Origin of the sequence: Rheinheimera sp. A13L, assembly GCF_000217935.1 — a bacterium.
Taxonomy (GTDB): Bacteria; Pseudomonadota; Gammaproteobacteria; order Enterobacterales; family Alteromonadaceae; genus Pararheinheimera.
The window spans coordinates 288357-346027 of sequence record NZ_AFHI01000001.1 but is presented as its reverse complement, the minus strand read 5'-3'; the positions used below and the strand labels follow the sequence as shown (position 1 = coordinate 346027).

The following is a 57671-nucleotide window of genomic DNA, read 5'->3' as shown; positions in this document are numbered from 1 at the left end:
CTACTATCTCTATTGATTCTTTAGCGGCCAATTTAAAAGACCCAAGCCGCTTCTGTGGTATGCACTTCTTTAACCCTGTGCACCAAATGCCTTTGGTAGAAGTCATTCGTGGTAAAGACACCAGCGAAGAAACCGTAGCTGCCGTTGTGGCTTACGCTGCCAGAATGGGCAAGTCCCCTATAGTGGTGAACGACTGCCCTGGTTTTTACGTCAACCGCGTCTTGTTCCCGTACTTTGCAGGTTTCAGCAAACTGGTATTAGACGGTGCTGACTTTGCCAAAGTAGACAAAGTGATGGAAAAAACCTTCGGCTGGCCTATGGGCCCTGCTTACTTGCTGGACGTTGTTGGTTTAGATACCGCTTTCCACTGCACAGACGTGATGGCTGCAGGCTTCCCAACTCGCATGGGCAAAGTAGAAAACGACCCTGTAGCCCTGATGTATCAGGCACAGCGTTATGGTCAGAAAAACGGTGTAGGTTTCTATGCGTACAGCAAAGATGCCAAAGGCAAACCGAAAAAAGATTCTGATGCAGTTTCCTATGACTTACTGGCTAAAGCTGGTGCTTCAGGTGTGGAATTCAGCGCCGACGATATTATTGCCCGTTGTATGGTGCCCATGATTAACGAAGTGATCCGCTGTCTGGAAGAAGGCATTGTTGCCAGCGCTGCAGAAGCTGATATGGGCTTAATTTATGGTTTAGGTTTCCCTCCGTTCCGTGGTGGCCCGTTGCGTTATGCCGACACCATTGGTCTGGCTAACTTTGTTGCTTTAGCTGACAAATACGCCCACTTAGGTGAAATCTATCAGGTAACAGACAAAACCCGCGCCATGGCAGCTTCTGGTGCCGTGTTCTACCCGGTTTAAGGCGGAGAGAAACAAATGAAACAAGCAGTGATCGTTGATTGTATTCGTACCCCAATGGGTCGTTCTAAAGCAGGTATCTTCCGCAACGTGCGTGCTGAAGAGTTATCCGCTTATGTGATGGCCGCTTTGGTTGAACGTAATCCGGCTTTAGATCCAGCCGAGATAGACGACATTATCTGGGGTTGTGTACAACAAACTCTGGAACAAGGTTTTAACGTGGCCCGTAACGCCTCGTTATTGGCAGGCATTCCACATTCAGTGCCAGCCGTCACGGTAAACCGCCTTTGTGGTTCATCGATGCAGGCCTTACACGACGCAGTACGTGCCATTCAAACCGGCATGGGCGACGTATATTTAATTGGTGGTGTGGAACATATGGGCCATGTGCCGATGAACCATGGTGTTGATTTCCACCCGGGTTTAGGCAAAAACATCGCCAAAGCCTCTGGCATGATGGGTTTAACGGCTGAACTCTTAGGTAAACTGCATGGCATCAGCCGTCAGCAACAAGACGAGTTTGGCGCCCGCTCACACCGTTTAGCCTATGAAGCCACGCTGCAAGGTCGTTTTAAAAACGAAATTATTCCGGTGCAAGGCCATGATGCTGACGGCGTATTAAAAGTATTTGATACCGACGAAGTAATACGCCCTGAAACCACAGTAGAAGCTCTGGGCGCTTTACGTCCGGTGTTTGACCCGGCCAACGGTACTGTGACTGCCGGTACTTCTTCTGCATTATCAGATGGTGCTTCTGGCATGCTGGTGATGAGTGAAGAAAAAGCCAAAGCTTTGGGTTTAAAAATCCGCGCTAAAGTCATAGGTATGGGTATAGCTGGTTGTGACCCGTCTATTATGGGTTACGGCCCGGTGCCAGCCAGTCAAAAAGCATTAAAAGCTGCTGGTATCACTATTGCTGATATCGACTACGCCGAATTAAACGAAGCCTTTGCTGCTCAGGCTCTGCCTGTGATGAAAGACTTAGGTTTGCTGGAATATATGAACACCAAAGTAAACTTAAACGGCGGCGCCATAGCCCTCGGTCACCCGCTGGGTTGCTCAGGTTCACGTATCAGCACAACCTTGATTAACGTGATGGAAGACAAAGGCGGCAAATACGGTTTAGCCACTATGTGTATTGGTTTAGGCCAGGGCATAGCGACAGTGTTTGAAAGAGTTGAATAAATAGTAGCTGTTCGCTTTTAAATAAGAGGGTTGGCTTTGGCCAGCCCTTTTTATTTGTACTTTGAAATGCAACAGAGGCTTTAAAACACCACAGCCTGAACTTTTACTTTCTGCTGATCAATCACAGCCCTGAACTCCGGGCTTGTTGTCGACCAATCCACAATATCTACTTTCCACGGTAAATCAGACTCACAGAAGGCTTCGTGTAAACTGGCCATTAAAGCTAAAGACAAAGGCTGCTGCGACATAATCACCAAATCTAAATCAGAAAAAGGCTTAGCTGACCCTTTAACGCGTGAACCAAAAGCCCAGACTTCACAGGAAGGCACCAATTGTCGCAAGATATGCTGCACTATGGCCAAATGCTCAGAACTGATATCTAACTGACTAATACTCATGCCATTCTCTTTTGTAATTGCTCAGATAAATAGCTGGCTTCAGCTAAAAACTTTGGAATACCAGCTACCACTTCTAAAGCTACAGCTTCATCGTAGCTATGACTGGTTTTTCCACGCATTTCACGATACAAACGCCAGTCCGGCCAGCTTCCCACTAATAAACCCTGCTCATTACCAGTGCGGATCAAATCCTGAAATGGCATTTGATCAACTAGTTCAGGGGTAGCCGACGCCATTTCCAGGTAACGTTTCAGCATTTTATGACTGATTTCATAAGTAAATTCAAAACGCTGTACCAAACCATCACGAATTTGAGTGTCACTGATATCTTGCTGATACCTTAACCAGCCTTCATGTAGCCTGTTGGTGGCATTATGCAAAGGGGTGAGATCGAGCACCAAATCATTCATCAGCTGAGTCCTGTATCAAGCCCTGTCACAGCAGCAGGTATAAGCGAAATTATCGATATGCTATCGTAATTTGCGTCTTTTTGCCCAATCTTAGCCTGGAGCTGGTCTTTTCGCTTAATTCCGGCTTTTCAGCACCCATAAGCTAAGTTAGCATAAGCGCCCTTTTAGTCTGAAAGCTTTGGAGCAAGAGCCATGTCGAACCCGGAACAGTTATTTGCAACAGCCGATCAGCTGCTGGATACTTTAGGTTTACGTTGCCCTGAGCCTGTGATGTTGACCCGCTTGGCTATTCGTAAAATGACGGCGGGCCAGACACTATTAATTACTGCTGACGACCCTGCCACTACCCGCGATATTCCGGCTTTCTGTCGTTTTATGGAACATGAGCTGGTAGCCAGCGATACCAGCGTTGAGCCTTACCGCTATTTAGTGAAAAAATCTGGCTAAGGCCGGATCTAAGACTTAGTTTTCAGGCTTAAAGAAGCACAAATGCCCGGCAAGTTTTCAGCTGTCATGCCTTCTTGTAAAAACCCATCTGCAGAGCTTAGTTTTGCTCTGGCTGCATCATCCGCAGCCATCACCTGATCTATCCAACTGGCATGACTGGATACTCTGGTATACAGCTCTTTGACGCCATATTCGCCTACATCCTTAAACCAGGAATCCACTCTGGAGCTCACTCCAAGCAGGTAATAACCATCCTCTTTTTTCAGATAAGCCGGGCCACCGCTGTCGCCATTGCCTGATACACCTTCCAGTTCCAGAGCTTGTTGATCCGATTCAAAAACAAAACGCAGATCGGATTTGGTCACTGCAGTTACTTTATTCTGAGCCTTACGCAGCACGCCGTTGTTTTCTTTATAGCCTACAGTTTCACCGGTTAAACCAGTACCTGTGCCGCCGCTGCCAATAAACCAAAGCACCTGATCACGCTCGTCCTGCTGGCGATACAATTTGGCGGGTTCCACACTCAGTACAGGTTTTGCCAATTTAATCAGCGCTAAGTCATTCTGTTTACCCAACTGATAAGAGGGATAACTGTAACGCGCCTGCACCTCAACTAATTCATCTCCCACCTGAATGGGCTGGCCCTGATCCAAACAAAACACAGTATGAGCAGCGGTAAGCACCCATTCAGGCGCAATCAAAGTTCCGTGCACACCAATGTTGTAGAAGGTCACCAAAGGCGGAAAATCGGCTTTGGTGGCCAGATACAGCTCTGGCGCTTTGTCGTGACGAATAACAATAGCCGAAGCCGGCATGGCCAGAATACTGGTCGCAATTAGCAAACCACCACTTAACAGCCTTAGCTTGATCCTGTTCTGCATCAGTCTTTCCTTATTTAGCTTTTGATAAGGATCAGACTGACAGAAAAACAAAAACAACTTAAGTCATTAAATGTAAGCAGTTATTTAAACAAGGCATGCTGATCCAACTGAATTTATCCTCCCTTTAAATGCGATTTTCCGCTCTTTATCGGTTCGCTCTGTAAGGGCCAACACAGCTCCGCCACACTGCCTGCATCAAGACATTTAATCAATGATAAACAAGGAAAATACGATGCAACAGACTCATAAAATCTTTAACCAAACTAACTTAAACCTGCTGTTAATCACAACGCTGGCGGCTTTAACCATTAAAACCCAACTGCTGCCAAGCGACAGCAGCACAGTGCGTGAACTGAATGTGCAGCGTATTAATGTGATGGAACCCAGCGGTCATCCACGTTTGGTGATAGCCAATACCGGCCATGCACCTAAAGCCATTAAAGATGGCAAAGAATTTTTTGATCCGGGTCCGCGCCCAGGCATGATTTTTTACAATGACGAAGGCACAGAAAACGGTGGTTTTGTGTTCCGGGGTTTTGAAAAAGACGGCAAAGTGGAGCATGGCCTGCATTTATCTTTTGACCGTTACAATCAGGACCAAAGCCTGGCGCTACAACATATTGAGCAGGACGGTATGCTGGTGACAGGCCTGAACGTGATAGACAGGCCGCAGTACCCTATTGATGATTATATGCAACTGATGTTTGCCGCCGAAAAAGGTGATGCGACGGCCTCTGCCCGAATTAAAGAACTGGAACAACTACACCCAGATATTCATGGTCACAGAAGGGCTTTTTATGGCACATTAAACAAAAAAGCGATGCTGCAACTTAATGATCCACAAGGAAATAAACGAATTGAAATGGCTGTGGACACAGATGGACAACCTCAACTGGTGTTTTATGCCGAAGATGGCAGCGAACTGATGCGTTTACCTGAAGCAGTACAGGTGAAATGATGAAACAGCTAAAAACCTTTTTACTGTTATTGGCCTTTTCCTATGGTTTGATGTTGTATCTGGCGCTGCTGCAAACAGCGCCTGGGCAACCGCTACAATTTCATGCCGATGCCCCTGTCTGGCTGAGCTTGCAGGCGGTGTTATCGCTTTGGTTAAGCCGTAAGTTAGATGCTGTGCTTTGGGCTAAAGACGCTACGGCTTCACTGCTGCAGCGTTATAGCCAAAGCTTTGGCTTAAGTTTGCTGATTTTTGTTGGCTTGATGACAGGGCTACAACTTTTAATCGACATAACAATAGGCCAAGCCTTGTTACTACAACAGTATCTGCGGGTCAGCCTGATGTATCTGCTGGTGCATAGCTTAATAGCCGGAGCTGACTTACTCTGGCAGGCATTAAAACGCCAGCAACAACAGCAGCTGGAGCTTATGCAGGCGCAGCAGCATAACCAGCAGTACAAGCTGCAATTGTTGCAACAACAGCTGGACCCGCACTTTTTGTTTAATAACTTAAATGTGTTGTCTGTGCTTATTCATAAAAGCCCGGACCAAGCCGAACAGTTTCTCGACCATTTTGCCGATATTTACCGTTACCAGTTGCAACAAGGCAGCAAAACGATGGTGTCTTTGGCCGACGAGCTGACTTTTGCACAGCATTATATGGCGCTGTTGGCGCAGCGCTTTCCGGCCAGTTTTCAGTTGCAAATCACTATAGAGCCGCAACAACAAACAAACTATCAATTAGTGCCCTGCTGCCTGCAGTTGCTGCTGGAAAACGCGGTAAAACATAACAGCGCTTCAGCCGAACAGCCTTTAGTTATTCAAATAGAGCTGCAGCACAACCAGTTAATAGTGCGTCACCCACTAAGACCCAAAACTTTTGCTCAACCCGGCACAGGCATTGGCTTAACAAATTTGTCCGAACGTTGCCTGGCCTTATTCGGCAAACCCATAGCTGTGCTACAAAATGACGAATTTATAGTGAAAGTGCCGCTACAACACAGTGTTTAGAATCGGCGGCATAAGCAAGGATTAGCCATGAAAGTACTGATTATTGAAGACGAGCTTTTAGCAGCAGAAAAGCTGGCAGGTTATCTGAAACGATATCAGCCCGATGTAGAGATAGTTGCGCAACTAAGTTCTGTGGCGCAGGTACTGGAGTTTTTCGCTGCAGGGCCTAAAGCTGTGCAGCTGGATTTAATCTTCTCCGATGTAGAGCTGACAGATGGCCAGGTATTTACTGCGTTAGAGCAGCTGGATTTACCTTGCCCTGTGCTTTTCGCCACAGCTTACGATCAATACTGGATGCAGGTGTTTCAATACCAGGCGGTGGATTATTTACTGAAGCCCTTCTCCTACTCCAGATTCGCCGAAGCTATGCTGAACTTTGCCCAGCTTAAACATAAACTACAGCAGCCAGTGGTAGCTGCGGCACCAGCTTATAAAAAGCGTTTTTTATTACGCAAAGGCCAAAGCTTATCTATTTTGCCAGTCGCCGATATTCTGCTTATTCGAGCCGCCAACGGTGTATTACTAGCCACAGATAAAAATAACAGCGTACATATACTGACAGAAGCCAATTTAGGCGATATTGAAAGCCAGCTCGACCCCTGCGAATTCTTCCGGCTGAATCGCAGCGATATCCTGCATATCAGCAGTATTTTGCAGGTAGAACCTTACAACAAAGAGTCAGTGGCTGTAGTACTCAGCTGTGATAAAGAACCTGCTATCAGCAGTAAAACCAAAACAGCTTTGTTTAGGAAGTGGTTAAATCAGTAGGCTCCGAAGCCTCTACTTTTATAATGACTATCTTACCCAACAAAAAAGGAGCATGAGCTCCTTTTTTATTTACTATCAATAAGTTACTTATCACTGCAATACAGAAATATCCGCTACACGCAGGAATAATTCACGTAATTGCTGTAACAAGGCCTGACGGTTTAGGCGTACTGCTGCATCGTCGGCATTGACCATTACTTTGTCGAAGAACTGATCTACTACATCGCGCATGGCGGCCAGATGGCTTAAACCTTCAGCGTAGCTGCTTACAGTCGCCTGATAAGCTTGTTCGGCCACTATGGCCTTGTACAGTGCTTGTTCGGCTTCTTCGCTGAGCAGAGCGCTGTTGATGCTGGCAGGAATAGTTTCTGTTACTTTGGCCAGAATGTTCGCTACCCGCTTATTGGCGGCAGCTAAAGCTAAAGCGGTGTCCAGTTTACGGAATTCAGCTACAGCTTTAACACGGCGGTCGAAGTCGGCCGGATTGGTTGGACGGCGGGCTAATACGGCCTGGATCACGTCAACACCAAAACCTTCGCCTTCGTACCAGGCGCGGAAACGGCCAAGCATAAAGTCCAGTACTTCGTCGGATACGCAGGCTTGAGTCAGCTTGTCACCAAAGGTGGTTTTGCTGAACTCAATCAGTTCGATTAAATCCAGTGGTAACTGTTTTTCCACCATAATACGCAGCGCACCAATGGCAGCACGGCGTAAGGCGAAGGGGTCTTTGTCACCTTTTGGCGCCTGACCTATACCAAAGATACCCACCAGCGAATCCATTTTATCGGCGATAGCCACAGCACAAGCTTCAAGCTGGCTTGGCAAGCTGTCACCGGCAAAACGTGGTTTGTATTGCTCGTTCAGCGCTACAGCCACAGCTTCTGGCTCACCGTCAAGGCGGGCATAATGCATACCCATCACGCCCTGCACTTCAGGGAACTCGCCGACCATATTGGTCATTAAGTCGGTTTTCGATAACAAACCAGCGCGTTCAGCATGCTGTACATCAGCACCAATTTTGCCGGCAATAAAAGCCGCTACTTTGGCGATACGCTCTGATTTCTCCAGTAAAGTTCCCAGCTTTTGCTGGAACACCACAGTGCTTAAGGCTGGCAGACGATCAACCAGTTTGGTTTTGGCATCAGTGACAAAAAAGAACTGAGCGTCAGATAAACGTGGGCGCACGACTTTTTCATTACCAGAGATAATCTGGCTTGGGTCTTTGCTGGCAATGTTCGCCACAAAGATGAATTTATTCAGTAACTTGCCATTGTTATCAACCAGCGGGAAATACTTCTGGTTGTCTTTCATGGTGGAAATTAACGGCTCAGCAGGAACCTGCAGGAAACGTTCTTCAAAAGAACCTACCAGCACAACTGGCCATTCAACCAATGACGCGACTTCTTCCAGCAAGGCATCATCCATCAGCGCCACGCCGTTTAAAGCTTTGGCCTGAGCTGCTACGTTTTCAGCAATAATGGCTTTACGTTTGGCAAAATCGGCAATGACGTAAGACTGTTCCAGCGTGCTTAAGTAGGCATCGGCATTTTTGATTTCTACCAAAGCTGGTGCATGGAAACGGTGACCATAGCTAACACGGCCCGACTCTTTGCCCAGAATAGTGGCTGGCACTACGTCGTCACCTAATAACAGGGTAACAGTGTGCACAGGGCGAATAAATTCGGCCGTTGAATTGCCCCAGCGCATTGGCTTGGCAATAGGCAACTTAGCTAAAGCTGTGGTGATCACAGCTGGTAATAAAGCCGTTGTGCTTTCGCCTTTAATCAGCGCTTTATGAATGAGCCAGGCGCCTTTGTCTGTTTCTAAGCGTTCGGCTTGATCCGCAGTAATACCGTTTGATGCAGCCCAGGCTGCAGCAGCTTTAGTTGGCTGACCTTCGGCATCAAAAGCTGCAGCCAAAGCCGGGCCACGTTTTTCTACCACTTTGTCTTGCTGTTGCAATGCAAGTTGATTCACACGAACAGCTAAACGGCGTGGCGCTGCGTACCAGCTGACTTCGCCATGGCTTAAGTTTTGTTTCGCCAGCTCTTCAACAATATTGTCGCTAAAGGCAGTAGCTAAGGTTTTTAAAGCTTTTGGTGGTAACTCTTCGGTACCAATTTCTACGAAAAAATCTTGCACAGACATTATGCCTCCTGCTTTGACTGGTTACGGCACTTGCTATCACTACATAGGGGAAAACCTAACTTTTCCCGCGCAGCGAAATAGGCTTCAGCACAGGCTTTAGCCAGGGTGCGAACCCGCAGAATATAACGCTGACGCTCGGTCACAGAAATGGCGTGACGGGCATCCAGTAAGTTAAAAGCGTGCGAGGCTTTCATTACTTTTTCATAAGCCGGTAAAGCTAAACCTGCTTCAATCAGCTTCTGGCTTTCCGCTTCACACTGGTCGAAGTAAGTGAAGAGCGCTGGTACGTCAGCATATTCAAAATTATAAGTAGATTGCTCTACTTCGTTCTGGTGGAACACATCACCATAAGTGACACGGCCTAAAGGACCGTCAGCCCATACCAGATCATAAATACTGTCTACGCCCTGGATATACATCGCCAGACGCTCTAAACCATAGGTAATTTCGCCTGTGACAGGACGACACTCTAAGCCACCTACTTGCTGGAAATAAGTGAACTGAGTCACTTCCATGCCGTTTAGCCACACTTCCCAACCCAGACCCCAGGCGCCCAGCGTTGGCGATTCCCAGTTGTCTTCGACAAAACGGATATCGTGCACCAGGGTATCAATACCCAGTTCACGTAAGGAACCTAAATACAGCTCCTGAATATTGGCTGGCGACGGCTTTAAGATCACCTGAAACTGATAATAGTGCTGCAGACGGTTAGGGTTTTCACCGTAACGGCCATCGGTAGGACGGCGACAAGGTTGCACATAAGCCACGTTGGTAGGCTCTGGGCCTAAAGAACGTAAAAAAGTCATAGGATGGAAAGTACCGGCCCCTACTTCCATATCCAGCGGCTGAACAATAACGCAGCCCTGGCGTGCCCAATAATCTTGTAATGCCAGGATCAACCCCTGGAAGGTCTTCATATCGTACTTTTGCATTAGCCTGACCTGCTGGAAAAAATGACTGAAAAGTATACCTATTTGCGGCGTCGAACTGTAGCGCTAAGCCGCGTTTTTTATGGGTTTTTTAGTTTTTCTTATAAGAGGAGCCATAGTCGAATAAAGCAAAATATCTAGTTTCGTTAAAATCACCCAATCACAAAGACTTAACTACGACAGCTAGATTTAGATTTTTTGGTCGTTATATTTTAATACTCCGTCGAATTCTTCATTGTCAGCATAATCAGCAACAATAGCAGAACTGTATCTAGACCTTGTTAGGCCCACGTAGAGTTTAGCTCTGGCATCATTCTTTAAATTAAAATTATGATTCCTTAACCAAGACAGCATGTCTTTGGTCGGGTAGATCAATACTCGATTTACTGTTAGCCCCTTTGATTCTCCTAAATTCATAGCTTCATAAGCTTTGTTCACTTTGGTTGAGGAATTCCATCTTAACTGTAAAGGTCGATACTGTTCTAAGTACTCTTCCACTTGCTGAGGCTTTATTAGGAATATTCCATTATGAGGATCATCCTTATTACACTGTGCGCATGAACAAGAAATTGCTTTGGGGAGATTAGGATATAGTTTTGATGAAAACTCACAGATTAATCGGTGGTTCCGGTGAGATGCAGACAAGGTCTCCGTGTCGACAATACAAGTTATCTTTTTGCCAAGTTCATTTTCAACAAAATCTTTGATTTTTCCTTCTGCATACTTACCGAACTTCGGTGTGTTATGTGTTAGGTAGGTAACTTGCCTTGGATCACCTACGAGGACTAGCTTGGCATCTGATTTAAAAAACAACTTTAATAATTCAAGGTCATAACCTGCTAAATCCTGCACTTCATCTATGAATATATTCTTGAATGCGCGCGCCACCCTTGAAACAACAGCACCATTAGATTTCGCTTCGGTTTCACATACGAACTTCGCAATTTTGTCGGAATATATTTTAAGACTTTCGGTAAAGTAGTATTTTAAGAAATCCTTCTCGCCCCAATACAGCGGACGATTTTGGAATAGTAATGGTTTTCCGTTGCCATCGAACCTTTTTCCAGATTTATCGCTAGTTAGAATAAAGCCTATCGTCTTGTTGTGTAATTCCTCACACAAGACACTCTGGAAAGGCTTAACCCCGTTCTGCAATAGAAATGCGAACCAAGTTTTGATGGTAACGTTACTTGGGACATAGCCCACTTTAGCTACGAATCTTGAGCGGATTTCTCGTTCGTTAGCCTCGGTAAAAGTTGTGATCAATACTGTTTCTGGAGCCAAGGCGAGAGCTTGCTCTACTAAATACGTTGTTTTCCCCGCGCCTGCAGCGGCAATGAGAAGCCGATTATTATTCATTGCACCACTTAACCGCACTTTGAATATAGTCAGGGTAATGTAACGACTTTTTCGACTCAAACACCTTTAACGCCCATGAGGTTTTGTTGTTCACCATGTGGTCTACAATTTTCTCTGCAGTATCATAGTGTTTGTCATCCAGCTCTAATACTTCGCGAAGTAACTTTAGATTTTGTGAGTTTACACTTACAAATTGTGGCTCAAGTGTGTTCAATTCATCACGTAAGTCTGCAAATATTTTCACACACGGATATCCCAAATAATCTTTATATTTCTTAGTTATTTTTGAGTCATAATTTCCATCATTATCGGTAATGACTGCTACAGGTTGTTTTATCTTTATGGCTATATCTAAAAATCGCTTAAAAGTAAGCTTTACCGATATGACATCAATCCCATCTTCTATGGGAAGTCGCGCATCATTTGACTCCATGTAGCACTTTTGGAAAATCAGTTCATCAGAATCACCCTCAACAAGAACGGCTTTCTTGCAAAGCAAAATCCTTAATGTTTGATATCCTGGAAGCTTTTTAAAAAAATCGAATGTTGTTGGATCTAGGTCAGCCAATCGTACAACTTTTCGATCGTTTAATAATATGAGGTTTTCCAGACCAAGCTTATTGGCTACATAGCTACTATGCGTTGAAATGATGACCTGTTTACCTATACAGCTATCACTTACTGTTTTGATAAGTTGATTCAGCTTAGTATGAGAGAGGTGATTCTCCGGTTCTTCAATCAAAACTAGATTTGCTTCTTGATTACGCTGGTGTGCAAGGGCCAAGTTCGTTTTAATAATACATTGCTCACCTTTACCAATTTGATGAAAAGGCACGTTATCTAGGTAAGTCATGAGAGCGGTTTCCCATGAGTTCTGCGTAGACAGATCAACAGACACATTCAACGTCTTTTCAGAGATTTTAGCTTTGGCAGTAATTTTGGTATTAATAGCCTTCACCGCATCATCTTCGATGAACTGGTCTTTCATCTTTCGATAGGCTTGCGATAAACGAACTCTTTCTAAATCCTCTAAATCGTTTTTTATTATGCGAGAAATATATACGTCAGAACCATTTTGGTATTTTGCAGAGGTGGAATCAATTAGAACTGATTTAATAGGTATAGTTCTGCTTGTCACTGTTTCGCGAGCGAAGGAACTCCAGCTGACTTTGTAGTACTCGATGGGTAAGGTTGTCAGGTGTTGGCCGCCATTAGCCATAATCATCTGATATTCGGCTTTATATGATTCATCAAACTCAATTTTAAATACTACACCGTGAGCCTTCTCTTTATTTTGATTACCATTGCCTTCAAAGAGGGGGAAATTGGCATCTGAAAAAAATACCTCGATCGTTATACTCGGTAGCTGAGGGTTCGCTCCGTTTTTCAAATCTGATAGATAACTTTCCACAACTTTATAATTAAATAAGTACTGGCTGAGTTCATTCTTTAAATAGCGCCCATTTATCACCCCTGTCAACGCTAAATTTATTGCTTCAAGAATCGTCGACTTGCCAGCTTCATTGTCGCCTACAATTATATTAACGCCAGCGTTGAAAGTTATTGAAAACTTACCCTCGTAACATTTGTAGTTTTCAATGTTTACTTTTTCAATACGCAAAGGTATGTCCCTATAAAATCATCTACGTTCCTAACGTTATAATTTCTGACCAATTATTGCAACTAATCCGATATGCAAGTTCCACAACTCGAAGCACATAAAAAAGCAGGCTTAACTCAGCCTGCTTTTTTGCATTTGTTAGCGTACCAACAAACTTACACGTCCAGGTTTGCAACCCGCAGCGCGTTTTCTTCGATAAAGTTACGGCGTGGTTCTACGTCGTCACCCATTAGGGTGCTGAACAACTGGTCGGCACCAATGGCGTCTTCAATAGTCACGCGCAGCATGCGGCGAGTATTTGGATCCATAGTGGTTTCCCATAACTGCTCAGGGTTCATCTCACCCAGTCCTTTATAACGCTGGATATATAAACCACGTTTGGATTCAGCCATCAGCCATTCAAGCCCTTCTACAAAGCTTTCTATTGGCTTGATTTTTTCACCACGACGGACATAACCACCTTCTTCAATCAGGTCAGCTATAGCGCTGCCTAATTCAACAATACGGCCGTAGTCTACTGAGGTGATAAAGTCGTAATGCAGCAGGTATTCGTTGTCGATACCGTGCTGACGGATAATGACTTTTGGTATAAACAGATGACGTTCGCGGTCCTCTACCACTGCATAGGTGTAGCTGGAACCATCGCCTTCACGCTCTTGTAAACGAGTGACTATGTTCTTCGCCCAGCCTTCAGCTAAAGCAGCGTCTTTGCACAGCTCAGGCGTAAGAGCAGGCACATACACCAGTTCGTTCAGTAAGTTAGAAGGGATCTTACGGCTTAAACGAGTGATAGTGGCTGACACTTTATGGTACAGCTGCACCAAAGTTTCCAGCTGCAGGCCACCTATGCCAGGAGCATCTGCATTCACATGCAAAGTAGCTTCATCCAGCGCCAGCGTAGTTAAGTATTCAGTTAAAGCCGGATCGTCTTTAATATATTGTTCTTGCTTACCTTTTTTCACTTTGTACAAAGGCGGCTGAGCAATATAGATATAACCACGTTCAATCAGCTCTGGGGTTTGACGGTAGAAGAACGTCAGTAACAGAGTACGGATGTGAGAACCATCGACGTCAGCATCCGTCATCAGGATGATGCTGTGGTAACGGGTTTTATCCGGATTGTATTCGTCACGGCCAATGCCACAACCTAAAGCTGTGATCAGCGTGCCGACTTCCTGAGATGAAATCATCTTGTCGAAACGAGCTTTTTCTACGTTCAGGATTTTACCTTTTAACGGCAGAATAGCCTGATTTTTGCGGTTACGGCCCTGCTTGGCAGAACCACCCGCAGAATCACCCTCTACCAGGTAAAGTTCTGATAATGCTGGATCTTTTTCCTGACAGTCGGCCAATTTACCTGGTAAACCAGCGATGTCTAACGCGCCTTTACGGCGAGTCATTTCACGGGCTTTACGGGCGGCTTCACGGGCACGGGCTGCGTCGACAATTTTGCCAACTATGATGCGGGCTTCACCCGGGTTTTCTAACAAGTATTCGTTCAGTTTTTCGTGCATTGCACTTTCAACTGCAGACTTCACTTCACTGGAAACCAGCTTGTCTTTGGTCTGAGAACTGAACTTAGGGTCCGGCACTTTAACGCTGATCACAGCAGTTAAACCTTCACGGGCGTCGTCGCCTGTGGCCGAAACTTTCATTTTTTTAGCGTAGCCTTCGTGCTCAATATAAGTGTTTAACACCCTGGTTAACGCCGAGCGGAAACCTGCTAAGTGAGCACCACCATCCCGCTGTGGAATGTTGTTGGTGAAACAGTAAATACCTTCCTGGAAGGAATCGTTCCACTGCATCGCTACTTCAACAGAAATACCATCTTCTTCACGGTGTGAGGTGAAGTAAAAGGCTTTCTGGTGAACCGGAGTTTTAGTGCGGTTTAAGTACTGCACAAAAGCTTCGATACCACCTTCGTATTTGAAATGATCGGTTTTGTCGTCACGTTCGTCGGTCAGAATAATGCTGACACCAGAGTTCAGGAAGGACAATTCGCGTAAACGTTTGGCCAGAATATCGTAGTGGTAATTGATATCGCTGAAAATAGTTGGGCTTGGCCAAAAACGAATAGAAGTACCAGTGCCTTCAGTTTCACCTACCACAGCTAAAGGCGCGTCTGGCACACCTAAACGGTAGATTTGTGAATGCACTTTTTGCTTACGGCGAATGGTCAGCTCTAACTTGTCAGATAAAGCGTTTACTACAGATACACCTACACCGTGCAAACCACCTGATACTTTGTAGGAGTTATCATCGAATTTACCACCGGCGTGTAATACCGTCATGATGACTTCAGCTGCAGATACGCCCTCTTCGTGCATATCTGTAGGAATACCACGACCGTTGTCGCGTACTGATACTGAGTTGTCGGTATGGATAGTTACCCACACGTCAGTACAGTGGCCTGCTAAGGCTTCATCGATGGAGTTGTCGACGACTTCGAATACCATGTGGTGTAAGCCTGAGCCGTCGTCCGTATCACCGATATACATACCGGGTCTTTTACGTACGGCATCCAGGCCTTTTAATACTTTGATACTCGACGAGTCGTAAATATGTTCTTCGGCCATCTTCATTCTGTCCGTATTGTTATCTGTCCGTGTTCCACGTGAAACAATGCTGGATTCACATCCGGTATTGCTGGCAGAACCTGATCAGTATTAATCGCTGAAATAAAAACCTGCGAGTTAATGGTGTTTAAAAAACTAAATATATGACGCTTGGAATTATCGTCTAATTCCGAGGCCAAATCATCAATTAATAACACTGGCTTTTTATGGCCGTAGTTATAAATCACGTTACTTTGCGCAACTTTCAGCGCAAAGAGTAATACTTTAAGTTGTCCACGCGACAACACTTCTTCTACCGCCTGGCCCGCTACTTTCAGCTTTAAATCCGCCTTTTGTGGGCCAAACTGACAATGTCCTAAGCGCAAATCCTGCAGAAAATTTTGCTGCAATAATTGCTGCAATTGCTCTGGTGTATCTATACGTTCGGGCCAGCCTGAATACAACTGCATGGTTAAACCCGAAGCCCAAGACGCATCAACCAATAAAGGCTGGACGGCCCCGTCTAAAGCCGAAATATAACGCTGGCGTAAAGCCTGTAATTCAAATGCCAAACTGGCCAGGTTTTGGTCCCAGTAAGCATATTCGTCGTTATAACGCTTTTGTGTTTTTAACAACGCATTGCGATGTTTCAGTACACGCTGCAATTTGCTCCACAAGGAATAGAAACTGTGTTCCACGTGAAACAATCCCATATCGAAAAACTGTCGCCTTTCTTTTGGGCCACCCAATAAAAGCTTAAAGCTTTCCGGGGTAATTAATTGAACCGGCAGTAATTGCGCCAGTTCAGAGACGCGGTTCAGGTCTTCCCCGTTTAACCGCATCCGTAGTTCGCCTTCGCGTTCGCGCTGCAAACCCAGGTTTAAAATCTGCTGCGCCATTTCAACTTTGGCATTGAGTAAAAATGCCGGTTGTTCATAGCGGATCAGTTTTTCTGGTCTGCTGCTGCGAAAAGAACGGCCATGCGCCAAATAATAAATGGCCTCGAGCAAACTGGTTTTGCCGCTGCCATTTTCGCCATAAATCAGGTTTATCCCGGAACGAAACTCTAATTGAGCTTCGGCAATGTTGCGAAACTGCTGAATTCTAAGCGTATTTAATGCCATTCACTATAAACGCATTGGCATCACAACGTACATGGCGCCTGACTTACCGGCTACACCTTCAATCAGCGCGCTGGAATTGCCGTCACTTAAATGCAGCACGACCAGGTCGGTTGATAAGGTATTCAGCACGTCAAGCAAGTAGCCCACGTTAAAACCAATTTCCAGCGTATCGCCCTGGTATTCCACTTCAATGCTTTCTTCCGCTTGTTCGTGCTCAGGGTTATTCGCCACAATTTGCAGCTCGCCTGAACTCAGGGTAAAACGTACACCACGGTATTTTTCGTTCGACAAAATAGAAGCGCGAACACAAGAATCCTTTAATACGTCACGGTGTGCCGTTACCAGCTTAGTGCTGTTGCGTGGCAATACACGGCGATAATCAGGGAAACGGCCATCAATCAATTTACAGCTGAAGCTGAACTGAGTGTCGGTTAAACGGATATGGTTTTGACCTAAACTTAAAGTCACCAGCTGATCATCGGCTATTAACAAACGCATCACTTCCAACACGCCTTTGCGCGGAATAATGATTTGTTTTTGATGACCGGCCGTAGCAGCCAGTTCAATAGAACTCATGGCCAGGCGGTGGCCGTCTGTTGCTACAGAACGTAAAGTGCCGTTATCTACTTCAAATAACAAACCGTTCAGGTAATAACGCACATCCTGGTTTGCCATAGAAAATGCTGTATCGTCTAATAAATGACGCAGCTGATTGCGTGGCAACTGTAGGTCGACCTCGCCTTGCCAGCTTTCTAAATTTGGATAATCGTTGGCGCTTAAGGTAGACAAAGTAAATTTACTTTTGCCTGTGCTGACCACACAGTTATCACCTTGCACTGTGACACTTAATAAAGAGGTGTCGGGCAAGCTGCGGCAAATATCCAGGATCTTTTTCGCCGGCACAGTAATACGGCCTGGGCTTATCAGTTGCTGGATAGGTGACATGGCCACCAGTTCGATTTCTAAGTCGGTACCGGTCAGAATGAGCTGGCCGTCTTCGCGCGCTTCAATCAACACATTCGACAAAATAGGTAAAGTATGGCGCCGTTCAATAGCACCTGACACCATTTGTAAGGGTTTGAGCAGAGCGTCGCGTTCAATAGTAAATTGCATCACCATTCCCTATTATGAAGACAATGTTCGAATTAAGTTTTGGAAATCTTCTTTAATTTCATGCGTCTCTTCTTTTAACGATTCGATTTTACGACACGCATGCAAGACTGTGGTGTGGTCACGGCCACCAAAAGCATCACCAATTTCCGGCAAGCTGTGGTTGGTCAGCTCTTTCGCCAACGCCATCGCCATTTGACGGGGACGGGCGACTGAACGACTGCGGCGTTTAGACAATAAATCCGCCACCCGTATTTTGTAATACTCGGCCACAGTTTTCTGAATATTTTCAATAGTCACCAACTTGTCTTGTAACGCCAGCATATCGCGTAATGCTTCACGCACAAAGTCGATGGTAATAGGACGGCCAGTAAAGTTAGCGTTGGCAGAAATACGGTTTAACGCCCCTTCTAACTCACGCACATTAGAGCGAAGGCGCTTAGCGACAAAAAACGCCACTTCTTCCGGCAGACGAATATTGATCTCCTGCGCTTTACGCATCAGGATCGCAACCCGGGTTTCCAGCTCTGGTGGTTCAATGGCGATAGTTAAACCCCAGCCGAAACGACTTTTTAAGCGTTCTTCCACGCCGTCGATTTCTTTTGGATAACGATCGCTGGTTAAAATGATCTGTTGGTTACCTTCAAGCAAGGCGTTAAAGGTATGGAAAAACTCTTCCTGGGAACGATCTTTTTTCGCGAAGAACTGAATATCATCGATAAGCAGCGCGTCCACAGAACGGTAATAGCGCTTAAACTCTTCTATCGCATTGTTTTGTAAGGCTTTTACCATATCCTGTACAAAACGTTCTGAGTGCATATAGATGACTTTGGCATTTGGATTTTTCGCCAGAATGCCGTTACCTACCGCATGCAATAAGTGGGTTTTACCTAAACCTGTGCCGCCGTATAAAAACAGCGGGTTATAAGCTGTGCCCGGATTATCGGCTACTTGCTTGGCAGCAGCGCGCGCTAACTGGTTCGATTTACCTTCAACAAAGTTATCGAAGTTGTGTTTAGCATTAACATTGCTATTCACTATAGTTTTCGGCGCTGGCTCAGGCATAGCGGCCACAGGAGCTGCAGCAGGTGCAATACGTGGCAATTGATTCACAGGGGCGGCCAAAGGCTTTTGGGTTGAACCTACATCAAAGCGTAAACGTGGCGCATGATCGCCACAGTAGCCCTGGATCAGTTCATTGATCCGGTTCAGGTATTTGTCACGCACCCAATCCAACACAAAGCGGTTAGGCGCATACAAAGTCAGTGCGTCATGCGAGCTGTCAGCTTGTAATGGACGGATCCAGGTTCCAAAATCACGAGCTGGTAGCTCGGCCTGGAGCGCTTCGAGGCAATTTTTCCAAACGGACTGATACACCATATCTCCAAAAGCCCCTAATAATTATTATTTAGTTAGGCGGGCGTAAGTGAAAAGAGCAGCATTATCATATGATCTTATCCACAAGTTCAATATTGACTTTTGCAAAAATGCGACGAGCGGCAAAAACAATATGTAACCACTTGTTTTACATAAGAATAAACATCTTATTCTATTTACTGATATGCAAGCAAAATATAAGACCAAAGTGGTCCAAAAACACAAATTTTTTAAAACAACTCACATTTTATCCCAGCTGAACCACCTGCCTTGTGGACAACTTTTAAAGATCGGTAAAAAATAACGATCAGATCAGCAGAAACACAAGGATCTGCATTGACAAGAGCTGCTGACCCGCTTAGAATTCGCGCTCTTTTTTAATCGCTGCGTTTTGGTTTTTACTAAAACACAGACCCTTAGTAAATATCGACCGGACGGACGAAGTTATGAAAAGAACATTTCAACCTAGCGTTTTAAAACGTGCTCGCGTCCACGGCTTCCGTGCTCGCATGGCTACTAAAAATGGCCGCCAAGTGATTGCACGTCGTCGTGCTAAAGGCCGCAAGCGCTTAACAGTCTAGTCAGATTCGTAAGCGCTGCGTGGTCAGCTATACATTCAGCAGGGAGTTACGTCTGTTAACTCCCCGCGAATTCGACAATGTCTTCCAAAATCCCTTCAGGGTTTCTTCTCCTCTCTTTACCATATTGTGTAAGCCTAATCAGTCTTCTCATCCAAGACTTGGTCTGACTATTGCCAAAAAACGTGTTAAATTAGCCACGCATCGAAACCGCATCAAAAGATGTTCACGGGATAGCTTTCGGCTACACCAACATGAACTTCCGCCTGTTGATTTAGTTTTGATGGTAAAAGGTGATATCAGCAACACGCCCAATGAAGAATTGCACAAGCAACTGGATAAGTTATGGGGCAAAATAGCTCGCCAATACAAAATACTGGTGCAAGACTGCTAATTTCCACTGTACGTGGTTATCAGAAGTTGATCAGTCCTTTATTTGGACCCAGTTGCCGGTTTTATCCCACCTGTTCTCATTACGCTATTGAAGCCATAGAACGCTTTGGTGCCGTAAAAGGTGGTTGGTTAACTACAAAACGTTTATTAAAATGTCACCCCTTACATCCCGGTGGTGAAGACCCGGTTCCACAAAAGCAGAAAGAGACTAACTAACAGATGGATTCTCAACGCAGTTTATTAGTGATAGCCCTCGCCTTCGTTAGCTTATTGTTATGGCAGGCATGGCAAACCGATCACGCGCCTAAACCAGTAACTCCTGTTACTGAACAAAGCACAACCAGCTCTGCTGGTTCAGCTGATTTGCAATTAAGCAGTTCAGGCACCTCAGCTCAACCTGCAGCCCCTGTTGCAGCTCAGCAAGTGATTACTGTCAGCACTGATGTATTAAAAGTGCAGATCGACACCAGAGGTGGCGATATTGTTGACTTAACCTTACCTGCTTTTACTTTAACCAAAGACAGCGACCAGCCTTATCAGCTGATGCGTAAGTTAAATGGTTTTGAATATGTGGCTCAGTCTGGTTTATTAGCAGACGGCCCGGATGACAAACGCAACAGCGGTCGTCCTGTATACAGCGTGGCCCAAAGCAGCTATCAGCTGGCTGACGGTGAACAGCAAGTGGTGGTGCCTTTAACTTTTAGCCACAACGGCTTAGAGATTGAAAAACGCTACACCTTTACCGCTGGCAAATATGATGTCCGGGTAGAATATCTGCTGAAAAATACCACAACAGGCACTAAGCTGGTTCAGCCTTATCAACATCTGGTGCAAACCATTGATAATGGCGAAGGCAGCAATATGATGATGCCTATTTACCGTGGCGCTGCTTACTCCACTTCTGATAAACGTTATGAAAAATACGATTTTGAAGATATGCAGGAAACCAACCTGGCTCAATCCACCAAAGGTGGTTGGGTAGCTATGTTGGAGCACTACTTTGTTGCAGCCTGGATCCCGGAAAAAACTGCAGACAACCAGTTGTACAGCTTAGTAAACGGTGGCAATGGTGTAGTTGGGGTCAGAGGCCCGGAATTAACTATTGCTGCAGGTGAAAGCCTGACTATAGCTTCTACTTTTTATGCTGGTCCAAAAAATCAGGACAACTTAGCTGCTATTGCTGATGGCCTGGATCTGACAGTGGACTACGGTTTCTTATGGTTTATCTCTCAATTTTTATTCTGGTTACTGACTAAGATCCAACTTGTTGTCGGAAACTGGGGTGTAGCCATTATTATGATCACCTTAATTGTGAAAGGTTTGATGTACCCTTTGACTAAAGTGCAGTACGAGTCTATGGCCAAGATGCGTAATCTGAAGCCAAAAATTGACGAACTGCAGGCTCGTTTTAAAGACGACCGTCAGAAAATGGGGCCGGCTATGATGGAACTGTACCGCAAAGAAAAAGTAAACCCTATGGGTGGCTGCTTACCTATGCTGGTGCAAATGCCAATCTTCCTGGCGCTGTACTGGGTATTTGTCGAAAGTGTGGAATTACGTCAGGCTCCGTTTATGTTATGGATCCAGGATTTATCCACACAAGATCCGTACTACGTATTACCAGTGCTCTTTGGTATCAGTATGTTTGTGATGCAAAAACTGACGCCTATGACAGTGACGGATCCTATGCAGCAAAAAATTATGCTGTGGATGCCAGTGGTGTTCTCCGTATTCTTCCTGTGGTTCCCAAGTGGTCTGGTGCTGTACTGGTTAGTCAGCAACCTGATTTCTTTAGCCCAGATGCTGTATATCTACCGTGGCATGGAGAAGAAAGGCTTATACACTAAGGCCTGATACTCCTGAGCTACACTTTAAAGGCCTGTTCTCAGGCCTTTTTGTTTTTCTACATTTGAACATTTGGTTTCTTAAGACGAGGTTTTATGTACAGCACAGACACTATTGCAGCTCAGGCCACAGCCACAGGTCGTGCCGGTGTAGGAATAATACGGGTATCAGGCCCTGCCGTATCCGCAGTGGCTTCTGCCATTCTGGGCAAAGTACCTAAACCTCGTACTGCTGAATACCTGCCGTTTTTGGATGCAGAGCAACAAACTCTGGACCAAGGCATAGCGCTGTATTTCCCAGGCCCCAATTCCTTTACCGGTGAAGATGTACTTGAACTGCAAGGCCACGGCGGCCCAGTGCTTTTAGATATGCTGCTGCGCCGTGTGCTGGAGATGAAAGATGTGCGCATAGCCCGCCCAGGCGAGTTTTCCGAACGGGCCTTTTTAAACGACAAATTGGATTTAACTCAAGCCGAAGCCATAGCCGACTTAATTGACGCAAGCTCAGAGCAGGCAGCACGTTCCGCTATGCATTCGTTGCAGGGTGAGTTCTCGCGCAAAATTCACGACCTGGTCGAAAAAGTGATTTATCTGCGGATTTACGTAGAAGCAGCTATCGACTTTCCGGATGAAGAAATCGACTTTTTATCTGACGGTAAAGTAGCGGGTGACTTAGCAGATATTATTTCTGATTTAGCTGGCATCCAAAAACAAGCGACTCAGGGCAGCATATTGCGTGAAGGCATGCGCGTGGTGATTGCAGGCCGGCCCAATGCCGGTAAATCCAGCTTATTAAACGCTTTGGCAGGCCGTGAAGCCGCCATAGTGACAGAAATAGCAGGTACCACCCGTGATGTACTGCGTGAGCATATTCATATCGACGGTATGCCTTTGCATATTATCGACACTGCAGGTTTACGCGAAGCCACAGACAAAGTGGAACAAATAGGCATAGAACGCGCCTGGCAGGAAATAGAACAAGCTGACCGTGTACTCTTTATGGTTGATGGCACCACCACTAACGCCACAAGCCCGGCTGACATCTGGCCAGACTTTATGTCACGTTTACCGAAAGACTTAGGTTTAACTGTCATTCGCAATAAAGCCGACTTAACAGGTGAAACTACAGGCGCCAGCCAGGACGGCGACTATCCGGTTTTTCATATTTCCGCCAAAACCAATTCCGGTATCGAAGAGTTACGTGATCACTTAAAAGCCTGCATGGGTTTTGACGCCAATACCGAAGGCAGCTTTATCGCCCGCCGCCGCCATTTAGACGCGCTGGAACGGGCTGCAGAGCATTTGGCTATAGGTGACGCTCAGTTGCATAACCACTTAGCGGGCGAGCTGTTAGCAGAAGAACTACGCCTGACTCAGCAGCACCTGAATGAAATCACCGGCGAATTTAGTTCGGATGACTTATTGGGCAGGATTTTCTCGAGCTTTTGTATAGGGAAATAAGTTAAGGAGACGGTATGACGACTAAGCTTATCCGTAACAGTACAGCTGAATTTCTTATATTCACTGGACAGTCTGGTAAACAGAGTATTGAAGCACGTTATGAAGATAACAGTATTTGGTTAAGCCAGAAGCTTATGGCTCAGCTATTCGAAGTTCAGCCACAGAATATTACTCAACATCTGAAGAACATTTATGCCGATGGTGAACTTACAGAGAAAGCAACTTGTAAAGAACTCTTACAAGTTCAAACAGAGGGAAGCAGGCAGGTAAGCCGTAAGCAAAAATTCTACAACCTGGACGCTATTATCTCCGTTGGCTATAGGGTTAACTCGCTTCGTGCAACCCAGTTTCGTCAATGGGCAACCCAAGTGCTGCGAGAGTTTTCCATTAAAGGTTATGTCATTGACAAAGAACGCATGGAAAACGGTAGTTACCTTGGGGAAGACTACTTTGAGCGTTTGTTGGAAGAAATTCGTGAAATCCGCCTGTCGGAACGGCGGTTTTACCAGAAGATTACCGACATTTATGCATCCAGTATCGATTACAACAAGGATGCACCAACCACCAAACAATTTTTTGCCACAGTACAAAATAAACTGCATTTTGCTATTCATGGTCATACAGCGGCTGAGTTGATCAAAGAACGAGCCGATAGCAATCAACCTCATATGGGGTTAACCCACTGGGCTAAAGCACCTCAAGGTAAAATCCTGAAAACAGATATTGACGTGGCAAAAAACTATCTTCGTCAGGACGAATTGCAGTCTTTGGGCCGAATAGTCAACGCCTATCTTGATTTGGCTGAAGAAAGAGCCAGACGAAAAATACCTATGACCATGGAAGACTGGTCCAAAAGGTTGGACTCATTTTTAGAATTTGATGACCGTGAAGTACTGAAAGATAGCGGTTCAATTAGTGCAGCTCTTGCAAAACAACATGCGGAATCGGAGTTTGAGAAGTATAGAGTTGTTCAGGATCAGCTGTTTGAAAGCGACTTTGATAAAATGATTAGTAAAGTGCAACACGAGAAGCCACACAAGAAGTAACACTTTGCCAGATAAACCAAATCAGTCTTTTCCACCCCGCATGGCCAGATGATCGCTGGCTGTGCGGCGGATTAGCAGCGTCAGTACTCCCGCCCCAGATAAAGTAATAGCGCTTGCCAGTAGTAAACCAGAATCAAAACTTCCGCTTTGTTTGGCTAAATAGCCACTGATAGCCGGAGCCAGCACTTGCGCTGTGCCATAACAAAGGGTCATCTTGCCCATCAGTTGAGCTGGTTTTTCCGGTAGTAAGCGCCCTGCCATCGTCAGCATTAAGCTGACACAGCCAACAAAACTGATACCAAATAAAAAGGCACTGAAGAATAACACCAGGCTCTGACTCCAGAGCACTGGTAATACAATAGCCAAAGCGTTTAATAGCAAAGCCCAACGTAAACTGACTAAATAACCTGAACCTCGTGCGACACGATCCCAGAGTATCGCTGCTGGTGCCGCTCCAACACCTAAAGCAAAAAATGCCCAGTTACCAAAACCAGTCAGTTCGGCATTTTGACTCGCCATAGCAACAATAAAAGTGATAGTGACGACATAACCATACCCGGCGCAAAAATACATTAAAAATAAAGGCCAGAGGAAACTACGGGGCAAAGCTAAAGGTGTTGTAGCTACATTGTTGGTGGATAACGGCAGCTGTGGAGCTGGCAGCCAGCGCCAGGCCGGAACTATCAGTAGCAATCCGAACACGCCTAAAGCCAGCCATTGTTGATCCCAGCTCAAAGTGACAGCACTAAAGAGTTCCACCAATAAAGCGACCAAGGCGATGCCTAAACCCAGACCTGCAAAATGTAACCCCAGTTCAGCTTTAGCACCACGCGCGGCCAGCTGCTGCAAAATAAGGCCTGAGGCTAATAACATCGAAGCCGCTGAACTTAAACCTGCCAGAAAGCGCCACAAGCCCCAAAACAGCGGATCTGAACTATAAGCTGTGGCTAGTGTGCTTAGCACCGCAAAAACTAAACCAATACGGTAGGCATAAAATTTCCATTGCCAGTCTTTTAGCCGCACTGCCAACAAAGCACCGACAAAATACCCCAGGTAATTTACGGCAGCTAAATAACCAGCTAAAGCTTCAGTAAGACCAGCACCGGACATTAAAGGAATAAGCGGAGTGTAAGCAAAACGCGCTATGCCCAGACACAAGAGTTGACTAAAAAAACCAGCCAACAGGATGCGGCGGGCCACTGGATCAGACATAAATATCCTTATTTTTAACATCCGCACTTTTAAACCAGACTGGCATGCAACACAAAGTAAAGCTATAGGCGAATAGTCTCAACTAAAAAGACAGCAGCATCTTCAGTGCTATCAGCAACAACACGCAGGCAAATATCTTCTTTAACAAAGCAGCAGGCACTTTGGTGGCCAACTGCACACCAAGCGGAGCAGCCACCACAGAACCTATACTCATTCCGAGTACAGCTGGCCAATACACAGCCCCTATCAGATCCGGATGATTGGCCGGAGCTGCTTGCAGCATATAAGAGATGGCGCCAAACACTGTCACAGGAAAACCAACAGCCACTGAACTGGCCACAGCTTTGGGCATCGCCATAAAACGGCCTAAAAATGGCACCATCAATACACCGCCACCAGCACCTATAAAACTACCTGTGGCTCCAACTACTGCGGGAAGCCAGCGTAAAACTCTGTCAGAGGGAGGATTTTGCAGCTGGGTAGTTTTTGTCGACGGCTTTAACATAGAAAAAGCAACATACAACAAAAAAGCAGCAAAGATAGATTGCAGCCATAAAGCGGGCAAGCGGGTGACCAGCAAGGAACCTGCAACAACACCAAACAGACTGGCCGGTAACATCAATCGGATCAACCCCCAGTTAATAGTGCCTTTTTGCTGATGCACTCTAAGTGAGGAGATAGAGCCGATTGCAGCAATCAGCATCGAACTGCCAAGGGCTATAACAGGGGCAACTTCAGCGCTAAAACCTAAAGACGGCAGCATAAAAGTTAAAAATGGCACAGTCACCAGTGCCATTCCTACACCTATCAGGCCCAACAATAATCCGCCTGCCACACCTGCAAAAATAAATAACGTCAGTACCCACAGATCCATAGTATTTTTGCTCGCAGGCTTAGATCAAAACTCTGATTAACGAGCGTAAGTAGCAGTTAAAGTGGTTTTGCCAATAGCTGTAGCATTCAGCATAAAACCTACCACTGCAGCGCTGGCACCATCAGGAACAGCTAACGTCGCTTCCGGTAAAGCCCAGACCGTAAACTGATAACGATGCATACCATGGCCTTCAGGCGGGCAAGCACCACCAAATTCTTTAATGCCATAGTCATTATTAAATGAACGGCTGCCTTTAGGTAATTGACCATTGCCAGCGCCCTGAGCCAATGAAGTGACAGTGGCCGGAATATCCAGAACCAGCCAGTGCCAGAAACCTGAACCTGTAGGTGCATCCGGATCAAACACCGTAATAGCAAAACTCTGAGTGCCAGCTGGCGCATTCTGCCAGTTCAGTGCTGGCGACAAATTTGGGCCATCACAACCAAAACCATTAAATTCAAAGGTCTTTGCCATAAAATGGCCTTCGCTGATGTCAGGGCTTGTCAGCTGAAATACACTAGATGTCATGGTGTTTCCTTAGATTTGACTCAATACAAAGCGGGAAATAGGGCATCAGTCTGAACTTTGCTGCCAGGCAAATCCAGACTTTTGCGACCAACTTAATCCGCAGCACTTTAACTATGCTGTTGTAACCACTGATAAAACATCTGTTTTGGCATAGCACCGGATTGCTGCGCAATCAGCTTGCCCGCTTTAAACAACATCAAAGTGGGAATGGAGCGAATTTGAAACTGTGCTGCCAGCTGTTGTTGCTGCTCCGTATTTACTTTGGCAAAACGAAATTGCGGCTCTAACTCAACTGCGGCCTGATTAAATACAGGTGCAAAGTTCAGGCAAGGCGCACACCAACTGGCCCAAAAATCCACCACCACAGGCAATTCTGACTTTTGGATCTGATTAACAAAGTTCTGCTGGGTTAGCTCTATGGGTTTTCCGGCAAAAAGCGCGTCTTTGCACTGGCCGCATTTGGGATGATCGGCAAACTTTTCCGGCTGAACCCGGTTTAAGGTTGAACACTGAGGACAGGCAATAATCATAACTGGCTCCATAGTTGGCTATTGAAGCTAAATATGGGCACTGGAGAGTTTTTCATAGGGGCAGAAACAAGAAACCCGACTTTCGTCGGGTCCTTAATTTAATAAGTCAGAGATTAATCTCTTGGCTTACGTGGTGCACGTGGAGCTGCGCCTGGACGCGGGCCTGAGCCTGTCTCAGTACGTTCACGACGTGGTGCTGAGCCTGGAGCTGAACCAGAGGTTGAACCACCAGCTGTTGAGCCAGTATCCACACTGATATTCAGTTTCTGCTTACGCACATAGACCTTTTTCAGGTGCTGCATAGTTTCAGCCGGGATATTGGCTGGTAATTCTACAGTACTGAAATGATCAAACAGCTTGATGTTACCAATGAACTGGCTGTCGATGTTGGCTTCGTTGGCGATAGCACCCACTATGTCACCAGCGCGTACGCCATGCTCTTTACCCACTTCAATGCGATAATTGGTGTAATCACCTTTTAACTCACGACGTTGACGTGGTGGACGATCACCGCCACGCTCAGGACGGTCACCTGAACGCTCTGGTCTGTCACCGCGGGAAAATTTGTCACGGCCTGAAGACGGAGCACGATCATCACGGTCACGGCTATGCGGTTCACGGATTTCCGGGAACTGGTTAGCTACGTTTAACGGAGAATCTTTCTGCGCCAGATACAATAAGGCAGCGGCCATATCAGTATCAGTAGTTTCTAACTTTTCACGCCAGTCGTTCACCAGATCCTGGAAGAAACTTAAGTTTTTCGCTTCAATGGTCTGAGCCAACTGAGCACGGAAAGACTCGATACGACGTTGTTCGATCACCTGACCTGTTGGCAGCGACATTTTTTCAATCGGCTGACGGGTTGCATGTTCGATAGTGCGTAATAAACGACGCTCACGTGGTGATACAAACAGGATAGCTTTACCATCACGACCAGCACGGCCAGTACGACCTATACGGTGTACATAAGCTTCGCTATCGTATGGAATGTCATAGTTAATAACCAGACTGATGCGTTCTACGTCCAAACCACGGGCAGCAACGTCTGTTGCTACTATCACGTCCAACTGATCCGATTTTAAACGACGGATAGTCAGTTCGCGGTGAGCCTGGTTCATATCGCCGTTTAAGCAGGCAACTGCATAACCACGGGCACCCAGTTTTTCAGCAATTTCTTCAGTCGCACTTTTGGTACGAACGAAAATGATGCTTGCATCATATTCTTCGCCTTCCAGAATACGGGTTAACGCATCCAGCTTCTGATTATTGTCCAGCATCACATAACGCTGTTGAATACGTTCAACAGTCGAAGTTTTTGATTCGATTTTCACTTCATGAGCATTTTTCAAATGCTTCTGAGCAATAGCGCGGATCTGATTTGGCATAGTTGCAGAGAACATAGCAACCTGACGGCCTGGCGGAGTAGCATCCATGATAGTTTGCACATCATCGATAAAACCCATACGCAACATTTCGTCGGCTTCGTCCAGTACTATGGCACGCAGTTTATCCAGCACTAAAGTGCCACGATCCAGGTGATCCATGATACGGCCTGGCGTACCAACAATAACCTGAGAACCACGTTTCAGTGCTTTTAACTGAGTAGTGTAATTTTGACCGCCGTATAAAGGCAGAACATGGAAAGCTGGCATATAACGGGCATAAGCCTGGAATGCTTCTGCGACCTGTATAGCCAGTTCGCGGGTTGGAGCCAACACTAAAATTTGTGGATCATTTTGGGCCGGATCTAAACGGGCTAATAAAGGCAGTGCAAATGCAGCTGTTTTACCTGTACCTGTTTGGGCTTGGCCTAGCAAGTCTTCACCAGCTAATAACTTAGGAATAGCCGCTTCCTGAATTGGAGACGGATGTTCATAACCAAGTTCTAAAACTGCACGAAGAATAGGTTCCGGCAGCGCTAGCTGGGAAAAAGACATGGACTCGGACATATATTGTATAAACCTCAATAACACGCAGGCGAACGGTTTGTGCTATCGTAGATTTACTGAGCCTGCTTTGCAGTAAAAATACCCAAAAAGGTGCAAGAAGCATTCGCTTTGCACGTTTTAATTCCAGTAGTATAGCCAATCATTTCACTGACAATAGGATGCAGTATGATTGAGATCCTTGTGGGCAGCCAAATGGGCGCTGCGGAATATGCAGCAGAACAAGTAGCTGAAACTTTGGAAAAAGCGGGTTATGAAGTAAAACTTCATCTCACCCCTGATTTAACACTGATAACCAGACATAGTATCTGGTTAGTCGTCACTTCGACGTATGGCGCAGGGGATCTGCCCGATAATATCCAACCTTTTGTGGATCAATTAGCACAAGATCAAACAGATCTTACCACAGTTTCGTACGCAGTGATCACTTTAGGTGATTCGAGTTACGATACTTTTTGTCTGGCTGGTAAAAAAATCTCTGACTTATTTGGCTCTTTAGGCGGCAGATTATTGTTACCAGGATTAGATATCGATGTTTTAACGGCTGAACTGCCTGAAGATCAAGCTTTAGTCTGGTTGCCTGAATTTATCAAAAGCCTGCCTTAAACCGCTCTTAGTTATACAGAACAGGATCTTTTACTGTTATTCACTCAAAGGCCCGTCAGCAAAGGGCCTTTTCTCTTTATAACCTGATCATGATCCACTGCTATATAGAGAGGATCATACTTATGATCCAGTTACACATGGTTATCCACAGTTTTAGCTAAATTTAATATCAAATGTGTATAAGTGTAGTTATAACTTATGTAAAAGCTGAAGTTATCCTCTGTGTAACAAATCAGGTTTTATGCCCTGTGTATAAAAGTGCTAGTTAAACACCGCTTGTTCGACTCAGGATCTTGTGTTGATCACAGGATCCGATCCTTCTTAACTGATTGATCTTCAAAACAGATCAAGGGTTACCCACAGAAAAGGCGCTGTATAGTAGTAAACATAATAAAAAGATCTCTTTAAAGATCCTTATATATTATTAGTGATCCTTCGAGGATCGTGATCGAGTTTTAATCGTTTCCCTATGCCTCAGATCCAGTTACAATACGCGCCCTTTTTACAGAACTGGTTTTGAGTTCGAGGCCTATATGCTTTATCAGGAAACATTTGATGTCATCGTTGTTGGTGGTGGTCACGCCGGCACTGAGGCTGCGCTTGCTGCGGCCCGCATGGGAATGCAAACTTTATTGCTGACTCACAACGTTGAGACTTTGGGTCAGATGTCCTGTAATCCAGCCATTGGCGGCATTGGTAAAGGCCATCTGGTGAAAGAAATTGATGCCCTGGGTGGTGTCATGGCCAAGGCGACGGATCGTGCCGGGATCCAATTCAGAACTTTAAACAGTTCTAAAGGCCCTGCCGTACGTGCAACCCGTGCTCAGGCTGACCGTCAGCTCTATCGTGCAGCTGTACGTTTAGTACTTGAAAACCAGCCAAATCTGAAGATCTTTCAGCAAGCCTGTGATGATTTGATCGTTGAAAACGATCAGGTCTGTGGTGTAGTGACCCAAATGGGTTTGAAATTTAAAGCTAAATCAGTGGTGCTGACAGTAGGAACTTTCCTTGGTGGCCAGATCCATATTGGTTTAGAAAATTACAGCGGTGGCCGTGCTGGTGATCCGCCATCCATAGCTCTGGCACGACGTTTACGTGAATTGCCTTTCCGTGTAGGCCGTTTAAAAACAGGTACTCCACCCCGTATTGATGCCCGAACTGTTGATTTTTCAGTGATGCAGGCACAGCCAGGTGATAACCCTACTCCGGTATTTTCGTTTATGGGATCACACAAGGATCAACCCACTCAGATCCCTTGTTACATCACTTACACCAACGAACAAACGCACGATATTATTCGTAACGGTTTAGACAGATCCCCCATGTACACTGGCGTGATTGAAGGCATTGGTCCACGTTATTGCCCTTCGATTGAAGATAAGATCACTCGTTTTGCTGACAAAGATAAACATCAGATCTTTATTGAACCTGAAGGTTTAACCACACACGAGCTGTATCCAAACGGGATATCTACCAGCTTGCCTTTTGATGTGCAGTTAAACCTGGTTCGTTCAATCAAAGGTTTGGAAAATGCTCATATCACCCGCCCTGGTTATGCCATCGAATATGACTTTTTTGATCCACGGGACTTAAAAACTTCGCTGGAAACTAAATTTATCAAAGGTTTGTTTTTTGCAGGCCAAATCAATGGAACCACAGGCTACGAAGAAGCAGGTGCTCAGGGTTTAATGGCTGGCATGAACGCTGCGCTGTCTGCTCAGGACAAAGACTCCTGGACACCAAGCCGTGATCAGGCCTATGTCGGTGTATTGATTGACGACTTGACCACTATGGGTACCAAAGAGCCGTACCGCATGTTCACCAGCCGCGCTGAATATCGTCTGATGTTACGTGAAGACAACGCCGATATTCGTTTAACTGCCAAAGGCCGTGAATTGGGTTTAGTCGACGACGATCGCTGGGCTGCGTTTAACCTGAAAATTGAACAAATTGAACTGGAACGTCAGCGTTTAAAACAGCAATGGATCCACCCACAACACGCAGCTTTGGCTGAAGTAAACCTGTTGGTGAAAACGCCGCTGAGCAAAGAAGCCAGTCTGGAAGAGTTGATCCGTCGTCCTGAAGTGAATTACCAGGATCTGATGAAAATTGATCTGGTAGGCCCTGGGTTAGCCGATCCTGCAGCTGCAGAACAAGTTGAGATTCAAATCAAATACGAAGGTTATATCAATCGCCAGCAGGATGAGATTTCCAAACAGGAACGTAATGAAAATACCCGTTTGCCTGCAGGCTTTGATTACAAAGTGGTGAAAGGTTTATCCAACGAAGTGATACTGAAACTGAATCAGGTGCAACCTGAAACTATGGGTCAGGCTTCGCGTATTTCAGGCATCACGCCTGCCGCTATTTCGTTATTGCTGGTTTACCTGAAAAAACAGGGTTTACTGCGCAAATCTGCTTAAGCATTGGGATCATCATGCTGGAAAAATTAAAAAAGCTGGTCGCACAGACCAGCTTAGTTTTATCTGAACACCAACTGCAGCAACTGGTGGCTTATGTCCAGCTGCTGGATAAATGGAACAGTGCTTACAACCTGACCTCAGTGCGTGATCCGGAAGAAATGCTGGTGAAACACATTATGGACAGTTTAGCTGTGGCACCTTTTGTCGCCGGAAAACGTATTATTGACGTAGGCACTGGTCCTGGCTTACCTGGTATTCCACTGGCCATAGCTCTGCCAGACAAGCAATTTTACCTGTTGGATAGTCTTGGCAAACGCATTCGCTTTTTAAATCATGTCAAATTGCAGCTGAAACTACAGAACTTTGAAGCTATTCAGAGTCGGGTTGAAGATCATCAACCGGAAACAGGGTATGATGCGGTGCTGAGCCGGGCTTTTGCGTCTATGACCGATATGGTGAACTGGTGTAAGCATTTATCAGGGGCTGATGGCCAGTTTTTAGCCATGAAAGGCGCTTTGGTTCAAGAAGAAATTGCAGCTTTGCCGAATTTTGTTAAAGTTGTCGGCAGTCATCCGTTACAGGTGCCAACACTGAACGCCGAACGTTATCTGGTGGTGTTGGAGAAAGTCTAATTTAATTAAATTCTTATTGGGGTCCTTGTGGGAAAAGTCATAGCTATTGCAAACCAGAAAGGTGGTGTGGGCAAAACAACCACAGCGGTCAATCTGGCTGCCTCTATGGCTGCAACCAAACGCAAGGTGCTGCTGATTGACTTAGACCCTCAGGGCAATGCAACTATGGGCAGCGGCGTCGACAAGTACGCCGTACACGCCAGTGCTTATGAGTTACTGGTAGAAGAAAAACCTTTTGCCGAAGTCGTAGTGAAAGAAACAGCCGGTGGTTATCACCTGATTGCAGCCAATTCAGATGTCACAGCTGCTGAAGTGCGTTTACTGAACGTATTTGCCCGCGAACTGCGCTTACGTAATGCGTTAAAAGATGCCCGCCAGCATTATGATTTTATTTTTATTGATTGCCCGCCAGCGCTGAACATGCTGACGGTGAATGCGATGGCCGCCGCCGATTCTGTGCTGGTGCCTATGCAATGTGAATACTATGCGCTGGAAGGCTTAACCGCACTGATGGACACCATCAATCAGCTAACGTCTGTGGTGAATGCCGATCTGAAAATTGAAGGTATTTTGCGTACTATGTACGACCCGCGAAACCGTCTGGCCAATGATGTGTCTGAACAGCTGAAGCAACATTTTGGCGATAAAGTCTACCGTGCTGTAATCCCACGTAATGTACGACTGGCGGAAGCGCCAAGTTTTGGCACTCCGGTGATGTATTACGACAAAGGTTCAACAGGGGCCAAAGCTTATCTGGCATTAGCTGGCGAAATTTTACGCCGTGCTGATAAAAAAACGGTAAAAACCTCCACTCCCGCCTAATTGACAAGGAATACAACTGAAGATGTCGGTAAAAAAACGTGGCTTAGGCCGGGGCTTAGACGCTTTACTCACTACTAAACCTGTGTCTGATCAACAGAATGACGCCAACTTTTCTTCAGCCCAACGCAGTGAATTGCAAAAACTGCCGATTGAATGGCTCAAGCCAGGCAAATACCAGCCGCGTAAAGATATGTCGCAGGATGCGCTGGAAGATTTAGCCAGTTCCATTCGTTCTCAAGGCATTATTCAGCCGATAGTGGTTCGCCAGGTGGGCGAAGAGTCTTTTGAGATCATCGCTGGTGAGCGGCGCTGGCGTGCAAGCCAACTTGCACAACTGGATGTTATTCCTTGTCTTATCAAAGATGTACCTGACGAAGCAGCCGTTGCTATTGCCTTGATTGAAAACATTCAGCGTGAAGATCTGAATGCAATGGAAGAAGCCATTGCTTTGCAGCGTTTGTTGTCCGAATTTGAACTGACACATCAGCAGGTGGCTGATGCTGTGGGTAAATCCCGCGCCAGTGTCACCAACTTATTACGTTTGAACCAGCTAAATGACGATGTGAAGTTATTGCTCGAGCATGGTGATATTGAAATGGGCCATGCCCGTGCTTTATTAGCTTTAGATGGTCTTGCACAATCGGATGCTGCCCGTATAGTGGCTGCAAAACAAATGACTGTGCGGGACACTGAGAATCTGGTGCGTCGACTACTTGAACCAGCTCCTGAAGTGGCTCCTAAAGTAAAAGATCCGGATGTCAGTTCGCTGGAGCAACGTTTAAGTGAACGTTTTGCTGCCCCTGTTGAGATTAATTACAACAAAAAGGGCAAAGGCAATCTGGTGATTTCATACAGCAGTTTAGATGAGCTGGAAGGCATATTGAGCAAATTGCAGACTCAGGATTCTGAATCCTAAGCTGTAATTTTTCACTATCTCAGACAAAAAATAGAGTAAGCCCGCTTTTTCTTGCAAAAAAAAGGCAGATAAGTATACTTGCGACGGCATTTTAACCGTGGTTTACAGATGGTTCAGACTGAACAAATTACAGTGGCTTCACACGAACAGAACAAGAAGCAAGCCTATAAATTTGTTATTTTTCAGCTGGCTCTGACTTTTTTGATCGCCGCCTGTTTCTTTTATTTTGGCGAGCTCGAAGCAAAATCAGCCTTAAAAGGCGGACTTATTGCTGTTATTGCTAATGTAGTATTTGTTTTTTTATCGTTTAAAGTGGATGCATCACAAAATCAAGAATTGGCCCGGCAGATGATGCAAAAGGCCGTATCCCTGAAAACGATGATCAGTATTTTATTATTTGCAGCTGTTTTAAGCGGTTCGGCTATTGAAGCCGCACCTTTTTTGTTGACCTACTCTATCGTAGTGATGCTGCAGTTTTGTACGGGTTTCTTTTTTAAACATTAACTATTGGGACTAAAAATGGCAGCAGGCGAAGAGATTACTCTCACCGGTCATATTCAGCACCACCTTACTAATGCAAAAATGTGTACTGTCGATGGCAGTGTCGCGTTTAATAAAGCATGTAGTGAGGCTGGCTTCTGGACATGGCACATTGATACCTTGGCATGGTCTATTGGTTTAGGTTTGCTTTTTTTGTTTGTATTCAAAAGAGCAGCCAGTAAAGCCACTGTGGGCGTACCAGGTAAATTCCAGTGTTTTATCGAAATGGTTGTTGAATTTGTAGCCAACAACGTGAAAGACACTTACCACGGCAAAAGCAAACTTATTGCTCCTTTGGCCCTGACGATTTTCGTTTGGGTGTTCTTGATGAACCTGATGGACTTAATCCCTGTTGATTTCCTTCCTGCATTTGCCGGTTATGTCGGTGAAGCTGGTTTTGGCGTCAACTCACATGATGTGTACATGAAAATTGTACCAACCACAGATATCAATCTGACTGCAGCTCTGGCTATTGGCGTATTTTTACTGATGATTGGTTACTCCATCAGAATTAAAGGTGTGACAGGTTTTATTAAAGAATTAACTCTGCACCCTTTCCACGCTTCAAATGTGTTCGTGCAAGCCTTATTGGTACCGTTCAACCTGTTATTAGAACTGATTGCTTTAGTGGCCAAGCCATTCTCGCTGGCACTGCGTCTGTTCGGTAACCTGTATGCCGGCGAGCTGATCTTTATTCTGATCGGTGCTGTTGGTCTGATGCAGTTACCACTGCACTTTATCTGGGCTGTATTCCACATCCTGGTTATCGTGTTACAAGCTTTCGTATTTATGATGCTGACCATTGTTTATCTGAGCATGGCCAGTGCTGACAATCACTAGAAGATTTCGCTTTAACTTTAACAATTGAAACTTTGGAGAAAAAAATGGAACTAGTATTAGGTTTAAAATATATCGCTGTTGCTCTGTTGATCGGTTTCGGTGCTATCGGCACTGCAATTGGTTTCGGTAACATGGGTGGTAAGTTCTTAGAAGCTTGTGCCCGTCAGCCAGAGTTAGCTCCTTCACTGCAAGTTAAAATGTTTATCCTTGCAGGTCTGATCGATGCGGTAGCGATGATCGGTGTTGGTATTGCGATGGTGTTGTTGTTCGTTCTGTAATTCAAAACACACGTTTTTTAATGAACAACAACTTTAATAGGAGGAGGGGTCATGGATCTTAATGCCACTCTACTCGGGGAATTAATAGCCTTCGCAGTGTTCGTGCTGTTCTGCATGAAGTTTGTATGGCCACCATTGATTGGTGCTATAGAAACTCGTCAGCAAAAAATTGCTGACGGTTTAGCAGCCTCTGACCGCGCTGAACAAGACTTACGTCTGGTTCAGGACAAGGTTAAGCAGCAATTAGCTGAAGCCAAAACACAGGCTTCTGCGTTAATTGATCAAGCTAAAAAGCGTGAACAACAAATTATTGATGAAGCTTCTGTGAAAGCTCAGTCTGAGCGCGAGAAAATCCTTGCTCAGGCTAAAGCCGAAATTGACGCTGAACGTATTAAAGCCAGAGAAGAATTGCGCAAGCAGGTTGCAGTGTTAGCTGTAGCTGGTGCTGAACGAATTCTTCAGCGTTCTATTGATGCAGCTGCACACAGCGACATCCTGGAAAAACTGGTCGCAGAACTTTAATGAGGGTGAGCCATGTCTAAACTGACTATCGTTGCTCGTCCTTATGCTAAAGCAGCCTTTGACGTTGCTGTAGAACAAAAAGCATTGGATTCGTGGGCTACTATGTTGTTTTTCGCAGCTGAAGTTGCAAAAACCACTGAAGTAGCTTCACGGTTACACGCTTTAGGTTCTTCAGAAAAGCAAGCTGACTTTTTTATCAAAGTATGCGCAGAACAGCTGAATAGTTCGGGCCAAAACCTGATCCGGATCATGGCTGAAAACCACCGTTTGGTAGCTTTGCCTGAAGTCTTCGACGCCTTTATTCAGTTAAAAGCTGAATATGAAAAAGAAGCCACTGTAGAAGTGGTTTCCGCGACCGAATTAGACGCAGCTCAGCAAGCCAAACTGGTTGAAGCTTTATCGCAACGTTTAGCACGTAAAGTAAAATTGAACTGCAGTGTAGATCCGGCCGTCGTTGGCGGTATGGTTATCAAATCCGGTGATATGGTTATTGATGGCTCGGTTCGTGGCAAATTACATCGTTTAGCTACTGCACTGCAGTCATAATTGGGGATTAGAGCATGCAACTGAATTCCACTGAAATTTCTGAACTGATCAAAAAACGTATTGAGCAGTTTGAGGTTGTCAGTGAAGCTCGCAACGAAGGTACTATAGTCGCTGTTACAGACGGTATTATTCGTATCAATGGCCTTGCTGATTGTATGCAGGGTGAGATGATTGAGCTTCCAGGCAACCGTTACGCTATCGCATTAAACCTTGAGCGCGACTCAGTAGGTGCTGTAGTTATGGGTCCATATGCGGACCTGCGTGAAGGTACAAAAGTTAAATCTACTGGCCGTATCCTTGAAGTACCAGTTGGCCCAGGCTTATTAGGCCGTGTGGTAAACACTTTAGGTGAACCAATCGACGGTAAAGGCCCAATCGATGCTGCTGGTTTTGCACCAGTAGAAAAAATCGCTCCGGGCGTTATCGATCGTCGTTCAGTAGACCAACCTCTGCAAACTGGTTACAAGTCAGTTGACTCCATGATCCCAATCGGTCGTGGTCAGCGTGAATTGTTAATCGGTGACCGTCAGACAGGTAAAACGGCTTTAGCCATCGATGCCATCATCAACCAGAAATCTTCTGGCGTGAAATGTATCTATGTAGCTATAGGCCAAAAAGCTTCTACTATCGCTAACGTAGTACGTAAACTGGAAGAGCATAACGCTCTGGCCCACACTATCGTTGTGGTAGCTTCAGCTTCTGAAGCCGCTGCACTGCAGTTCCTGGCGCCATACTCTGGTTGTACTATGGGTGAATACTTCCGTGACCGCGGTGAAGATGCACTGATCGTATACGATGACTTGTCTAAACAAGCCGTTGCTTACCGTCAAATCTCTCTGTTGTTACGTCGTCCACCAGGCCGTGAAGCTTACCCAGGTGACGTATTCTATCTCCACAGCCGTCTGTTAGAGCGCGCATCTCGTGTAAACGAGCATTATGTTGAGCGTTTAACCAACGGTGAAGTGAAAGGCAAAACTGGTTCTTTAACTGCACTGCCAATTATCGAAACTCAGGCTGGCGACGTTTCTGCGTTCGTTCCAACCAACGTAATTTCGATCACTGACGGTCAGATCTTCTTAGAATCTGGTTTATTCAACGCCGGTATCCGTCCAGCTGTAAACGCTGGTATCTCGGTATCCCGTGTTGGTGGTGCTGCTCAAACAAAAATCATCAAAAAGCTGGGTGGCGGTATCCGTTTAGCCTTAGCTCAGTACTCAGAACTGGCGGCATTCGCTCAGTTCGCATCTGACCTGGATGACGCGACTCGTGCGCAGTTAGACCACGGCCAGAAAGTTACTGAACTGATGAAACAGTTACAATACGCGCCAATGGGCGTTGCTGACATGGGTGTGTCTATTTTCGCTATCGAAAAAGGCTACATGAAAGACATCGAAGTTGCCAAAATCCTTGATTTTGAAGCCGCTTTAATTGCTTACATGCACTCAGAGCACGCAGACTTTATGGCTGATCTGAACAAAACCGGTAACTACAACGACCAAATCGAAGCGACATTAAAAGGCGCTATTGAGAAGTTTAAAGCAACTCAGACTTGGTAAACATATCGGGTGTGGGCAACCGCACCCGGTCGTTGAAACTTTCGGAGATTAGTCATGGCCGGCGCAAAAGAGATAAAAAGTAAGATCGGGAGTATTAATAATACTCGTAAGATCACCAGCGCAATGGAAAAGGTAGCAGTCAGCAAAATGCGCAGAGCGCAAGAGCGGGTTGCACATAGCCGTCCATACGCTGAAGGTATGCGCAAAGTGATCGGCAATATCGCAAACGGCAGCATCGAATACCGTCATCCGTATTTAACGGAACGTCCGGTAAAAAATGTTGGCTACATCGTGATATCGACAGACCGTGGCCTTTGCGGCGGCTTAAATACCAATGAGTTCAAACGTATTGCTCTGGACATGAAAAGCTGGAAAGAGCAGGGAGCCCAGGCTCAGATTGCGGTGATCGGCAACAAAGCTACAGCGTTTTTTAAACGTTTTGGCGGTAAAGTGCTGGCACAACAAGCTGGAGCTGGTGACACCCCACGTTTGGCTGATGTGATTGGTTCGGTCCGCGTAATGCTGAACGCATACGAGGAAGGCCGTATCGACCGCTTGTTCCTGGTGTACAACAAGTTTGTAAATACCATGAAACAAGAGCCAGTGATCGAACAACTCTTACCTTTGCCAAAAGCAGACGTAGCAGCGAAAAGCCATAGCTGGGATTACATTTACGAACCGGATCCAAAGGTGATTTTAGATAAATTACTGGACCGTTACGTAGAGTCTCAGGTGTACCAGGGTGTAGTTGAAAACGGCGCCAGCGAACAAGCTGCCCGTATGGTTGCGATGAAAGCCGCAACAGACAACGCTGGTAGCTTAATGGATGACCTGAAGTTGGTTTACAACAAAGCACGTCAAGCAGCTATTACCCAGGAACTGAGCGAAATCGTCGGTGGGGCCGCTGCTGTTTAAGGCTAAGGTTACAGAAATTAGAGGATTAAACATGAGTCAAGGTAAGGTAGTCCAAATCATTGGCGCCGTTGTGGATATCGACTTTCCACAAGAATCGGTACCTGGTATCTATGACGCGTTAAACGTAACAAGCGGCGACCTGGCTGGTTTAGTACTTGAAGTACAACAGCAATTGGGCGGCGGTACTGTTCGTACTATCGCGTTAGGTTCAACTGACGGTTTACGTCGTGGCGCTGAAGTGGCTAACACTGGCAAAGCCATCCACGTACCAGTAGGTAAAGCGACTTTAGGTCGTATCATGAACGTGTTAGGCGAGCCAATCGACGAAGCAGGCCCAATCGGTGAAGATGAGCGTATGCCTATCCACCGTGCAGCGCCAAGCTACGAAGATCAAGCCGCTTCAAACGCTCTGTTAGAAACAGGCATCAAGGTTATCGACCTGGTATGTCCGTTTGCTAAAGGCGGTAAAGTTGGTCTGTTCGGTGGTGCCGGTGTTGGTAAAACTGTAAACATGATGGAACTGATCCGTAACATCGCAATCGAGCACAGTGGTTACTCTGTATTCGCCGGTGTTGGTGAGCGTACTCGTGAAGGTAACGACTTCTATCACGAAATGAACGATTCAAACGTACTGGACAAAGTATCACTGGTGTATGGCCAGATGAACGAGCCGCCAGGCAACCGTTTACGTGTAGCTTTAACAGGTCTGACTATGGCCGAGAAGTTCCGTGACGAAGGCCGTGACGTTCTGTTCTTCGTGGACAACATCTACCGTTACACTCTGGCCGGTACTGAAGTATCAGCTCTGTTAGGCCGTATGCCATCTGCAGTAGGTTACCAGCCAACGCTGGCCGAAGAGATGGGTGTACTGCAAGAGCGTATCACTTCAACTAAAACTGGTTCTATCACATCTGTACAAGCGGTTTACGTACCAGCGGACGACTTAACTGACCCGTCACCAGCTACTACGTTCTCTCACTTAGATGCGACAGTTGTATTGTCTCGTAACATCGCTTCACTGGGTATCTACCCGGCAATCGATCCACTGGACTCTACTTCACGTCAGCTGGATCCGTTAGTGATAGGTAAAGAACACTACGATACAGCCCGTGGCGTGCAGTCAGTGCTGCAACGTTACAAAGAATTAAAAGACATCATCGCCATCTTAGGTATGGACGAGTTGTCTGATGAAGACAGAACTGTGGTTTACCGTGCACGTAAAATCCAGCGTTTCCTGTCTCAGCCATTCTTCGTTGCTGAAGTATTCACTGGTTCACCAGGTAAATACGTTCCGTTGAAAGAAACTATCCGTGGTTTCAAAGGCATTCTGGACGGTGAGTTCGATCACATGCCAGAACAAGCCTTCTACATGGTTGGTTCTATCGACGAAGCCATCGAAAAAGCGAAGAAGCTGTAATCAACTGCAGCTTTAGGAGAGCGAAATGGCAATGACAGTACAACTGGATGTGGTAAGCGCCGAAGAACGGATTTTTTCTGGTCTGGTGGAATCCATTCAGGTAACAGGCAGTGAAGGTGAGCTGGGTATTTTACCTGGTCACATTCCGCTTCTTACTGGAATCAAGCCTGGTATGGTTCGTATCATCAAACAATTTGGCGAAGAGCATCTGATTTATGTTGCTGGTGGTGTGCTGGAAGTTCAGCCTCACAGCATCACAGTGCTTGCCGACATTGCGGTACGGGCTGAAGATCTGGATGAGCAGGCTGCATTAGCCTCTCAGAAACGTGCAGAAGAAGCGATGCAACATGCAGGCGCAGACTTCAACTACGCAGAAGCGGCAGCTCAATTGGCTGAAGCTATTGCCCAGTTACGTTTAATTCAGAAACTTCGCAAAAAATAAGCGGATTACTGCATGCAAAAAAGCCACCTTAGGGTGGCTTTTTTTATGCGAATTGACCCGTCCTAAATAACGTTGACACTTTTTATGCTTAAATGTGGAGAGTGTCATGAATTCAATAGTTAAGCGTTCACAGAAAGATTATTCCCTTGCCTTCAAATTGGCGGTTGTTGAGCAAGTCGAAAAAGGCGAACTGACTTACAAACAGGCGCAAGACAGCTATGGTATTCAAGGCCGTAGCACTGTGTTGGTTTGGCTTCGTAAGTGGGGTAAATTAGATTGGAGTTTAGCGTCATCGCCATTTCATTCGCTGGGCATCCCATGTCAGATCCTTCACCTTTAACTCCAGAGCAGCGAATTAAAAAGTTAGAACAACAACTTGCAGACACCAAGCAACGAGCTGAGTTCTTTGAAGCTGTAGTAGAAGTATTAAAACGCGATGAACGTGTTGCCGCGGCTGAATATCAAGTGCTTGAATTCGTTCGGGCTGAGCGGATGTTACAGCCTCGGATTGGCGCACGCAAATTGCAGTATTTACTGCAGCAACACCATCACATTCAAATTGGTCGCGACAAACTATTGGACTTACTCAAAGACCATCGTTTGCTCGTGTCAACACAACGCGCCTATCACAAGACGACCCAAAGCCATCATCGCTTTCGCTGCCATCCCAATTTGCTTAAAACGGGGCCGGAAAAAAATCACACCAACGGGACCAGAGCAGTTGTGGGTTGCGGATATCACCTACTTACCAACAGCGTGTGGCGAAGCCTATCTGAGTTTAATTACCGATGCGTGGTCGAGGAAAATTATGGGCTATCACGTCCATGACAACCACCGGACAGACAGTGTGATGCAGGCGTATCGACAAGCACTCAAGCACCGACGTTTGAAACAACAGCCGCTGGTGCATCATTCAGACCGCGGCATCCAGTACTGTCCGTCAGCTTATCAGGCCCTGCACGCACGTTATGACGTAACGTGTTCAATGACGGATGGTTATGATTGCTATCAAAATGCCTTAGCAGAGCGGATGAATGGCATCCTTAAAAACGAGTATCTGCTGGCCAAGCCTGCAATTATTGAACAAGCAACGAAAATGGTCGACGAATCTGTAAATGTCTACAATAGTCGTCGCCTTCATCTTGCTCTAAAATACAAAACGCCCGATGAAGTTCATCGGGTGTTTTACTGAAATAAGGGGCAGCTTATTTCAGGACTAGTCAGAAACTAACTAGTGAGCAAAGCCATCAGTACATCGCTAACTATTGAAATTATCGCATCACAGTGCACTCCTGGGGAGTGTTGATATTCATAGTGTCAGTGGTGAAGGAATGTATAGATCACCAGACAAGCGCATTGCTGTTGATTTTATTAATCCAGAGCGGTAAGAATCCCCTTTGTAAAGGCCAAATTCATCACTCATTTGTATACAGGCGCCCCTGAATTTTTGCTCCTTTATAATGCGCTCAACCGTTTCAAAGATTTGTTGCTCATTATAAGAGTCTTCATTAAAAACAGTTGCCACTCCAATTTTTTCACAATAAAACGAGTTGTCTACTGTTTCTCCTCCGCTAGGAAACAAAAGCATGGGGATGGCATTTTCAAGAGCGGCAAGTACTGAAGTTGTATGCCCAGCTGATATAAATAAGCTTGCATGAGTAACTACAGCTCTGAGTGGTATATGATTAGCAAGAAAAAAGTTGTCTGGTACTTCTCCGACAAAGCCATCCATTCTGTTTACATCAGCTATCACTAAATAGTCAGAAGTGCCAAATATAGACTTGATCAAACCCCAGAACCCCTTCATATAGAATGTTCGTCCTTGATTTACATACAATACTTTTCGATCTCTATTCTTAGTAAGGTTAAGCCAATTTTCTAACATTTCTTCTGTGTCAGTCACTGTTTCCGGTTCCCATATACAAGACCCAAAGGGAAGGGTTTTTTCAGGTATACCCCCTATTTTATGCATTAGGCCGGGAACGCTTCTTTGAAGCATCAAATCACCCGTAAAAGGAATACAAGCTAAATCTTGGTTCACTTTTTGGAAACCAAGACTCGCTCTTGATTTCATATAAGTATTAAACATATCGGTGGTACGCCACTTACAGTGGTCATGAACCTTTTTAGGGAGACCAAATATATTTACATCGTTGATCCATAGATATGAAAAAAAACCAAGAGTAACAACTCGAAGATTATATCTTTCAGCCGCTAAAATGGTGCCGAAAGATAAAGGAGATGTTATCACTAAGTTATAGCTAGAATTTGAAACTGCATATTCAACATACTTGATCTGGTTTGAAATATCCTCAAGATCACCAAAGCGTTTAATTAAAAATGCATCTTTATTTTCTTTATCATGTTCTATCCATTGCATTCCTTGTTCAAGAACAATATTTTTAATATTTCTGCTACCAATAAAATGAACGTCATATCCTAGTCGTTTGAAGCTATTCGCCAGTCCTATCATAGGGTAAAGAAACCCAAAACTATCAAAAGTACAAATAAGAATTTTCATGGCGACTCCGGATTGTTTCTGGTACGTAGACATAAATATCAGTCTAACCAACTATTCCAAAGTCGAAACCTGTAGAAAGTAGCAGGTAACGCAGTTTTCTAACGCTATAACTTAAATCCGTAGCGATCAGCTTTTCACCATCACTTTTTCTAATTGTCGACGCGATAGGATAGAAAATGGGCGAAATCAATGGAACCTGGAGGCACTGAAGATCAACCTGTCATATCTTGCAGGTTGACGATCAACCGGAAACCTATAAATCTTGTGGCTAAAGGAACATTGTATTGGCCATATGGAATTTTGCATGTTGCTATATGGGGTAATTAAAAGGGAATAATATAGCGACGTTCAAGACAAAGTGACTTGTTTAGTAAGCAACAAATTTTATCTGTCTTGTATTAAAAATTGTTCAAGTAGGTGCAGCATGGAAAATGTTATTCAGATTTTTAGATTATCTGACCAAAACGATCAGCCGGTGGATGGTGCGGTTTTAAGGGAGCAGCCTTCATATGGTCCATCATTGAGTGCTCATCGAACAAGCCAATACACGATTTATGTCGACTTACCGGATAACGATGAGGCTATGGTCCTTGTTCATGGTTATCTGGGGCATAGAATATTGGTATCAAAAAAGGTGGCTGCATACCTAAGGAAGCTTGAACTTAAGCGCCCACCTCGACCGCTATACGGAGAGTGGCAAGATGATTTTGATTTCCAGGGTGAGCCAGAGAAGCCGACAGACGAAACATTTCAACAGCTTGTGCACTATGGCTTTTTAACAAAAAGAACAAGTGATGAAGAGTTGGCCTTTTTTAAACGTTATGTGGAAGTGAAACGGCGTAAATCATCTATGAATATGCCTCGTTACCTTTTTATGCCCACCTATGATTGCAATTTACGCTGCCCATATTGCTTTCAGGATCACATGAGAAAAGAGCCGAGTTTTAAAAAATTTCTGAAGTTGATGGATAAAGAAACGGTAGACCGTATCTTTGCCAATATGCCACTCATCGAAGAAAAGCACGGGTTTGAGTTGTCTGAAGAAAGGCAACACAGGCATATCTCGTTTTTTGGTGGGGAGCCTCTTTTAAAAGCGAACCGAGACATCATCAGTTACATTATGGATAAAGCGAAAACGCTGAGCTCGGCTAGCTTCTCAGCAACAAGCAACGGCACTGAACTTGAGTTTTACCATGATCTGTTAGGTAAGGATGGTATCAGCGAAATTCAGATTACTTTAGATGGTAAACCTGAAGAACATGATAAAAGACGGATCTATCCGGATGGTTCGGGAAGTTTCAGAAAAATTGCCAGTAATATTGACTTGGCCTTGTCAAAAGGGGTTTTTATTAATGTTCGTGTCAATGTTGACTACGGAAACATTAATGATTTACCTGAGCTATCTTCTTTCATTCACTCTAAAAAATGGCATGAAAAAGCCAATTTTGGAGCTTACCTTGCGCCTATACATGCTCTTAATGACAGCACTGATAAGAATCAATGTATGACTACATTAAAGCTAAATAAAGAAATGGAGACTATGCGTGTTCAGCATCCGCAGACCAAATTGTTTTCTGTTGATGGTGACAAAATGAGAAATCAGGCCATAGGTATATTTAAAAACCCAGAGAAAGCTGCCTCAGGTATTAAGACTAATTACTGTGCTGCACATGACAGAATGTATCTTTTTGATGCACTTGCAGACATTTATGCCTGCTGGGAAAAAACTGGAGATAAAAACATTCGAATTGGTACTGTAGATAAATATGCCGGATTAATGTTTTTCAATGATCAGGAGAACAATTGGCGCTCAAGAAGTGTCGTGTCAAATCCTGTTTGTTCACAATGTCGTTATGCTCTGCATTGTGGGGGCGGATGTGCTGTGTATGCTTCAGAGAAAACCGGCACACTGCATTCTAACTATTGTGATGGATACGGAAAAAGATTTAGAGCCAGTGTGGCAGAGGCATATATAAAAACCAGAGAAGATATGCTGGTTGTTTCTTAATGTTTTTGCATGACACAAACAATCCTATAACAAAATCTGACTCAGTTAAAAACGCAGATAGTTTTCTGAGTCATTGTTAAACATCTTGTTGTAACGACAAGTCGCAGAGTTTCTGCGGAAAATGGTCCAACTGGTTTAATAGAAAACCATGTATTAATTCATTTATGAGGTTAAATATGACTGAGTTTAAAGATCTGACTAAAAAGAAAGCTTCTGCTACTCCAGATGAGGTTTCGCCGGAGTTGCTGGATGAGATATCAGGTGGCACGAATCCAGAGCAAGCAGACGATTCAGAATGTATCGGTTTCGCCTGTGGTAGCTATAAGGAGAACCAGAAGATTGAGTAAGGCCTTTTGCTGGAAAATCTGAATTCGGAATAGGCTGCGCCACTGAATTCGCATCTTTTTGTACCTCTCTATGTTGCTTTGTCTGGCTATAGCTTGGCTGTGACTAGACAAAGCACCTGCAGGTCCTAAAACATTTGCGTATATGGTTTGCTGTCAAACAGATTCATTGTGCCTCCTGGTTCAGGTGAACGAGGCAGAGTGCGAGTAGCCCTGCCTTGTTCAATGATGAATGTCTGAGTCCTTTGAATCAGTAACGCATAAATAAACCAGGGTCCAAGCTGACTCATAACCAGAACTGGTATCAATTGAACTACTTTAGACGTGGAGATAAAGACCTGCGTTGTTGGAGGCATAAATGTCACTTAGATGGCCTGATGTGCAGATGACTATCCGCTACATTTTGTTTTTATGTTTTGCCCTCAGTATATTGCCTCTAACAGCACAAGAAGAGGCTGACCAGGCATCAGGTCAATTGTCATTTGATTACCAGCGCCTGATGAAAAGTGTAGGACCGGATTTTATGCGGTTATCGCCGGATCGGCAGTGGCTTGTTCTGGCAAATGGTAACAAATACCCATCCCTTCACGAGGACAGTAATTCGGAGCGAATAGAGTTCTTAGGGCGTGAGTTTTATCTGGCTCGACCTTTGGAAGTCAGCAATACTCGAATCGACACAGTAAAACTAATTCATATCAGTACTGGTCATAGTAAAGACCTGTCACTGCCAGAGCGCACAGTCCGTGATGTGCGTTGGGCTCCCGACTCTGAAAGCTTTGCTTTAATTGGCGTAAGTGACAAAGTGCTGGATATCTGGCGCTTTCATATATCTCAGCAAAAGCTTGAACCCTGGTCGGATATTGGGGTGTCAGGACAATTAGATTCTCCTTCCATCGTATGGATGCCTGATAGCCAGAGCATCATTCTGCGGCACAGTCGCATGCTTTCTATCAATGCTGCAAAACCTCCTGCTGCTACGCTACAAAGTTCAGATAATCTGTCAGTTCAGACTCGGATCTATAGAAATACACTTGATACGGAGTTAGCCCGGCGGAATTTTAAAGCTTTGCTGCGTCAACAAGCTGTTCTGCTGCATAAAAATGGTGAAGTACGGCCTTTGACGTCAGAGCTTTTATTAGAGGCCATCAGTGTTTCCCCGGATGGGCGGTATCTGCTGGTCCAGCATCTTGCGGACGAAGTACAGCCTGGGATCCGCATCAATAGGTTGGCTCGGGAGTATCAGGTTGTCGATATTTTAACCGGAGAGGTAAAAGCAGTCTTACCAAAGCTGCAGACGGATCGACAGCGGGCAAGGGATCCAGATGCTGCCGCCGAAGGCGCTCGTCTTGTGCAGTGGCGACCGGATCTGCCTGCTACAGTGATTTGGGTGGAGAGCGTTGAACCGCAGGGCCATAGAGTTGACGCCAGATATCGTGATGCCTTGATGTCTTTTGATGCACCATTTACAAAACGAGCAACAGAACTTTTTAAAACAAGCTGGCGTTTACATCAATTCTATCTGACAAAGGAAGGCCGGCTTGTGTATAGCGATTTTCATGCAGGTCAAAAGCAGCTCAGGTACTGGAGTGTGCAACTGAGCACAGCAGAGCAGAAAGAAAGTCTGTTAACTCAGTACGATTATACCAAAGGGGCTGAATTTCCCGGAGAGCTGCTTACCCAGTTGCTGCCAGATGGGAGAATTGAACTCATCAGTAATCAACGACAGGAGGTGTATTTTCAAGCAGAGGGGCAGCACCGCTGGGGGGATGGGGTTTACTTGGTCAGGCAAGGCAGAAAAGCGTCTGAACAGAGCGTTGCTTTTAAAAACGATAGTGCTGATCAACAAAGAACACCTGTTTATCTCAGGATAGTGGGTGAGAAAGAATGGCTGATGCTTGCCAGCGAGACGTCTCAGAGAGCCCCCTTTTTGCAAATACACCATAACAACAACGACGAAAAACCTTTATATGATTGGCATTCCGATGATCTGCTTTCATTACCACAGCCTGTGTTACTGGAATTTAAACGTGGCGATGGTGTGCAGCTGTACAGCCAGCTGTATCTGCCGAAAAAGCAGAATGATGAGTTATTACCCGCTGTGATTTGGCTGTACCCTCGCGAGTATCATAGTCATCAGCAACAAGTAAAACCATCACAACACCTTGGATTTCAGCTGTTTGATCCGCAAGGACCTGAGATTGCACTATTAGATGGCTATGCCGTTGTGGATGCTAGTCAGATCCCTATAGTTCGCCAAGACGGACAAGAACCAAATGATACTTTTATGCAGCAGCAGCAACTTAATATGTCGTCTTTGATTAATACTCTGGAACAAACGGGCCGTATTGATACTACCCGGCTGGTACTGATGGGACACTCTTATGGTGCTTTTAGTGTTTTAAGCTTACTGACAGAACGTACTGATTTTCGCTGTGCAATAGCACGAAGTGGTGCTTACAATCGATCACTGACCCCTTTGGGTTTTCAGGGCGAAAAACGAACCTTGTGGCAGGTACCTGATTTGTATCAGCAACTATCCCCATTTTTCCATGCGGACAAGATAAAAACCCCTGTATTGCTGATCCACGGTTTGGCTGATGAAAACCCTGGTACAGCTCCATTACAATCTGAAATGATGTTTCAGGCATTACAAGCCCATCAGGTACCTGCCCAATTGTTATTACTGAATAAAGAACGACATGCCTACAGTTACAGAGAGAGCATCCAACAAATGCTTGAGGCTCAGTCGACTTGGCTGCGGCAGTGTGCACAAGTGAACTAACCCGTACTCTGCAAGACAACAGCAACGCCTCTGCCTTGCTCTGTTTAACTGCCGTTTTCTAAGCTATATGGCAAACAGCCTTAAAGGATGTAAAACTCCGCACATAAACTAAATTTTTACAAGTTTACCTACTACGGATAATTACCTTGCCCTGTAAGTTTTTACAGACAATAATGCCATTAGGTTTTTTGTGGCTATTTTGGGTGTATGTCTAAGGTTATTCTTGGTGAATTTATTTTCGATACCAGTAGCAACTTTTTGTTTTCTGGCGAAAAAGAGTTAGAAGCCGAACCTCAGGTATTGGAGCTGCTTGCTTACTTGTATTTACATCGGGATCGTTACATCAGCCTGCAAGAATTGCATGAACATGTCTGGTCTGGCCGTGTAGTCAGTGATACAGCTGTCAGGGGAACAATAAAAAAACTCAGAAACCTGTTCGACGATACTAATGTCGCTGACCCCAAATACATTAAATCACTGTCTAAACGTGGCTATAAGTTGGTTTGCTATATCAGTGAATATACGGATTTTGTCACCCCAGATCATCCGAAGCTGATCGCAGCTACAATGATAGAGGGTATCGCTGAAGTGTCTGGTGGTTATACCGCAAAGCCGGAACAGCTTGAACCTGTTGTTTTTCAACCCGTCAAAATTCTCACTATAGCTTGCTTTGTTGTTTTGGGTGTTTTGACTCTTCTCTTATTATTTTTTTCTCCAGGGGGAAAACCTGCATCTGATATTTCTGAGTCTTGGCATCTACCCAGTCAGGTGATTACGACCATATCCGGCGAGAAAAAGGGGCTGACAATTTCTCCGGATGGGCAATATCTGGCCTTTATTGGTCGTTTAAACCAGAGTGAACCTTGGCAAATTTATCTGAAAAACCGCAAAACCAAAGATATTCACCTTTTGTCTACCAGTGCACAGCAACCATCAATGCTGGAGTTTAATACTGACAACTCACTTTTTGTTGTGGATGAAGTGGTGGGTAACTCTTCGGTCTATCGTTTACGGCTCGATGAGAATAAGCGAGTTGTAAGCGAACAGCCTCTTGTAAACTTTTTCATGATTTTCCGGGTAAGCCAAGGTCAGCAACAAGGAGAGTGGTATATCAATGCAATGGACGAAGAACAAGGAACAGCCATGCTATACCGCTGGCAAAGCCAGTCCAATGCTTTAGAACGGGTGCAAGCTCGCAGCAGCGCTCTGGATCATATTTATCATTCAGTACATTCCCCGGATGGTCAGTGGCTGGCAAGTGCTATTTTGCGTGGTGGTCAGGAATATTGGCTGGAAATACAAGAGGTAACATCGCTGCGTACAGTGTATTCGAAAGCCATACCGGCCCGTGTTGGCCGATTGGAATGGTTGAACGGTAATTCGCTGATGAAACTGGATGAACAGCATCTTAGTGTTGTTAGCTTATCGTCGGGTAGTGAGCAGATTTTGTTGGAACAGGGCGAAAATCAGATTACGGATTTCTCAATTGCTAATTCAGATAACAGACTGTATTTATTGAGTAATTCAGATGCTGTTGATCCTGTTTTTCGTGAACTGATTGTCACCCCTGAATTGTCCGAAGGACGGATTGTTAACGCAGTCAGTGGAACGCTCATGATGAGTTATGCTGAACATGACCATATATATTATGCAGTTGTCAGTGATCAGAATAAACGTATGCTGGTGAAGTATGATCAAAGCAGCGGTAATAAAGAAATCCTTTTTAGCACTCATAAAAAACTCGAATTACTGGATCATCATCCAGAACAGGGGGTCTTGCTATTGCATGTGGGAGAACAACTGCTAGTGGTGAATGTATCCAAAAGCTCTGTGGAGATCGTTTCTTCATCGAAAAGTCTTCTGGACAGCCAGGCAGCGTTTTCATCGGATGCTCAAAGAGTTTATTTTGGCCAACTGATCGCGGGAGATTGGGAATTGCATCAATTTGATCGTGCCAGTCAGCGCAGCCAAAAGCTCGCGTTAGGGTACAGGTCTGCCAGAGAATACGGCAATGGCTTTATTGCGGTGACTGAAAACGGTGCTTTACATCAGTTAGACAGTGAGTTGCGGCAGGTTCGTGCTCTCGGATATAGCATTAACACCGAATTTATTAGTCGCTGGTACGTCAAAAATCAGACCTTGATTTGGAGCGATTTTGATTTTGTATCAACATGGTTAAATCAGTTGGATTTTGTCAGTGGCGAGTTTCGCCAAACCAGTTTCCCTTACGAAAAAATGCGGCCTCGTTTTGCGATTAATCAAAATGGGAGTCTTGTGCTTTACAGCAGCAGAGGGACACGCATGACAAGTCTCAGTGGCATTGATTTATCCGTTTACCTTATAAAGTAGTGATAAATTAACCACAGTAAAATTAGATTCCCGTTATTTCCCCCGCCCTGTTTCTCATTCAAAATTTCCCTGACTTCACTACTATTAAAGGGGAATTTCATGAAAGTCATTGTTATTGCGTTTGTACTCATATTTCCTTCAGCATTGATGGCTGAGAGTCAGTCTGAGAGTGAAACCGTTTCACCATTGTCCTTGTGTAAATTGACCAGTAGCTGCGATATTGATTAAAGGTTCAGGGAGGCACCATGAGTTTCTTTGAGCAAACTTTGGCTGAGCTGGATCAGGTAGAAACACTGATCCAGTTAGAACGTTATTTGATTCAATTCTCAGAACTGCCTCATATAGACTGGTGCTGCTTTATTGTTCATCGAGACAGCACCTCCTATATAGGTTCAGTGCCAGATGGAGTCAAACAAAAGCTTACCTTAGCAGCACTTAAACAGGTATGTCAGCATTGCTATAAACCATCCTGGTCTGGTTCTGAGAAATTGACCAAAGTAACTTTACCACAAGCCAGCCTGCTGATCCCCATTGTCACTTCCCGTCCAGATCATGCATGCCTGATTCTGGGGTTTACCAATCAAAACGTAGAGCCAAAGTTTGCCGAGAAACTAGGTTGGTTTTGGCAAATTGTAGGCACTTACGTTTACGACACTTATCGACGGTTAAATGAAACAGAACCTGGCGTCGAGGTGCGTCTGACTCCTCGTGAGATTGAATGTATTCACTGGGCTGCTCATGGAAAAACCTCTTGGGAAATCAGCCGGATTCTCAGTATTACAGAGCGGACTGTGAATTTTCATCTGACTAATAGTATGCAAAAAACAGGTAGTTCAAACAGACAACAACTCATTCATAACTACATGAATAGTATGTAGTTTTTTATGGTTATTTTTTGGTGATAAAAAAAACACAGCACAGTGATGGTGATATCCAGTGGTTAGCATCCATAGTCTGGCTGGCACAACTTGTATATGAGGTACAACATGAAAAATTATATAGCATTGGAAGAGCCACTAGCAGCAACCATCACAGCAGAAGGCTTTATTGAAGTCACTGCTTTGGATGAACTGGATAAGATTGTTGGTGGTTTGCTGAATCCTGAAGATGTTTACATTGAACTGAATGATGAATCTGCGAAATTTTAGTCACAACATAAATGCTTTGGGCACTCAGATAGTTGTACTGTCTGATTGGGTCACCGAATGGCTGATGACGTCAATGATTGGCCCGAGAGTGGCGGTATTGGATGCATTAGAAGGCTTATGATGTCTTATCTCAAACTATTTCGGAAAGAGGCTTTGCGGCATCAGTACCAAACTCAAGAGTTTGGTAAATCTGTTATCCAGCAGTCACATATGCTGGATAAAGCGATAGTCATTATGTTCATTGCTTTTGGTCTGCTTATTTTTTTCGCTTTGGTTTATCCCTTTGTCAGTCGCGAGCAATTAAACCTGGAAGCTCATGAATCAAACTATTTTCCTATTGTTTCTCCTGTACCCGTGGTTGTGGAACGTCATCTGAATATGGATGGCAGTCGCATAAATCGTGAGCAAGTTATAGTACAAGTACGATCTTTTGATGCTAAAAGTCAGCTTGAGCAAGTTGATTTGTTGAAAAGTAATGAGTCTGGAACCTACTTTGCGATGGTGAACTCAGGCTCTACTGCTCAGGCTTTTCAAACCATTGCCAAAGTGTTGCGTATTAATGAAGATCATTTGTTTTTTTTCTCTTTAACAGGAACTAAGCCTGATCAGATACAACCTGGGCAAGTCGTAAATTTGCGGGCCGGGTCACTGTGGGCCAGGGGAAAGGTTCACTCTGTGATTGGACCTTTTCAGCAAGGCAGAATTAATGTGGGGATACAACTTCAGCTGCCTTATGAGCCTGGTGTGCTTCATCCCTCCGCAGACGTTCGGCTTGAGCTCAATGTGAAGCGTAATAACTTCTTTGCACTGATCAAGGAGGGCTAGTTATGCTTATTTCTGATTATATTCAATTCAGAAGCCAGCAACTGCCAGTTTATTTGCAAAGTGAAGTGGCCGAGTGTGGGATTACCTGTATTGCCATGGTGGCTTGCTACCATGGATTTAAAACCAATATGCTCGCTATGCGGCAGAAATACCCTGCTGGTTTACATGGGGTTACGGTAAAACAAATCGTCAATATTGCCGACGAATTAGGCTTGTCTGCACGAGTACTGAAACTTGACCTAGGGCAACTGGCAAAAGTTAAAAAGCCGGCAATTCTGCACTGGAACTTTAATCACTTTGTCACGCTTGCGAGAGTGAGCAGCAAAGGGATCACTATTCATGACCCGGCTAAAGGACGCTTAAATCTGGATTGGAATCAGGTCTCAGAATCCTTCACTGGTATAGTCATTGAACTGGTCCCATCAAGTGATTTTGCACGCAAAGATGAACGGATCCGCATACCGCTGCGTCACTTTATAGGTAAGGTGGATGGCTTGTGGGCATCGCTCGGAAAAATTCTGGTCATAGCGTTGTTGTTGCAAGGGTTGTTACTGATATCTCCCTATTACATTCGGGTTGTTATAGATAAAGGGATAAACTCAGGCCAAGCCAGTATGCTCTGGTCTGTTTTTATCGGTTTTGCATTGGTGTTGATGTTGTCTGTATTGGCTCAGGTTATTCGTTCGGCCGCCATAATGTATTTGGATAAGAACCTGAGTTTTCAGGTCAAAGCTAATATTCAGCGCCATCTTTTGCATTTGCCCCTCAGCTTTTTTGAAAGTCGCCATGTAGGGGATATCAAGTCCAGATTCGAAGCATTTAATGAAGTTCAGCGCATGATTAGCAGAGGCTTTATTACGGCTATAGTCGATGGACTGTTGAGCATTACAACCCTGACTATCATGTTTTACTACAACAAGACTCTCGCACTGGTTTCGGTTGGCTTTCTGGTTGCACTGTATTTGATCCGATTTTTCCTGACCAACAAAGAAAATGAACACCTGGAGCAGCAGCTTAGTAAACACGCCAAGGAAAACAGCCATTTTATTGAAACAATTCGGGCTATTATGCCGATAAAAAGCTTTGCGAAAGAGAATAACCGTCTGTCAAGTTGGATGAACCTTTATGCCGATACCCTAAACGCCAGTATCCAAAGAGAAAAAGTAACCATTGCCAGTGATGTTACCCAGAACGCGCTTGGCCGAATTGAATATTTGATTATTGTGATGATTAGTGCCTCTTTTATTATTGAAGGAGGGCTTAGCCTGGGTATGTTTCTGGCATATTTGGCCTACCGCCAGCAATTTGCCGATAGTGCCCAGTCTTTAGTTGATAACATCTTCCGTTTTCGGATTGCGGGCACTTATCTGCGTCGTATGTCCGATATCGTTATGCAGAAGCCTGAGCAGGATCAAGTCAGGGTTGCACTTAAACCAGAGCAAGTGATTGGGGCTCTGGAAGTACGAAATCTGCATTTTCGCTATAGTGACAGTACCCCCTGGCTTTATCAGGAACTGAATTTCAGGGTGGAGGCTGGCGAGTCCGTTGCGATAATCGGGCGATCAGGTTTGGGTAAATCCACGCTGTTAAAAATCATGACTGGCTTAATACAGCCACAGCAAGGCGACTTATTGCTCGATGGCATGCCTCTTAAATCATTAGGGTTTCGCCAATTTCGCCAATACTGCGCAACGGTGATGCAAAATGATCAGTTACTCAACGGTTCTTTGCTGGAAAACATCACTTTTTTTGAGCCATCGCCCAATCTTGAATTGGTGAAAGAAGCTCTGCAAGGTGCCGCTATCTGGGATGAAATTCAGGCCATGCCTATGGGCCTGCATACTCAGGTCGGCGATTTGGGGAGTGCACTCTCCGGTGGACAGAAGCAACGTATCCTGTTAGCCCGGGCATTTTATTTCCAACCCAGAATTTTATTCCTGGATGAAGCTACAAGCCACCTTGATAGCGTCAGTGAACATCGCGTTAATGAATACCTCAAACAGAAAAATATGACGAGGATCAGTGTAGCTCATCGCAAAGAGACTATTGCGGCAGCGGATCGGGTTATTGATTTAACCGAGTTGATTGCCTGTAAAGCAAGAGCATAAAGATAGGATGCATTATGAAGAAAAATTTTAGCACTCTGGTTTATGGTGCCATAGGTCTGACATCGATACTGCTTTTAATCAGCGGTTGGAGTATTGGTTTTGCTGGAGGCATGCAATACATGAGTTTGTCATCTGTCAGTATTGCTAAAGTGCAAAGCGGTGATTTTACGCAAAGAGTCACTGGCTATGGCAGTTTGCAATCACAGAATCAGCGCATGATCACCGCAAGCAGTATGGCAACTGTGGATGAAATCAGGTTACGTCCAGGTGCAGTGGTTGAGCCGGACAGCATTATTCTGACTTTAAAAAACCCGACGCTGGAAATAGCTGTGCAGCAGGCGATGACCAATGTGCATAACAAAAAAACCAACGGTCGTAAATTATCACTGGAGCAGCAGCGGGAACTGTTGGAGCAGCGTTCGCGCTTGTCCGAGCTTAAATCTGAGACAGAACTTGCCAGGTTACAAGTCGAAGCTGAAACCCCGTTGGCTACAGCTGGCATTATTTCGGCAATGGACGCTAAACGCAGCAGTGTCAAGGCTGATCAGTTAAAAGAGCGTTATCAGCTAGAGCTACAAAAGTTTGATACGTTACACGAGGTGCATCAGGAACATCTGCAGATCCAACAAGAGGAAATCCAGCAAGCCGAAGCTGAGCTTAGCAATGCAGCCTATCAGCAGCAGCAACTAGTGGTTCGGGCTGGTCTTGCCGGGGTGTTACAGCGTTTACCAGTCAGTTTGGGACAGAGTGTGAATATTGGTGATGAACTGGCGTTGGTCGGCAGCTTATCACCGTTGATCGCGGAGGTGAAGGTGCCACAAATGCAGGTGCGTTTATTGCAACCTGGAGCCAGTGCTGAGGTGGACACCCGGCATGGGATTGTGACTGGCCAGGTATTGCGGATTGATCCTGTGGTTGCTGATGGAGCAGTGCAGGTCGATATTTTATTACCTGAAGATTTAAGTGCAGATATCCGGCCTATGCAGATGGTCGATGCCCGGATCCGAGGCCAAAGCCGTGGTCAGGTAAATTTTGTCGACCGACCAGTCGGGGTTGCTGAGGATGCTCAAATCGAGCTGTTTAAGGTGGATGCGTATCAGGTGGCAACCAAGGTTCCTGTTCAGTTTGGTAAGGCCTCAGGTCAGCAAATTGAAGTGATATCGGGTTTGGTGCCGGGTGATCGAATCATTGTCAGCGATGTACAGCTTGATAGTACAGTTTCACAACTTAAATTGACCCAGTAAGGACTGAAATGATGAAAACTGATGTGCTTAAAGTCAAACATCTTAAAAAAAGCTTTCAATCTGGCCAGCAACAACAAACAGTGTTAAATGGTGTTAGTTTTAGTGTGCATGAAGGCGAATATGTCGCTATTTGTGGTCCGTCAGGTTGCGGCAAATCTACCTTATTGAATATTTTAGGTCTGCTTGATACCGCGGATAGTGGCGAATATTACATCGACGGCTTATTGGTCTCTGATATGAATGCCGGGCAGAGAGCACAGATGCGCAGCCGTCGGATTGGGTTTGTGTTTCAGGCTTTTAACCTGATTGATGAATACACTGTGCTGGATAACGTG

53 protein-coding genes and 1 pseudogene (2 of these 54 cut by a window edge) are annotated in these 57671 nt (G+C 45.1%); 37 read left to right on the top strand and 17 right to left on the bottom strand.

The features are described 5' to 3' along the window. Together fadB and fadA are read left to right on the top strand one after the other, a co-directional pair. Positions 1-866, top strand: partial view of a fatty acid oxidation complex subunit alpha FadB gene (gene fadB / locus RHEIN_RS01410; RefSeq protein ID WP_008897184.1) — the end only. 1288 nt of this gene lie to the left of the window's left edge; the window shows 866 of its 2154 coding nt (coding positions 1289-2154); the start codon falls outside the window, past its left edge; its stop codon occupies positions 864-866. A 15-nt stretch (positions 867-881) separates the two neighbouring features. Further along, positions 882-2048, top strand: a complete 1167-nt coding sequence (gene fadA, locus RHEIN_RS01405; protein ID WP_008897183.1) for an acetyl-CoA C-acyltransferase FadA — start codon at positions 882-884, stop codon at positions 2046-2048. 80 nt (positions 2049-2128) lie between these two features. On the opposite strand, the gene RHEIN_RS01400 is transcribed toward fadA, so the two are convergent. Together RHEIN_RS01400 and RHEIN_RS01395 are read right to left on the bottom strand one after the other, a co-directional pair. After that, entirely contained in the window at positions 2129-2446 is a 318-nt protein-coding gene (locus RHEIN_RS01400; RefSeq protein WP_008897182.1) for a nucleotidyltransferase family protein, read from the bottom strand. Next, positions 2443-2856 carry a nucleotidyltransferase substrate binding protein gene (locus tag RHEIN_RS01395; RefSeq protein ID WP_008897181.1) on the bottom strand — a complete coding sequence of 138 codons (414 nt, stop codon included), beginning with the start codon at positions 2854-2856 and terminating at the stop codon, positions 2443-2445. The genes RHEIN_RS01400 and RHEIN_RS01395 overlap by 4 nt, the downstream gene beginning before the upstream one ends. Before the next feature lie 192 nt (positions 2857-3048). Between RHEIN_RS01395 and tusA the strand changes: the two genes are divergently transcribed. Further along, a complete protein-coding gene (gene tusA, locus RHEIN_RS01390) occupies positions 3049-3303 on the top strand; it encodes a sulfurtransferase TusA (RefSeq protein ID WP_008897180.1) in 255 nt (84 codons plus the stop codon). Positions 3304-3311: 8 nt separating this feature from the next. Here the strand turns inward: tusA and RHEIN_RS01385 are convergent, their stop codons facing one another. Further along, a complete protein-coding gene (locus RHEIN_RS01385; RefSeq protein ID WP_008897179.1) occupies positions 3312-4184 on the bottom strand; it encodes a S1 family peptidase in 873 nt (290 codons plus the stop codon). 232 nt (positions 4185-4416) lie between these two features. Between RHEIN_RS01385 and RHEIN_RS01380 the strand changes: the two genes are divergently transcribed. Genes RHEIN_RS01380 through RHEIN_RS01370 form a run of 3 tightly spaced genes read left to right on the top strand, consistent with a single transcriptional unit; the run spans position 4417 to position 6917 of the window. Further along, a complete protein-coding gene (locus RHEIN_RS01380) occupies positions 4417-5142 on the top strand; it encodes a hypothetical protein (protein ID WP_008897178.1) in 726 nt (241 codons plus the stop codon). Beyond that, entirely contained in the window at positions 5142-6149 is a 1008-nt protein-coding gene (locus tag RHEIN_RS20230) for a sensor histidine kinase (protein WP_008897177.1), read from the top strand. The genes RHEIN_RS01380 and RHEIN_RS20230 overlap by 1 nt, the downstream gene beginning before the upstream one ends. Positions 6150-6176: 27 nt before the next feature. Continuing rightward, positions 6177-6917 (top strand): LytR/AlgR family response regulator transcription factor, encoded by a 741-nt coding sequence (locus tag RHEIN_RS01370; protein WP_008897176.1) that lies wholly within the window; start codon positions 6177-6179, stop codon positions 6915-6917. A 90-nt stretch (positions 6918-7007) separates the two neighbouring features. On the opposite strand, the gene glyS is transcribed toward RHEIN_RS01370, so the two are convergent. The 8 genes from glyS to dnaA all read right to left on the bottom strand — a co-directional run bounded on the left by glyS (position 7008) and on the right by dnaA (position 19140). Then, positions 7008-9065 (bottom strand): glycine--tRNA ligase subunit beta, encoded by a 2058-nt coding sequence (gene glyS, locus RHEIN_RS01365; RefSeq protein WP_008897175.1) that lies wholly within the window; start codon positions 9063-9065, stop codon positions 7008-7010. Further along, the gene (glyQ, locus tag RHEIN_RS01360; protein ID WP_008897174.1) at positions 9065-9997 is read right to left on the bottom strand and encodes a glycine--tRNA ligase subunit alpha; all 933 of its coding nucleotides are present in this window, start codon (positions 9995-9997) and stop codon (positions 9065-9067) included. Before glyQ ends, glyS begins: the two co-directional genes overlap by 1 nt. A 186-nt stretch (positions 9998-10183) precedes the next feature. Next, positions 10184-11353 (bottom strand): UvrD-helicase domain-containing protein, encoded by a 1170-nt coding sequence (locus RHEIN_RS01355; protein ID WP_008897173.1) that lies wholly within the window; start codon positions 11351-11353, stop codon positions 10184-10186. Next, complete coding sequence (locus RHEIN_RS01350; RefSeq protein WP_008897172.1) at positions 11346-12974, bottom strand: ATP-dependent nuclease; 1629 nt, start codon at positions 12972-12974, stop codon at positions 11346-11348. Before RHEIN_RS01350 ends, RHEIN_RS01355 begins: the two co-directional genes overlap by 8 nt. A gap of 155 nt (positions 12975-13129) precedes the next feature. Then, on the bottom strand, positions 13130-15550 hold the full coding sequence (gene gyrB, locus RHEIN_RS01345; protein WP_008897171.1) for a DNA topoisomerase (ATP-hydrolyzing) subunit B: 2421 nt from the start codon (positions 15548-15550) through the stop codon (positions 13130-13132). A 2-nt stretch (positions 15551-15552) separates the two neighbouring features. Continuing rightward, positions 15553-16653: a DNA replication/repair protein RecF gene (gene recF / locus RHEIN_RS01340; RefSeq protein WP_008897170.1), complete on the bottom strand. Its 1101-nt coding sequence runs from the start codon at positions 16651-16653 to the stop codon at positions 15553-15555. A gap of 3 nt (positions 16654-16656) precedes the next feature. Next, positions 16657-17766, bottom strand: coding sequence for a DNA polymerase III subunit beta (dnaN, locus tag RHEIN_RS01335; RefSeq protein ID WP_008897169.1), 1110 nt, complete (start codon positions 17764-17766; stop codon positions 16657-16659). A 12-nt stretch (positions 17767-17778) separates the two neighbouring features. After that, entirely contained in the window at positions 17779-19140 is a 1362-nt protein-coding gene (gene dnaA / locus RHEIN_RS01330) for a chromosomal replication initiator protein DnaA (RefSeq protein ID WP_008897168.1), read from the bottom strand. Positions 19141-19586: 446 nt separating this feature from the next. On the opposite strand from dnaA, the gene rpmH reads away from it, so the two are divergent. The 6 genes from rpmH (at position 19587) to RHEIN_RS01305 (ending at position 24462) form a co-directional block, all read left to right on the top strand. After that, the gene (gene rpmH / locus RHEIN_RS01325) at positions 19587-19721 is read left to right on the top strand and encodes a 50S ribosomal protein L34 (RefSeq protein ID WP_008897167.1); all 135 of its coding nucleotides are present in this window, start codon (positions 19587-19589) and stop codon (positions 19719-19721) included. 19 nt (positions 19722-19740) lie between these two features. After that, on the top strand, positions 19741-20112 hold the full coding sequence (gene rnpA / locus RHEIN_RS20600; protein WP_083826255.1) for a ribonuclease P protein component: 372 nt from the start codon (positions 19741-19743) through the stop codon (positions 20110-20112). Then, positions 20064-20327 carry a membrane protein insertion efficiency factor YidD gene (gene yidD / locus RHEIN_RS01320; RefSeq protein ID WP_008897166.1) on the top strand — a complete coding sequence of 88 codons (264 nt, stop codon included), beginning with the start codon at positions 20064-20066 and terminating at the stop codon, positions 20325-20327. Before rnpA ends, yidD begins: the two co-directional genes overlap by 49 nt. 3 nt (positions 20328-20330) lie before the next feature. Beyond that, positions 20331-21965 carry a membrane protein insertase YidC gene (yidC, locus tag RHEIN_RS01315; RefSeq protein ID WP_008897165.1) on the top strand — a complete coding sequence of 545 codons (1635 nt, stop codon included), beginning with the start codon at positions 20331-20333 and terminating at the stop codon, positions 21963-21965. An 86-nt stretch (positions 21966-22051) separates the two neighbouring features. Next, a complete protein-coding gene (gene mnmE, locus RHEIN_RS01310; protein WP_008897164.1) occupies positions 22052-23416 on the top strand; it encodes a tRNA uridine-5-carboxymethylaminomethyl(34) synthesis GTPase MnmE in 1365 nt (454 codons plus the stop codon). Positions 23417-23430: 14 nt separating this feature from the next. Beyond that, positions 23431-24462: a virulence RhuM family protein gene (locus RHEIN_RS01305; protein WP_008897163.1), complete on the top strand. Its 1032-nt coding sequence runs from the start codon at positions 23431-23433 to the stop codon at positions 24460-24462. A gap of 21 nt (positions 24463-24483) precedes the next feature. On the opposite strand, the gene RHEIN_RS01300 is transcribed toward RHEIN_RS01305, so the two are convergent. The 5 genes from RHEIN_RS01300 to RHEIN_RS01280 form a co-directional block, all read right to left on the bottom strand. Beyond that, positions 24484-25674: a YbfB/YjiJ family MFS transporter gene (locus tag RHEIN_RS01300; RefSeq protein ID WP_008897162.1), complete on the bottom strand. Its 1191-nt coding sequence runs from the start codon at positions 25672-25674 to the stop codon at positions 24484-24486. Between the two features lie 82 nt (positions 25675-25756). Continuing rightward, positions 25757-26548, bottom strand: a complete 792-nt coding sequence (locus RHEIN_RS01295; RefSeq protein ID WP_008897161.1) for a sulfite exporter TauE/SafE family protein — start codon at positions 26546-26548, stop codon at positions 25757-25759. Positions 26549-26584: 36 nt separating this feature from the next. Next, complete coding sequence (locus RHEIN_RS01290; protein WP_008897160.1) at positions 26585-27076, bottom strand: YbhB/YbcL family Raf kinase inhibitor-like protein; 492 nt, start codon at positions 27074-27076, stop codon at positions 26585-26587. A gap of 107 nt (positions 27077-27183) precedes the next feature. After that, positions 27184-27606, bottom strand: coding sequence for a thioredoxin TrxC (gene trxC / locus RHEIN_RS01285; protein ID WP_008897159.1), 423 nt, complete (start codon positions 27604-27606; stop codon positions 27184-27186). A 113-nt stretch (positions 27607-27719) separates the two neighbouring features. Beyond that, entirely contained in the window at positions 27720-29555 is a 1836-nt protein-coding gene (locus RHEIN_RS01280) for a DEAD/DEAH box helicase (protein ID WP_008897158.1), read from the bottom strand. Positions 29556-29720: 165 nt separating this feature from the next. On the opposite strand from RHEIN_RS01280, the gene mioC reads away from it, so the two are divergent. The 15 genes and pseudogenes from mioC (at position 29721) to RHEIN_RS20595 (ending at position 43199) form a co-directional block, all read left to right on the top strand. After that, complete coding sequence (mioC, locus tag RHEIN_RS01275; RefSeq protein WP_008897157.1) at positions 29721-30158, top strand: FMN-binding protein MioC; 438 nt, start codon at positions 29721-29723, stop codon at positions 30156-30158. Positions 30159-30691: 533 nt separating this feature from the next. Next, positions 30692-32581 (top strand): tRNA uridine-5-carboxymethylaminomethyl(34) synthesis enzyme MnmG, encoded by a 1890-nt coding sequence (mnmG, locus tag RHEIN_RS01270; protein WP_008897156.1) that lies wholly within the window; start codon positions 30692-30694, stop codon positions 32579-32581. 14 nt (positions 32582-32595) lie between these two features. Beyond that, positions 32596-33213, top strand: a complete 618-nt coding sequence (gene rsmG / locus RHEIN_RS01265) for a 16S rRNA (guanine(527)-N(7))-methyltransferase RsmG (protein WP_008897155.1) — start codon at positions 32596-32598, stop codon at positions 33211-33213. A 27-nt stretch (positions 33214-33240) separates the two neighbouring features. Further along, positions 33241-34035, top strand: a complete 795-nt coding sequence (locus RHEIN_RS01260; RefSeq protein WP_008897154.1) for a ParA family protein — start codon at positions 33241-33243, stop codon at positions 34033-34035. Between the two features lie 22 nt (positions 34036-34057). Further along, positions 34058-34951, top strand: a complete 894-nt coding sequence (locus RHEIN_RS01255; protein ID WP_008897153.1) for a ParB/RepB/Spo0J family partition protein — start codon at positions 34058-34060, stop codon at positions 34949-34951. A gap of 108 nt (positions 34952-35059) precedes the next feature. After that, positions 35060-35455, top strand: coding sequence for an ATP synthase subunit I (locus RHEIN_RS20225; RefSeq protein WP_139056377.1), 396 nt, complete (start codon positions 35060-35062; stop codon positions 35453-35455). Between the two features lie 15 nt (positions 35456-35470). Next, the gene (gene atpB / locus RHEIN_RS01245; RefSeq protein WP_008897151.1) at positions 35471-36331 is read left to right on the top strand and encodes a F0F1 ATP synthase subunit A; all 861 of its coding nucleotides are present in this window, start codon (positions 35471-35473) and stop codon (positions 36329-36331) included. A 44-nt stretch (positions 36332-36375) separates the two neighbouring features. After that, positions 36376-36609, top strand: a complete 234-nt coding sequence (gene atpE / locus RHEIN_RS01240) for a F0F1 ATP synthase subunit C (RefSeq protein WP_004335261.1) — start codon at positions 36376-36378, stop codon at positions 36607-36609. Between the two features lie 51 nt (positions 36610-36660). After that, entirely contained in the window at positions 36661-37131 is a 471-nt protein-coding gene (gene atpF, locus RHEIN_RS01235) for a F0F1 ATP synthase subunit B (protein WP_008897150.1), read from the top strand. A 12-nt stretch (positions 37132-37143) separates the two neighbouring features. Beyond that, positions 37144-37677, top strand: coding sequence for a F0F1 ATP synthase subunit delta (gene atpH / locus RHEIN_RS01230; protein ID WP_008897149.1), 534 nt, complete (start codon positions 37144-37146; stop codon positions 37675-37677). A 14-nt stretch (positions 37678-37691) separates the two neighbouring features. After that, on the top strand, positions 37692-39233 hold the full coding sequence (gene atpA / locus RHEIN_RS01225; protein WP_008897148.1) for a F0F1 ATP synthase subunit alpha: 1542 nt from the start codon (positions 37692-37694) through the stop codon (positions 39231-39233). A gap of 54 nt (positions 39234-39287) precedes the next feature. Further along, positions 39288-40148 carry a F0F1 ATP synthase subunit gamma gene (gene atpG / locus RHEIN_RS01220; protein ID WP_008897147.1) on the top strand — a complete coding sequence of 287 codons (861 nt, stop codon included), beginning with the start codon at positions 39288-39290 and terminating at the stop codon, positions 40146-40148. Between the two features lie 31 nt (positions 40149-40179). Beyond that, a complete protein-coding gene (gene atpD / locus RHEIN_RS01215) occupies positions 40180-41565 on the top strand; it encodes a F0F1 ATP synthase subunit beta (protein ID WP_008897146.1) in 1386 nt (461 codons plus the stop codon). A gap of 25 nt (positions 41566-41590) precedes the next feature. Further along, positions 41591-42007 carry a F0F1 ATP synthase subunit epsilon gene (locus RHEIN_RS01210; protein ID WP_008897145.1) on the top strand — a complete coding sequence of 139 codons (417 nt, stop codon included), beginning with the start codon at positions 41591-41593 and terminating at the stop codon, positions 42005-42007. A gap of 106 nt (positions 42008-42113) precedes the next feature. Beyond that, positions 42114-43199 (top strand): annotated as a pseudogene (locus RHEIN_RS20595) (IS3 family transposase). Between the two features lie 117 nt (positions 43200-43316). Here the strand turns inward: RHEIN_RS20595 and RHEIN_RS01195 are convergent. Continuing rightward, entirely contained in the window at positions 43317-44528 is a 1212-nt protein-coding gene (locus tag RHEIN_RS01195; RefSeq protein WP_008897141.1) for a glycosyltransferase, read from the bottom strand. Positions 44529-44952: 424 nt separating this feature from the next. Here RHEIN_RS01195 and RHEIN_RS01190 point away from each other — a divergent pair, with 424 nt between their 5' ends. The 10 genes from RHEIN_RS01190 to RHEIN_RS01150 form a co-directional block, all read left to right on the top strand. After that, positions 44953-46536, top strand: a complete 1584-nt coding sequence (locus tag RHEIN_RS01190; protein WP_008897140.1) for a radical SAM/SPASM domain-containing protein — start codon at positions 44953-44955, stop codon at positions 46534-46536. 176 nt (positions 46537-46712) lie between these two features. Next, entirely contained in the window at positions 46713-46883 is a 171-nt protein-coding gene (locus RHEIN_RS21010) for a hypothetical protein (RefSeq protein ID WP_008897139.1), read from the top strand. A 355-nt stretch (positions 46884-47238) separates the two neighbouring features. Further along, complete coding sequence (locus RHEIN_RS01180) at positions 47239-49662, top strand: alpha/beta hydrolase family protein (protein WP_008897138.1); 2424 nt, start codon at positions 47239-47241, stop codon at positions 49660-49662. A 207-nt stretch (positions 49663-49869) separates the two neighbouring features. After that, a complete protein-coding gene (locus RHEIN_RS01175) occupies positions 49870-52011 on the top strand; it encodes a winged helix-turn-helix domain-containing protein (RefSeq protein WP_008897137.1) in 2142 nt (713 codons plus the stop codon). 245 nt (positions 52012-52256) lie between these two features. Next, on the top strand, positions 52257-52889 hold the full coding sequence (locus RHEIN_RS21330; protein WP_008897136.1) for a helix-turn-helix domain-containing protein: 633 nt from the start codon (positions 52257-52259) through the stop codon (positions 52887-52889). A 108-nt stretch (positions 52890-52997) separates the two neighbouring features. Further along, complete coding sequence (locus RHEIN_RS21005) at positions 52998-53159, top strand: hypothetical protein (protein ID WP_008897135.1); 162 nt, start codon at positions 52998-53000, stop codon at positions 53157-53159. Between the two features lie 57 nt (positions 53160-53216). After that, positions 53217-53984 (top strand): hypothetical protein, encoded by a 768-nt coding sequence (locus RHEIN_RS01165; RefSeq protein WP_202797755.1) that lies wholly within the window; start codon positions 53217-53219, stop codon positions 53982-53984. A 2-nt stretch (positions 53985-53986) separates the two neighbouring features. Then, positions 53987-56092 (top strand): peptidase domain-containing ABC transporter, encoded by a 2106-nt coding sequence (locus tag RHEIN_RS01160; protein ID WP_008897133.1) that lies wholly within the window; start codon positions 53987-53989, stop codon positions 56090-56092. Positions 56093-56106: 14 nt separating this feature from the next. Further along, a complete protein-coding gene (locus RHEIN_RS01155; RefSeq protein WP_008897132.1) occupies positions 56107-57336 on the top strand; it encodes an efflux RND transporter periplasmic adaptor subunit in 1230 nt (409 codons plus the stop codon). An 8-nt stretch (positions 57337-57344) separates the two neighbouring features. Beyond that, a protein-coding gene (locus RHEIN_RS01150) for an ABC transporter ATP-binding protein (RefSeq protein WP_008897131.1) crosses the window boundary here: on the top strand, positions 57345-57671 show its 5' portion. The gene runs 375 nt beyond the window's last position; the window shows 327 of its 702 coding nt (coding positions 1-327); the start codon lies at positions 57345-57347; the stop codon falls past the right edge of the window.

What these genes read in the sequence shown, in the direction of transcription:
- RHEIN_RS01210 (WP_008897145.1), top strand. Translation starts at nt 41,591, where the DNA reads ATGGCAATGACAGTACAACTGGATGTGGTAAGCGCCGAAGAACGGATT.
- RHEIN_RS01180 (WP_008897138.1), top strand. Translation starts at nt 47,239, where the DNA reads ATGTCACTTAGATGGCCTGATGTGCAGATGACTATCCGCTACATTTTG.
- mioC (WP_008897157.1), top strand. Translation starts at nt 29,721, where the DNA reads ATGATTGAGATCCTTGTGGGCAGCCAAATGGGCGCTGCGGAATATGCA.
- atpB (WP_008897151.1), top strand. Translation starts at nt 35,471, where the DNA reads ATGGCAGCAGGCGAAGAGATTACTCTCACCGGTCATATTCAGCACCAC.
- fadA (WP_008897183.1), top strand. Translation starts at nt 882, where the DNA reads ATGAAACAAGCAGTGATCGTTGATTGTATTCGTACCCCAATGGGTCGT.
- yidC (WP_008897165.1), top strand. Translation starts at nt 20,331, where the DNA reads ATGGATTCTCAACGCAGTTTATTAGTGATAGCCCTCGCCTTCGTTAGC.
- atpH (WP_008897149.1), top strand. Translation starts at nt 37,144, where the DNA reads ATGTCTAAACTGACTATCGTTGCTCGTCCTTATGCTAAAGCAGCCTTT.
- RHEIN_RS01255 (WP_008897153.1), top strand. Translation starts at nt 34,058, where the DNA reads ATGTCGGTAAAAAAACGTGGCTTAGGCCGGGGCTTAGACGCTTTACTC.
- tusA (WP_008897180.1), top strand. Translation starts at nt 3,049, where the DNA reads ATGTCGAACCCGGAACAGTTATTTGCAACAGCCGATCAGCTGCTGGAT.
- rpmH (WP_008897167.1), top strand. Translation starts at nt 19,587, where the DNA reads ATGAAAAGAACATTTCAACCTAGCGTTTTAAAACGTGCTCGCGTCCAC.
- RHEIN_RS01155 (WP_008897132.1), top strand. Translation starts at nt 56,107, where the DNA reads ATGAAGAAAAATTTTAGCACTCTGGTTTATGGTGCCATAGGTCTGACA.
- RHEIN_RS20230 (WP_008897177.1), top strand. Translation starts at nt 5,142, where the DNA reads ATGAAACAGCTAAAAACCTTTTTACTGTTATTGGCCTTTTCCTATGGT.
- RHEIN_RS01295 (WP_008897161.1), bottom strand. Translation starts at nt 26,548, where the DNA reads ATGGATCTGTGGGTACTGACGTTATTTATTTTTGCAGGTGTGGCAGGC.
- glyQ (WP_008897174.1), bottom strand. Translation starts at nt 9,997, where the DNA reads ATGCAAAAGTACGATATGAAGACCTTCCAGGGGTTGATCCTGGCATTA.
- RHEIN_RS01300 (WP_008897162.1), bottom strand. Translation starts at nt 25,674, where the DNA reads ATGTCTGATCCAGTGGCCCGCCGCATCCTGTTGGCTGGTTTTTTTAGT.
- RHEIN_RS01395 (WP_008897181.1), bottom strand. Translation starts at nt 2,856, where the DNA reads ATGAATGATTTGGTGCTCGATCTCACCCCTTTGCATAATGCCACCAAC.
- RHEIN_RS01385 (WP_008897179.1), bottom strand. Translation starts at nt 4,184, where the DNA reads ATGCAGAACAGGATCAAGCTAAGGCTGTTAAGTGGTGGTTTGCTAATT.
- RHEIN_RS01190 (WP_008897140.1), top strand. Translation starts at nt 44,953, where the DNA reads ATGGAAAATGTTATTCAGATTTTTAGATTATCTGACCAAAACGATCAG.
- atpE (WP_004335261.1), top strand. Translation starts at nt 36,376, where the DNA reads ATGGAACTAGTATTAGGTTTAAAATATATCGCTGTTGCTCTGTTGATC.
- glyS (WP_008897175.1), bottom strand. Translation starts at nt 9,065, where the DNA reads ATGTCTGTGCAAGATTTTTTCGTAGAAATTGGTACCGAAGAGTTACCA.
- RHEIN_RS01175 (WP_008897137.1), top strand. Translation starts at nt 49,870, where the DNA reads ATGTCTAAGGTTATTCTTGGTGAATTTATTTTCGATACCAGTAGCAAC.
- dnaN (WP_008897169.1), bottom strand. Translation starts at nt 17,766, where the DNA reads ATGCAATTTACTATTGAACGCGACGCTCTGCTCAAACCCTTACAAATG.
- rsmG (WP_008897155.1), top strand. Translation starts at nt 32,596, where the DNA reads ATGCTGGAAAAATTAAAAAAGCTGGTCGCACAGACCAGCTTAGTTTTA.
- mnmE (WP_008897164.1), top strand. Translation starts at nt 22,052, where the DNA reads ATGTACAGCACAGACACTATTGCAGCTCAGGCCACAGCCACAGGTCGT.
- RHEIN_RS01400 (WP_008897182.1), bottom strand. Translation starts at nt 2,446, where the DNA reads ATGAGTATTAGTCAGTTAGATATCAGTTCTGAGCATTTGGCCATAGTG.
- RHEIN_RS01280 (WP_008897158.1), bottom strand. Translation starts at nt 29,555, where the DNA reads ATGTCCGAGTCCATGTCTTTTTCCCAGCTAGCGCTGCCGGAACCTATT.
- RHEIN_RS01290 (WP_008897160.1), bottom strand. Translation starts at nt 27,076, where the DNA reads ATGACATCTAGTGTATTTCAGCTGACAAGCCCTGACATCAGCGAAGGC.
- atpG (WP_008897147.1), top strand. Translation starts at nt 39,288, where the DNA reads ATGGCCGGCGCAAAAGAGATAAAAAGTAAGATCGGGAGTATTAATAAT.
- RHEIN_RS01305 (WP_008897163.1), top strand. Translation starts at nt 23,431, where the DNA reads ATGACGACTAAGCTTATCCGTAACAGTACAGCTGAATTTCTTATATTC.
- RHEIN_RS01380 (WP_008897178.1), top strand. Translation starts at nt 4,417, where the DNA reads ATGCAACAGACTCATAAAATCTTTAACCAAACTAACTTAAACCTGCTG.
- atpF (WP_008897150.1), top strand. Translation starts at nt 36,661, where the DNA reads ATGGATCTTAATGCCACTCTACTCGGGGAATTAATAGCCTTCGCAGTG.
- RHEIN_RS21005 (WP_008897135.1), top strand. Translation starts at nt 52,998, where the DNA reads ATGAAAAATTATATAGCATTGGAAGAGCCACTAGCAGCAACCATCACA.
- RHEIN_RS20225 (WP_139056377.1), top strand. Translation starts at nt 35,060, where the DNA reads ATGGTTCAGACTGAACAAATTACAGTGGCTTCACACGAACAGAACAAG.
- gyrB (WP_008897171.1), bottom strand. Translation starts at nt 15,550, where the DNA reads ATGGCCGAAGAACATATTTACGACTCGTCGAGTATCAAAGTATTAAAA.
- trxC (WP_008897159.1), bottom strand. Translation starts at nt 27,606, where the DNA reads ATGATTATTGCCTGTCCTCAGTGTTCAACCTTAAACCGGGTTCAGCCG.
- recF (WP_008897170.1), bottom strand. Translation starts at nt 16,653, where the DNA reads ATGGCATTAAATACGCTTAGAATTCAGCAGTTTCGCAACATTGCCGAA.
- RHEIN_RS01355 (WP_008897173.1), bottom strand. Translation starts at nt 11,353, where the DNA reads ATGAATAATAATCGGCTTCTCATTGCCGCTGCAGGCGCGGGGAAAACA.
- mnmG (WP_008897156.1), top strand. Translation starts at nt 30,692, where the DNA reads ATGCTTTATCAGGAAACATTTGATGTCATCGTTGTTGGTGGTGGTCAC.
- RHEIN_RS01160 (WP_008897133.1), top strand. Translation starts at nt 53,987, where the DNA reads ATGCTTATTTCTGATTATATTCAATTCAGAAGCCAGCAACTGCCAGTT.
- RHEIN_RS01370 (WP_008897176.1), top strand. Translation starts at nt 6,177, where the DNA reads ATGAAAGTACTGATTATTGAAGACGAGCTTTTAGCAGCAGAAAAGCTG.
- yidD (WP_008897166.1), top strand. Translation starts at nt 20,064, where the DNA reads ATGGGGCAAAATAGCTCGCCAATACAAAATACTGGTGCAAGACTGCTA.
- RHEIN_RS01165 (WP_202797755.1), top strand. Translation starts at nt 53,217, where the DNA reads ATGGCTGATGACGTCAATGATTGGCCCGAGAGTGGCGGTATTGGATGC.
- atpD (WP_008897146.1), top strand. Translation starts at nt 40,180, where the DNA reads ATGAGTCAAGGTAAGGTAGTCCAAATCATTGGCGCCGTTGTGGATATC.
- RHEIN_RS01195 (WP_008897141.1), bottom strand. Translation starts at nt 44,528, where the DNA reads ATGAAAATTCTTATTTGTACTTTTGATAGTTTTGGGTTTCTTTACCCT.
- RHEIN_RS21330 (WP_008897136.1), top strand. Translation starts at nt 52,257, where the DNA reads ATGAGTTTCTTTGAGCAAACTTTGGCTGAGCTGGATCAGGTAGAAACA.
- RHEIN_RS21010 (WP_008897139.1), top strand. Translation starts at nt 46,713, where the DNA reads ATGACTGAGTTTAAAGATCTGACTAAAAAGAAAGCTTCTGCTACTCCA.
- atpA (WP_008897148.1), top strand. Translation starts at nt 37,692, where the DNA reads ATGCAACTGAATTCCACTGAAATTTCTGAACTGATCAAAAAACGTATT.